The sequence below is a fragment of the Providencia sp. PROV267 genome, assembly GCF_028477825.1.
GTDB lineage: Bacteria > Pseudomonadota > Gammaproteobacteria > Enterobacterales > Enterobacteriaceae > Providencia > Providencia stuartii.
Map to the genome: position 1 here is coordinate 1 of NZ_JAMPLX010000003.1, position 57,671 is coordinate 57,671.

Consider the following 57,671-nt stretch of genomic DNA (forward strand, 5'->3'; position numbering starts at 1 on the left):
ACCTTTTTCAATGCCTTTTTCAATGCCCTCTTCCAGACCTTGTTGATGCCCTTTTTCCCAGCCTGCTTTTACACCTTTATCTTGCAAACGTTGTGCAATATTCATAATAACCTCTTGATGCTTTTCAGTTTTTTCACTCAACTGTTGGACTATTTTCTCAACATTTTCTGCATCCATCGTAAAAAATAGATAGTTGAGAATAGTGATGACATCGCTATCAGTATTATAGTGATTATTGAGCGCTTGAGCCAATAGGGAGATCACATGCTCACTTTCCTCCCGCAAATGCTTATGTTTCATAGCCAATTCCATAATTGCAACCTTACGATAATTAACAATTTCATTATCATCAATAACCGTGACATCGACTAAAGGAAAAGAACGTGTGTACAAGTTATTAGCCACATCCGCGAGAGGAAAACAGTCAGTCCATAATTGTGAATATGGATAAGGTGAACTCTCCCCGTGATAAAACAAAACAGGTACGACTAGTGGCAAGTTCTTATGCCCTTGTTGCAAATGCTGATTCATCGCTAAAAATGCATAATGCATTAATCGCCATGCCATCAATTTGTCTGGTGAAGATTGATGTTCGACGAGTAAGTAAATATACCCTTCTCCTTCTGTCGTTTGAACTGAATACAACACATCTGATAATCGTGAACGCAATTGTTTGTCTATGAAAGAAGAATTAGTGAGAGTTAATGTTTCAAAATCACATAATGCATGAATATGCTCTGGTAAATGAAAATGAAAAAAATCTTTAGCATTTTCTATTTGCGCCATGAAACCTTTAAATGCCGCATCGTGAGCTGAGTGTCGTTGTACTTTCTTCATTAGCGAACCTTATCTAAGCAGACCTATAAAAATCATTGTGATATTTATTTGCAGGCGATTTTGGTGATTGCCTTAGAAGGGAGCATCGTATTTTAAATGACCACTATAACTCGTCATATATTAAGTCGTTACTGACTACACTCACACTAGCCATATCGTTATCGACACAGCAATATTTATGACTTTAAACTATTTAACCATCAATATGGACGATGTACCCTACTATTTGTCATTACATGACAAACCTATCATCTCAATACTGAAAAGGTCATTAGTCGCTCAATTAACTCACGACAAAAGTTTCTCTGAAAAATAGCATGATTCTGAAACGCTATATGTAATGACGCTCGCTGCTTAGGTTATTTAAGCTATTGGTCTAATGAGGGATACCCCACAGTGGGCCACTAACCCACTGCAGAAGCTTATTTGGTGTTTTTAATTGGGATTGAATCACGTAACCAACTGCCTAACTTACGTTGATAGAAAGGTTGAATATGTTCAGTAATAAAATGGCTAATACCCTTTTCTGCTTCATTAACTAAACAAAAATCAATGGACTCATTATCGTCTAAATATTCACACGCTAATGTTCCCGCTTGATGAATAATCTCATCGATATTCTCAGTTCCTGGCACAAACTCTAATGCCACCATTAAAATAGCTTCATCACCCTCTTGGTTTTCTTCTTGGGCAGATACTAAAAAGGCACGGCGTACCACCTTATGCTGTTTAAAACATTCAGTTAAGACCCCTACTAATGCTTCAGGCTCTTCTTCAAGTGCGCTTAATTTTAACGATGCCCCTTGAGGAATAACCAACTCAGTAAATTCGATATTGTTATCGTTGCTAAAAGGTTTATTCGATTCGGATTGCTGCGACATGCTTATGCCTCATAGAAAAATAATTAACCCTATAATAAAAAAACGGGCACGAAAAGTCGCCCCCTTCGTCCCCGCTAATGTTTATTAAGATAAAACTTTTTAGCCTGCTTTTTTCATCAGTAAGTTTGCTATCGTTCTTACACCAATTCCCGTTGCACCTTCAGCCCACAGGCTCACTGGTGATTTACGGTACGTTGCTGAACAATCAATATGCACCCAGTTTTGACGATAATTCTCAACAAAATGGGATAGGAATGCGGCTGCGGTACTTGCACCTGCTGTATGGGATGGTGCAGCAATGTTATTTAGGTCTGCAAACCCCGACGGCAATTGCTGGCGGTGGAATTCAGCCAGTGGTAAGCGCCAAAACAGTTCAAACTCTTCATTTGAAGCATCCATAAGCTCAGCAACCAGTTTATCATCAAAGCTAAGCACTGAATGATAGTCGTTGCCAACTGCAGTTTTTGCAGCCCCCGTTAAAGTTGCCGCATCAATAATCAGCGATGGTTGCTCTTTACTTGCATCAATCAAGCCATCAGCCAAAACTAAACGACCTTCTGCATCTGTGTTCATCACTTCAACAGACTTGCCATTGCGGTAACGGATGATATCACCTAATTTAAAGGCATTGCTGCTAACCATATTGTCAGCCAAGCAAAGGAACAATTTAACGCGTTTTTTCAGACCACGATTAATAGCGAGTGCCAGAGAACCAACCAGCGTTGCTGCCCCACCCATATCTGCTTTCATTGAGTTCATGGATGATGAAGGTTTGATACTATAGCCACCTGAATCAAATGTGATCCCTTTCCCAACTAAGCAGGCAAAAACAGCCGCGTGGGGGTTGCCTGTAGGGTTGTAATCTAACGCTAATAAAGCAGGCGCACGGCTTGAACCACGACCTACCGTATGAATACCTGCATACCCTTGCTCAAGTAGATCATCACCTTTAATGATACGGTAACTGATATCTTCAGCATTAATATGACACAACAAATCAATCGCACGTTGCGCCAGTTGCTCTGGCCCTAACTCATCCGCTGGCGCATTGATCACATCGCGTACCCAATCAATTGTACGGATACGGTTTTCTAATTCTTGGCGATCCGCTTCTGGCAAAACTGGCCACTCTATTGTTCTTGCCCCTTTTGGTGCACGGAAACCTTGCCAAAATGCCCAACTTTTTTCTAGATCCCAACCTTCACCCGTTAAAGAAACATTACGAATACCTTGGCTATCCAATTTACGCCCTGCACTTTGTACCGCGCACAACTTACCCGGATGCTTTAAATGAATAGTTATTCCTTTATCGCCAGAACTCACTAACGCCCCTTCACCCCAACAAGGTGCCGCGGCTTCAAATGAAATCATTACTGGCATAATTTGTTTTGTCATCGTTTCTCCCACTTTATCTGTATCTGTTTTTTACAGGCAGTTCTTGTCTAAATCAGTCGCTGATAGAAGTAACTTAACCGATTAACGGCCAAATAGGTATCAAGATAGTGCTCATAAATAAAAACCGGACGAGTTGCCCGGTTTATCTATCAAATTTGAAAATTATTCGAACTCATCCAACCAAACCAATAAAATGGCTTCTAAGATTTTCTCGTTGGATTTTTGTGGATCATCGTCGAACTCTTCTAATTCACAAATCCATTGGTGCATATCCGTAAAGCGCACAGTTTTTGGATCCAAATCAGGATACGCATCGTACAGTGCTTCACCGATTTCTCGGCTATTCGACCATTTAAGGCTCATATTTGCTTCCCCACACAGCGGATTATATCAGTATTAATGCTCACGAGCGTGATTAATTGTATATTTTGGGATCTCAACAACCAAATCTTCGTCAGCGACCAAAGCTTGGCAGCTTAAGCGACTTTCTGGTTCTAATCCCCATGCCTTATCCAGCATGTCATCTTCTAATTCGCTGCTCTCTTCGAGAGAATCAAAGCCTTCGCGAACAATACAGTGACAAGTTGTACAAGCACATGATTTTTCACATGCATGTTCAAGTTCAATGCCAACTCGCAATGCTGCATTTAAAATTGACTCGCCCTGTTGTGCATCAACAACTGCACCTTCCGGACATAATTCTGTATGAGGTAGAAAAACTATTTTAGGCATAATTATATCTCATCCACAGATTGGCCTGATAGCGCTTGGCGAATAGAAGCATCCATTCGACGCGCCGCAAACCCCTGTGATTGCTTATCCAGTTGTTTAATGGCATTTTCAATAGCAGTAGGGTCTGTGCCTTCTACTGCTTCAATTAATATATTGACGGCATTATCAATCGCTGACTCTTCGTCGGGAGTCAATAGATTAGCATCTTGCTCTAATGCACTAGTCAAACTCTCAAGCACTCTTGCGGCTTCAACTTTTTGTTCCGCTAAACGGCGCGCATTTAAATCATCTTGCGCATTAGCCATTGAATCTTTAATCATGCTTGAAATTTCAGTATCAGTTAACCCATATGAGGGCTTCACCTGAATAGAAGCGGCTACTCCCGTCGATTTTTCCATTGCACTGACGCTTAACAAGCCATCCGCATCCACTTGGAAAGTGACACGAATATGAGCACCACCAGCAGCCATTGGCGGAATATCGCGTAATGAAAAACGTGCTAATGAACGGCAATCTGAAACCATTTCACGCTCACCTTGTACCACATGCACAGACATCGCTGTTTGTCCGTCTTTAAACGTCGTAAACTCTTGGGCACGTGCTACAGGTATCGTGGTATTACGAGGGATAATTTTTTCGACTAATCCCCCCATCGTTTCAAGACCTAACGACAATGGGATAACATCTAACAGCAACATGTCACTATCAGGCTTATTGCCCACTAAAATATCAGCTTGGATGGCAGCACCAATGGCTACTACTTTGTCAGGATCAATCGAAGTTAATGGTTGTTTACCAAAAAATTCACCAACCTTATTTCTGACTAAAGGTACGCGGGTAGAGCCACCAACCATCACCACATTTAACACGTCATCAGCATCTACTTGTGCATCTTTCAATGCACGACGGCAGGCCATTAATGTGCGTTTCACATGGTTTTGTATTAACTGTTCAAACACCTCACGCTGAATTTCTCCTTGCCATTGTGGCAATGAAATTTGTGCGGTTTCAGCCTCACTAAGTGCGATTTTCGCTTCGGTTGCAGCATTCAGTAATTGACGATTTAAATGGTGGTCACCTTGTGTCTGAATACCTGCTTGCTCGGCAATCCATTTGGCTAATGCTTGGTCAAAATCATCGCCGCCCAGTGCGGTATCGCCCCCTGTAGCAAGGACTTCAAACACACCACGACTTAGGCGCAAAATAGAAACATCAAATGTTCCGCCTCCTAAATCATAAACAGCGATGACCCCTTCTTGGCCTGAATCAAGACCATAGGCAATAGCCGCCGCTGTCGGTTCATTTAATAAACGGAGAACATGTAAACCGGCAAGGCGGGCTGCATCTTTTGTTCCTTGGCGTTGTGCGTCATCGAAATAAGCGGGTACGGTGATCACGACACCATCCATTTCTCCGCCTAATGTTTCTTCCGCTCTCTTTGCTAGCGTTTTTAAAATATCTGAAGAAACTTGGATCGGATCAACTTGCCCTGCCGCCGTTTGAATAAAAGGAAGCCCATTTTCACTAGCAGTGAAACGATAAGGTAGGTCGGGATAACGTTGTTGGATGTCAGCCAATGAACGCCCCATCATTCTTTTTACCGAAATAATGGTATTAACAGGGTCACGCTCTGCTAGCTGTTTTGCCGCCCAGCCCACTTGTTTATTATCGGATTGATAATTGACGACCGATGGTAGTAAATAACGCCCATCATGATCAGGTAAAGCCGTTGCTTCACCGCTACGTACCGTGGCGACCAAAGAGTGAGTCGTACCAAGATCAATCCCCGCCGCCAATTTACGTTGATGTGGTGCGGCTGTCATGCCTGGTTCGCTGATTTGAAGTAAAGCCATAATCGTTTCTCTTAAAAATCATCCAGTAAACGTTCTTCGAGTTGTTCAGCTTGTTGCTGTAATTTATCGAGAAAACGCAATTTACGTACCGTATCTGCCGCCAATTCCCACTGTGCACTATCGAGTTGCTCAACCATCAATGCGGAACGTGTTTTTTGCATTTGTTTTACTTTCGTCATGAACGCTGTAAGCAAATCAGTCGCATTATTATGGTGCTCAATATTATCGAGCTCTTCTCGTAGCTCTAATTGCTCCATTAAGAATGCAGTGTCGTGCATAGTATGTTGTTCGTTATTAATATCAATCCCTTGTAGTAATAACATATATTCGGCACGTTTTAGTGGATGACGAAGAGCTTGGTAAGCCGCATTGATCGTTGCCGCTTGTTGAAGCGCTTGCATTTTTTCCTGTTCCGTACAGGCAGCAAAGCGATCTGGATGGTATTGGCGCTGTAGCGATTGAAAACGTTGCGTTAATTGTTCATTATCGATCGCATAGTTGGGCGTTAACCCAAAAAGAGTAAAATAATCCATAAGTACTTAGTTTCTCGAACTGACGCACTCATGCACTTCGTCTAGTTAGCTATCAAAACTCACTCACAATGTTAAATAATCAGCGCGAATATTCGCTTTCGATAGGTGTCAGGAGCCACGAAATGCATTAGTTAAAAATATTGCCTATAAAAAGACATTATACGTGAAAGCTTTCACCACAACCGCACTCACTGCTGACATTGGGGTTATTGAATTTAAAACCTTCATTTAAGCCTTCTTTGACAAAATCTAGCTCAGTACCGTCTAAGTAGACAATGCTTTTACCATCAACGATCACTTTGACACCTTTATCTTCAAAAACGGTATCTTCTTCATTGATAATATCTGCAAATTCGAGAATATAGGCCATGCCTGAGCAACCTGATGTTCTGACACCAAGGCGTAAACCTTCACCTTTACCACGGCTTGCGAGGAAAGCTTGAATACGTTGCGCAGCACTTTCTGTTAGAGAAATAGACATTGCGAACCTCACTATAGAAACAAACAAGGCAGATACTCACTAATTGGTAGCATCCGCCTTAAAAATTAATCAATTATACCGACCGATGTTTTCATCACACGGATTTTAGTTATTTATGTCCATGTGCCCATTAGCCGGAATTAAAGCCTTATTTGCCTTGGCGTTTGCTTTTATAATCCGCAATGGCTGCTTTAATTGCATCTTCAGCAAGAATCGAACAGTGAATTTTCACTGGTGGTAATTCTAGCTCTTCAGCGATAGCTGTATTTTTAATCGCTTCGGCTTCATCTAAGCTTTTACCTTTCATCCACTCAGTGACAAGTGAACTTGAAGCAATTGCTGAGCCACAGCCGTAAGTCTTGAAACGCGCATCTTCAATGATTCCATTATCATTTACTTTGATTTGCAGTTTCATCACATCACCACAAGCTGGCGCGCCAACCATCCCGCTACCTACGCTTGGGTCGTTATTGTCGAATGAACCCACATTACGTGGATTTTCATAATGATCGATGACTTTTTCACTATATGCCATTTTTAAACTCCTGAAACTGTCTGATTAATGGTGAGACCATTCGATGCTGTTAAGATCTACGCCGTCTTTGAACATTTCCCATAAAGGAGACAGTTCACGTAAGTGGCCAATTGCGCCATGAATCTGTTTGATTGCATAGTCAATTTCTTCTTCTGTTGTAAAGCGACCTAAAGAAAAACGAATAGAACTGTGAGCAAGTTCATCATTCATTCCAAGGGCACGTAGAACATAAGAAGGTTCTAGGCTTGCAGAAGTACATGCAGAGCCAGATGATACCGCTAAATCTTTAAGAGACATCATCAGCGATTCACCTTCAACATAGTTGAAGCTGACATTCAGAATGTGTGGAGCACCGTTCTCTAAATCACCATTGAGGTAAACTTCTTCAATATCTTTAATGCCATTCCAAAGACGCATGCGCAGTTTACGTAAGCGTGCTGACTCCTCAGCCATTTCTTCTTTTGCGATACGGTAAGCCTCACCCATCCCAACGATTTGATGGACAGGTAATGTACCAGAACGCATACCACGCTCATGACCACCACCGTGTTGTTGAGCTTCAAGGCGAACACGTGGTTTACGACGCACATACAAAGCACCGATACCCATAGGGCCATACAGTTTATGTGCAGAGAATGACATCAAATCCACTTTCAGAGTGGACAGGTCGATAGGGAGTTTACCAACGCTTTGAGTGGCGTCGACATGGAAAATAATGTTGCGGCTACGGCACATTTCACCGATGGCTGCGATATCTTGAACGACACCAATTTCATTATTCACATGCATAATAGAAACAAGGATAGTATCGTCGCGTAAAGCAGCTTCTAAATCTTTCAGGTCAATCAAACCATTGCTTTGTGGTGCAAGGTAAGTCACTTCAAACCCTTCACGCTCAAGCTGGCGGCAGGTGTCTAAAACTGCTTTGTGCTCTGTTTTACAAGTGACAATGTGCTTGCCTTTCTTTTGATAGAAATTAGCGGCACCTTTGATAGCTAAGTTATCAGATTCTGTTGCACCTGAAGTAAAGACAATTTCGCGTGGATCGGCATTCACCAATTCTGCGATTTGATTACGTGCAATATCAACGGCCTCTTCTGCTTGCCACCCAAAACGGTGAGAGCGCGAAGCGGGGTTACCAAAAATGCCGTCCATTGTTAGACATTGCATCATTTTTTCAGCAACACGTGGGTCAACGGGTGTTGTTGCTGAATAATCAAGATAAATCGGTAATTTCATTGCTCACTTACTCCAAAAGACAAAATTGTCTTCATTTTCTAACGATACCTATGATGATCATTCATTCGAACCCCATCATTTTGTGTATCAACTGCAATTTATTAAAATATTATATAATTAAGCACGGACATTAATAATCGTTTCAGGTGAAAGACCACCTAATGTTGCCCGACGTTTTTCGTTATCTTGTCTATCGGCGACATCTATGACTTCTTGATTTTTAACTAATTCATCAAGGCTAATGCTGCTTAGGAAGCTTGTGATCCTATCGCTCAAATCACGCCACAGCGCATGCGTTAGACAACGGTCACCATTTTGACAACCTTCTTTGTTGCCTTGACAACGTGTCGCATCAACAGATTCATCAACCGCGGCAATTACTTGAGCAACAAAAATTTGATCAGCATCGCGGCCTAGCAAATAACCACCACCTGGGCCACGAACACTCGAAACAAGCTCGTTTTTGCGTAGACGAGCGAAAAGTTGCTCAAGATAAGAGAGGGAAATTCCCTGACGCTCAGAAATATCAGCTAAAGGTACAGGCCCTGTCTGAGAGTGTAATGCGACATCTAACATCGCCGTTACTGCATAACGCCCTTTGGAAGTGAGTCTCATAACATATACTCCGTGGTAAAATATTGCCCAATTGTGACATTCCCGACTAATTTAGTCAACTATTTACCTGACTAATTTACTCAAGTATTTTTCACGGAGTGATAACTCATTTTTTTGCCCATTTTTCCATTGAAGTCAGGATACCTCGTAAAATATGTAGCTCCTGAGTTTCAATGTGTGCACGGGTGTATAAACGTCTCAATTTATTCATAATTAGGCCCGGATGCGCCTTACGAATAAACCCTGATTCATTCAACACACTTTCAAGATGCACATAAAAACGCTCAATATCTTCTACCGGCGGATATTCTACCTCATCCTCCTCCGAGTTCACTGCGTTTTTTTCCTCTAGGGCTAAATAGGCCATGCGAATTTCGTAACTGACCAACTGAACCGCCATCGCAAGGTTTAATGAACCATATTCAGGATTGGTAGGTATATAAAGATGGTACTGGCATTTTTGCAGCTCTTCATTGGTCAGCCCAATACGCTCACGGCCAAAAATTATGGCAACAGGCGCCGTTTTCGCTTGCATCACTGATTTTTCGCCACATTCACGCGGTGCAACCATCGGCCAAGAAAGTGTCCGGGAGCGCGCGCTCGTGCCAATGACTAATTTACACCCTTCTAGAGCTTCATCCAATGAATTGACTATCGTGGCATTGCCAATAACATCGCTGGCTCCTGCAGAAAGCGCAATCGCATGCGAGTCAGGCTGTACTTGTGGATTAACGAGATAAAGGTTGGATAAACCCATAGTTTTCATGGCTCTAGCAGTAGAGCCCATATTGCCAGTGTGTGAGGTCTCAACAAGGATAATGCGGATATTGTCTAACATGGTTTAGTCGTTTTTCTAAAAAATAATCGCAAGAGTCTAACACAAAATTGCTTATTGTGACGAACATCTATATAATCCGCCCACTCAAAGTTTTTCGTTCTTTAACATTCCAGTGGAAAAAGCCCATGCATCCGATGCTAAATATCGCCATACGTGCTGCGCGTAAGGCTGGCAACCACATAGCAAAAAGCTATGAAACGCCTGACAATGTTCAAATCACTCAAAAAGGCTCTAACGATTTCGTCACCAACGTTGACCGTGAAGCAGAACATTTAATTATCGAGGTCATCCGTAAATCTTATCCTGACCACACTATCATTACTGAAGAAAGTGGTGAGTTACTTGGTAAAGAAGATGATATTCAATGGGTAATTGATCCACTGGATGGCACTACTAACTTCACAAAACGTTTCCCTCACTTTGCTGTTTCTATCGCGGTTCGTATTAAAGGCCGTACAGAAGTCGCCGCTGTTTACGATCCTATGCGTAACGAGTTATTTACCGCTGTTCGTGGTCAAGGCGCACAATTAAATGGTTATCGCCTACGTGGTGCCGATGCTCGTGAACTCGATGGCGCGATCGTGGCAACCGGTTTCCCCTTTAAGCAAAAACAGCACGCCGTTGTGTTCATGAACATCATGAGCAAAATGTTTGAGAGCTGTGCAGACTTCCGCCGTACAGGCTCAGCGGCTCTTGACTTGTGTTACGTCGCTGCGGGTCGTGTCGATGCTTACTATGAAATTGGTTTAAAACCATGGGATTTCTTAGGTGGTGAACTGATCATGCGTGAAGCTGGCGGTATTATGACGGATTTTGTTGGCAACCATAATTACTTAGCTTCAGGTAATATTGTTGCGGGTAGCCCACGCATTGTTAAAGAGATTTTATCTGTGATGCGTGAAGAATTATCCGAGTCACTGAAACGTTAATGATTTAATAAAGGTGTTGGGGCTTCCCCCAATGCCTTTAATTCTCCCCTCTCATATAACCCACCATAAGATAACTCAATTTGATAGAAAGCATTTTAGTGTCACGTTTTTTACTATCGATTACACCACCAAAATGCCTTCTTGTTAGTGATTTTGGATTGTTCATTCACTTCAGATATATATCTAACCCTGATATTTAGGAACAAACCCAAGTTAACCTTATGATTGTGCTACAACTTTCGGTCTAATAAACAAAGCAGGGATCGCCAATAATGCCATTAAATAAAAGACTAAACCGTGATTGTCTGGCACACGCTCATAGATAGCCCCCACCACAACAGTGATGATAGCTAAACCGCCCCCTGTTGCTAATGCTGAATAAACACCTTGTAATGGAATAATTTCATTTTCTTTTCGAGCACTGATAAAACGCATTGCAGCGAGGTGGCATACGGTAAAGGTTCCACTGTGCAATATCTGAACAACAATAAGGACTGGTAGTGAGGTAAATGCCCCCATTAGCCCCCAACGAATGATGCCGCTGATGGCAGATAGCAAAAGTAGATTTCGTGAACTCCAACGACGAAATAGTTTGTTACTCAACATAAAAACCACAACTTCAGCGACAACGCCAAGTGCCCAGAGGCGACCTATAACGATGTCAGAATAGCCTGCTTCCTTCCAAAATAAAGAGGCATAGCCATAATATGCAGCATGTGCGCCTTGCAACAAGGTGACACAAATTAAGAACGTCACTACGTTTTTATCCGCAATGAGTTGTCTAAATGAGAGTTTATCTTCTCCTGCAACTTTAGGTATGCCTTTAGGCATAATTGCAGGCGTTAACATTGCCGTGAGTAATAAAGCTAAGCAGCTAATAATTAAAGCCACCATAATGGATTGATGACCTAATATATCGGCGAAATATCCCATCGCTATGGAGCCAATAATAAAAGCGACGGAGCCCCAAAGCCTAATTTTGCCATAATCAAAGGGAAACTGCTTTTGCCATGTTCCTGCCAGCGAGTCACCGAGTGGCACTAATGGCGCAAAAAATAAGTTAAACCCAGTCATGACAAAAAATAGCCATGCCCAATGGGAACCAAAGGAAAAGGCAACAGCAAAGAGTAGAGACAATCCTGCCAATATTCTTAATGCGTTAATGAGTTTGGATTGATCTTTAACCATCGGTGTAATAAACATTGCACCAAGGAAACGCGCAGCTAACCCAATCCCTAATAACACCCCGCTCATTTCAGCATCAATACCTTCACCTTGTAGCCAAATTGGCCAGAATGGTAGAAAAATACTGTAAGCGAAAAAATAGGTAAAATAATCAATCGCTAGCCAGCGAGTTGATGGAATTACCATCACTCCTCCTTGTTTTTCAATGCAAAAAACCCGCTTTTACCAAAGTGTAGAAGCGGGTTTTGAAACTAAATTAATTTTATTTTATGCGTAAACTGGGTATTTTGCGCAGATATTCAATACGTTTTGTTTGATACGTTCAATGGTCGCTTCATCATTGAGGTTATCCAGAACATCGCACATCCAACCAGCCAGTTCACGTGCATCGCCTTCATTAAAGCCACGACGTGTGATCGCTGGCGTACCAATGCGGATACCAGAGGTAACAAATGGACTTTTCGGGTCGTTAGGAACGCTGTTTTTATTCACCGTAATGTTTGCACGACCCAATGCAGCGTCAGCATCTTTACCTGTAATACCTTTATCAACCAGATCCACTAAGAACAGATGGTTCTCTGTGCCACCGGACACTACTTTATAACCGCGTTGTTGGAAAATTTCTACCATTGCTTTCGCATTTTTCGCAACTTGTTGTTGATAAACTTTAAATTCAGGTTCCATCGCTTCTTTCAATGCGACCGCTTTACCTGCAATAACATGCATTAACGGGCCACCTTGAGAGCCAGGGAAGACGGCTGAGTTCAGTTTTTTGTACAGTTCTTCGTCACCACCTTTCGCCAAAATCAGACCACCACGAGGGCCAGCTAATGTTTTATGGGTTGTTGTAGTAACAATATGTGCGTGTGGAACTGGGTTAGGATAGACGCCTGCTGCGATTAGACCCGCAACGTGAGCCATATCAACGAATAGATAAGCATTGATGCTATCTGCGATTTCACGCATTTTAGCCCAATCAACAATACCAGAATATGCAGAGAAACCACCGATGATCATTTTTGGCTTATGTTTCAATGCTTGTGCTTTGATATCTTCGTAGTCGATTTTTCCGCTTTCATCGATACCGTAAGGAACGATGTTATAAAGTTTGCCAGAGAAGTTGACAGGTGAACCATGGGTCAAGTGACCACCATGAGCAAGGTTCATACCCAATACGGTATCACCCGGTTGCAGCAACGCCATATAAACAGCCGCATTAGCCTGTGAACCTGAATGAGGTTGTACGTTAGCATAATCTGCACCAAACAGCGCTTTTGCACGATCGATAGCTAATTGCTCGACAACGTCAACATACTCACAACCACCGTAATAGCGTTTGCCTGGGTAGCCTTCTGCATATTTATTCGTTAGCTGAGATCCCTGAGCTTGCATCACTCGTGGACTGGTATAGTTTTCTGAAGCAATTAACTCAATGTGTTCTTCTTGACGGACGACTTCTTGTTCCATTGCTTCCCACAGTTGTGGATCATAATCTGCAATATTCATTTCACGCTTTAACATTCGCTTCTCCTGCCTCAGCCATTCAATAAGTTGATAACAAAACTATCGCAATAGCACACAGTGTAAACTCTTTTTCTTCAGGGTGATAGCCCTAAAGAAAAAATATACGCAAACGTTTGCATAAATTTTCTCAGTCATAAAAGACTATCAAGCATACCAAGATAAAATCAGCCATATTCGCATTGCTAAAAGATTAAATCCTATTTATTGGGTGACTCTTTTATAAAGTTTCTATTTTTAAACTCTTTTTATAATAGACCTATTTACTTTGTGTGTTAAAAGCTATAAATTGCATTTAAAATACATGTTATAAAATTCATCATCGAATGAAATTATTTCAGGAGAGCCTGTATGCTAGACAGCCAAACTATCGCTATTGTTAAATCCACTATCCCAGCCATTGCTGCAACGGGTCCCAAACTAACTGCTCACTTCTACGACAGAATGTTCAAACAACATCCTGAGCTGAAAGATATTTTTAACATGACGCATCAAAGTAACGGCTCACAACGTGAAGCCTTATTTAATGCGGTTTGCGCGTATGCAACACATATTGAGACGCCCGAAGCATTGATTTCTGCTGTAGAAAAAATCGCACAAAAACATGCAAGCTTGAATATCAAACCTGAACACTACCCTATTGTCGGGGAAAATTTATTGGCTGCTATCGATGAGTTACTCAACCCAGGGCAAGAAGTGTTAGATGCTTGGGGTAAAGCTTATGGTGTCCTTGCTGATATTTTTATCAACCGTGAAGCAGAAATTTACCGCCAAAATGCAGATAAAACAGGGGGCTGGGAAGGTTTACGTGAGTTCCGTGTTGCGGCTAAACAGGCGCAAAGTGATGTGATCACAAGCTTTGAGTTTGTCCCTGTCGATGGTCAGCCTGTCGCAGATTATCGTCCAGGCCAATACATCACTATTTATATCAATGATGACAGCCTAACTAACCAAGAAATTCGCCAATATTCACTGACCACAGCACCAAATGGTCGTAGTTATCGTATTGCCGTTAAACGTGAAGATAATGGTGTTGTCTCCAATTATATTCACCAAAACTTAAATGAAGGTGATATTGTTCATTTAGCACCACCATGCGGTGATTTCTTTATTGATATCGATAATAAAACCCCTGTCACTCTCATTTCAGCGGGTGTCGGTTTAACACCGATGCTGAGCATGCTCAATTCATTAACTCAGGAAGGCCATGAAGCACAAGTTAACTGGCTACATGCCGCCGAAAATGGTGCCGTTCATGCGTTCCATCATGAGGTAAATAAACACCTTGCTCACCATCCACATAGCCAATCCGCTGTTTGGTTTAATCAGCCACGTGCAGAAGATAAACAAGGATTTGATTATCAATTTAGTGGCTTAATGGATCTTTCGCAGGTTAAAGCGTGGTTAGACGTTCCAAATATGCAGTTCTATTTCTGTGGTCCAGTTGGCTTTATGCAATACATCGCTAAACAACTGATTGAGATGGGCGTTTCAGCAGAGAATATTCATTATGAGTGCTTTGGCCCTCATAAAGTTCTACCTTTAAATTAATTTTAAATAACCTATTTAAATTTCGCGGTAACGGTTTTGCATACTAAACACTCTTTTAATCCCATTCCTGTGTTTATGCCGTTACCGCTTTTTATTAAATAATGACTAAGCTATTCCATGATGTTTGCCCCGCGACCATTCCCTAAATAATGCGTAGTAAGTAGGGGTCGATGGCGCGGCTCCCTTGAAATGTGACTAGAGCCGCGAAAAAAGCATGGAAATTAAATCGCCTCTTCGTCCTGCTCACCAGTACGAATACGGATCACGCGAGCAACATCGTAGACAAAAATTTTGCCATCACCAATTTTGCCAGTTTGTGCCGTCTGCATAATAGTTTCTACGCAGCTTTCGACAATATCATCGGGCACAACAATTTCAATTTTGACTTTAGGCAGGAAGTCCACCATATATTCGGCGCCACGATAAAGCTCGGTATGACCTTTTTGGCGACCAAAACCTTTGACTTCTGTTACCGTCATCCCAGTGATCCCCACTTCCGCTAACGCTTCTCGGACATCATCCAGCTTAAAAGGCTTAATAATTGCATCAATTTTTTTCATAAATAATTCCTGTTATGACCAGTTTTTACGGCCAAAACCTGACGTGATTGGATAACGACGATCTTTTCCGAAATTACGCACCGTAATACGTGGTCCAACTGGCGCTTGACGGCGTTTATATTCGTTAATATCGACAAGACGCACAACGCGATGAACCGTTGCTTCATCGAAGCCTTGCTCAATCAATTGTGCCACGGAATAATCTTTTTCCACATAAGCTTCAAGTAACGCATCTAAAATATCGTATGGCGGCAAGCTATCTTGATCGAGCTGCCCTGGTGCCAGCTCCGCCGATGGTGGCCTATCGATCACACGTTGCGGTATCGCAGGAGAGATCGTATTACGATATTTCGCTAACTCAAAAACCAATGTCTTTGGTACATCTTTTAAAACATCAAAACCGCCCGCCATATCACCATATAAGGTTGAATAGCCAACGGCAGATTCACTTTTATTACTGGTCGTTAAAACTAAACGACGGCGCTTATTGGACATCGCCATTAAAATAACAGCACGGCAACGCGCCTGTAAATTCTCTTCGGTAGTATCAACAGCAGTACCTTCAAACATTGGTTGAAGTTGTGACATAAAAGCATCAAACATAGGTTCGATTGAGACAATATCAAACTCAACACCAAGCAATTCAGCCTGCTCTTTGGCATCATGGATACTCATTTCTGAGGTATAGCGGAATGGCATCATCACGGCCTGAACGCGTTCTTTGCCAATCGCATCCACCGCTATTGCCACTGTTAATCCCGAATCAATCCCACCGGATAAACCGAGTATAGCGCCATTAAAACCATTTTTATTGATATAATCGCGAGTTGCCATCACCAAGCCTTGATAAACCTGTGCAACTGGTGACAGTGCTGGTGCTAGCTTTTCCATCGGTACCGCGGATAACTCATTAAACTGGCAATTAACGATTTGCTCATCAAAATCAACCAGCTGATGTGTGATTTTACCGTCACTCGCCAGCACTTTAGAGCCACCATCAAAAATTAACTCATCCTGACCGCCCACTTGGTTCAAATAGATGATAGGTAATTGTGTACGCTGGCAATGCCTTACCAATAAATCACTCCGACTATGATCCTTGTTACGATCATATGGGGAGGCATTAATCGTCAACAATAGTTCGGCACCGGCTTGCTTAACGGCATCCACTGGCCCATCGAACCAAATATCTTCACAAATTAATAAGCCTATACGGTAACCTTTAAAGTCAACCACACCGGTTTTATCCCCCGCAGAGAAATAGCGAAGCTCATCAAAAACACCATAGTTTGGCAGCTCTTGTTTGAAATAGCGGGTGAGGAGTTTTCCTTGGTAGAAAAAAGAGAGGGCGTTATACATTTTCCCCGCTTCTGTCCACGGGTGACCAACAATAATCGCTGTTTCCGTGCTCGCATTTTGTAAGCGTTCTAATTGCACTAAACAACGTTGGGTAAAATCCGCACGGAATAAAAGATCTTCCGGTGGATACCCCGTGAGTGACAGCTCAGAGAACACAACAATGTCAGCGATATTCTTTTGTTCTTCAAAAACTTGCAACATGCGTTCACAGTTGCCTTCAATATCGCCAACTAACCAATTTAATTGAGCTAGTGAAATATTAAGCTTACGGCTCATAAGGTATTTCTTCTCCCGAGCATTGATATTGATACCTTAATTCACTCTTCACTAGCCATTAGCACGGCAGCGATAAATTGAGTGACTTAAACACGATAAATTTAGATGATAAGGCCAATTATTCTTTAAAATCATTAGCCTCTAAATCATGACGTGCCAATAATTTATAAAATTCAGTACGATTTCTGCCTGCCATGCGAGCGGCTTGTGTCACATTCCCTTTTGTCATCTGTAATAGTTTACGTAGATAGTTAAGCTCAAATTGGTTACGTGCCTCAACAAACGTTGGAAGTGCCGTATTTTCACCTTGTAACGCTTGGCTAACCAGCGCTTCACTGATCACAGGTGTTGTAGTCAATGCGACGCATTGCTCAATGACGTTAACCAATTGACGTACGTTGCCCGGCCAACTGGCTGACATCAAACACTTCATAGCTTCTGTCGAAAAGCTACGAACAAACGGCTTATGCCTTGATGCCGATTCACGTAGTAAATGGTTAGCTAAAATAGGTATATCCTCCGCCCTCTCATTCAGGGCTGGGATGCGCAAATTCACCACATTCAGACGATAATAGAGGTCTTCACGAAACTCATTTTTTTCCATCGCCTTCGGTAAATTACGGTGTGTTGCAGAGATAATACGCACATCAATATCTAAATCACGATTACTGCCAAGAGGACGTACCTTGCGCTCTTGTAATACGCGTAATAATTTAACTTGTAGCGGCATTGGCATATCGCCGATTTCATCAAGAAATAGCGTTCCCCCATTTGCGGCAAAGAATAGCCCTTCTCGGCTACTCACAGCCCCTGTAAAGGCCCCTTTTGCATGGCCAAATAGCTCAGATTCAAGTAATTGTTCTGGTAATGCGCCGCAGTTAATCGCGATGAATGGTTTGCGTGCCCGTGGGCTTGCCTTATGGATTGCCTGTGCTAAGACCTCTTTACCTGTACCACTCTGCCCATTAATTAATACGCTCACATCCGATTGCGCGACCATATGGGCTTGCTCTAACAGTCGGATCATCAACGGGCTGCGGGTAACAATGCCTTCACTCCACTCTTCATCACTGATTGGTGTTGAAGATAATGCCAATGCTTCATCAATGGCCTTGTAGAGCGCATCTTTATCAACAGGTTTGGTTAGGAAACTAAATACGCCGCGCTGTGTTGCTGCAACGGCGTCGGGAATTGAGCCATGGGCGGTGAGGATTATCACGGGTAAATTAGGGTGTTGCTTCTGGATCTCATCGAACAGAGCCATTCCATCCATTTCATCCATTCGCAAGTCACTAATCACCAACTCTATTTTTTCTTTTTGAAGCAATTTTAGCGCTTCTGGCCCACTTTCCGCGGTGGTGACTTTAAAACCTTCACTGCTTAAGCGCATACCCAGTAATTTCAGCAGACTAGGATCATCATCCACCAGCAGAAGATTTGCTGATTTACGGTTGGTCATTGCGCTCATTCTCCGATGGGTTATTAGTTGAAGAGTTACCATCCTCAGCGACTGGTTTTTCCGTTTTAGCCGCTTCTTTTGGTTGCTTTTTATCTACCGCTTCAACCTCTTTTTCCGTTTCATTGGTAATTTGTTTGCGAGAGGAGAGTTGCCTCTCAATGTCAGTTAAATTTTCTAATTTACGTGAGGTTGTATTCAGTTCAAATACCAGTCTGGCATTTTCTTCTTTCATACGGTCAAGTTTATTGTCTGTATCTTGCTGTAGCCGCTTAAAACGAGAATTGGCTTCAGCAAGATTAATTGTTTGTACCTGTTGTTCACGCCAAAGTTGTAATAACGGGCGAATTGCCGTGGGGAAATTAAGGCTAAAAGTGTTCATACTGTCGACCATTTTGCGTCGTTCAGCAATTGTGGGTTCAGCCGCGCCCATTAAGATACTGTGCTGAAATGCGTCCGACCAATTTTCAATCTGTATCTGTGATGCCTGCTTGCGTGCTGTAGCAGGGTCGAGACGATCGGCACAGTCCATCATCCTCAACCAAAAAAGTGCATTTTCTCGCGCATTAGGCTGATAATTTTCCCAAACGCCCTCACATGCCGCATAGCGGTAATCGGTCACTTTAACTTCAGGGACAACAACTTGAGCTAACGTATCTAAAGAAGATTGCCCATTTTGAGTCGTACACCCCGTTAAAATGAGTGACAACAATAACGCGCCTATATGCACCGCTTTTTGCTTTTGGATGAATGTAGAGTTTTTTTTCGTTAACCCGATATATCGCTTTGGTAACACCGCAAAGCGTAATGCAACCAAAACATCTGTAGACCTATTTGCCATTATTATTCATTCTCTGCAGTTAAAGGCAGTTCAATTCTAAAGCAGACATCTGCTAATTTATTGGGTACTAGTGAAAGTTCACCCCCCATTTGCTTAATGCAATCATGTGCAATACTTAGCCCCAATCCGCTGCCTTTGACAGCTCCTTTTCTCACAAGCGACCCTTGGTAAAAAGGTTCAAAAATCATACTTTGTTCTGACTCAGGAATTGGTGTGCCAGTATTAGCAACTTCAATAACAAGCTTATTATCTATTCTGCGGCTTGTGATCCAAATATTACCTGATTCACTGCCATAGTGCACCGCATTGGAGTAGATATTATCAATAACCCGTCCTAGTAGCGTTGGTTCAGCAAGGCAATGGTCAATACGTAGACGAATATCCGTTTGAATATTTTTCGCTCTCGCAGGTAAATTATGAGCCATAACAATGTCTTCAATCAATTTTTGCAAATCAACATGTTGTGCTTCTGGCGGGCTATCTGCTAATTTACGATTATAATCAAGAAGCTGCTCAATAAGTTGCTGAAGATGCTTACTGCTGTTATCAAGAATTTCTACAACCTCTTTTTGTGACTCGGTAAGCGGCCCCGCCACTTCATCGGCCAGTAATTCAGTGCCTTCACGCATACTTGCTAATGGTGTTTTCAGCTCATGGGAAATATGCCGCAAAAACTCATGGCGCTGCGATTCTAACCAAGCTAAGCGTTCACTTAACCAGATAATCCGCTGCGCTAACGAGCGTAACTCTCGAGGCCCTTTAAATAATTTTAAATTATTTGTCAGCGTTCTGCCTGTGCCTAATCGGTTGATCATACGTTCGATGCCTTTCACTGGCCCGATAATCATTCGAGTAAACAAAGCAACTAAGAGCACACTCAATAAAAAGAGGATAAGGCTCTGCCAACCAAAAAGCTGTCCTTTATTGGCAATTGCTTTTTGTAATTGCTCCCCTCGACTAAATATTACGTCGCGGGTCTCTTGTATTAATGCATTATTCTGCTCTGAGAATTGGCTTAATGCTGCGGTGACTTCTTTAGGCGGTTCACTATTCTCACAAACTACCGTTTTTAATTCTTCCAACGCGCGAGTCAGTGCCGATGTATCTGCATTTTTAGGCAGTATCGTTTTTTGCCGCTCAAACATCTGTTGATAATCAGAAAACTGCTTGAGGTAGAGGGTATGTAATGAAGCATCTTTCAAAACACAGTATTGGCGATAGCTTCTTTCCATTTCTAAAGCTAGCCCTCCCATCGCTTCACTTCGCCGGGTATCTAAAAGTGTTGTTTTATTGATTTGAGCAGCTTGATTACTTAATTGCTCCAAGCTTTGGTAAGCCTGATAAGCCAGAACCAATAGTGGCAATAGCACTAACCAAAATGCCATGACAACCAATTGGCGCAAGGAGCGCGGAAATAGACGCCATTTACTCAATGCATTCATCTCACACCTGTTAAACGAGGTTCCATGGTAACAGAACTGAATGAATTACGTGAACTTGATGATCACCACAGTTCGATTTTCCCTCTTATTTCATAAGAGTCACGCTAGTTACAGCAAGCAATGTGCCAATCTCATTGAGAATAAACAAGAAAAATTATGGGGGGATAAATACAGGAAGGCGGAATAAAGAGTTCAACTTTATTCCGCCAGCGATTTACTGATGTGATATATGATTATCTCTTTATAATCATATAGGTGGTGCCTCACTCCACGTGTCGCCCTGTGTTTGATAAGGCTCGAAAGCGAATATCTGTGCTGTTGGACGGTAGGCACCTTACTTTGGCATCATTCTTGCTTTATGTGGTATGTTCCCACCCTAATGTGGACCGACATAATAATGTTGAATGAGCAACTGAATATTATTATGCACACATCGTGCCAATTTTTCAATATATTTATTAATTAATTGAAAGATAAGCACTTTTATTTTTTCGGTTTCTTATTTCTTCTTTTTCACCTCTAAAATTTTTCTTTCTTTCCTCTATACTGTCTCCTTTTAAAGACACCCACCACAGCATAGAAAATTATTTTTATTTTTCAACAAATTAAATGTCTCCATTTGGAGACATCCAAATAAGGGGTTTGTCGCCAATTTTATACACCTCGAAAAAAAACCTCATCACCTGAATAAAAAAAACCTCAGAATAATTAATAAAATTGATATTTATTGCGAGACCAACAGAAATTCAAATTAAAGCGAAAATAATAAACACTATGGCACCCCTAATTTTTATTGATAAAAATTAAGAGTACTTTCCAAGAAATAATTTTACTAATCTATACTTCACGACAATACTTAACTTTTACTTATTGATTTGATAATAAAGATTCGATGAGGAAATTTATGAATATGCAATCAAGTAACACAATAGAGCAGAACGATATGCAAGCCGCGTTGTATGTGCTTGAGCAAACTATTGGTTTTGTATTTCAAGCAGCACTACGCGCCGCGGTGCAGTTAAATATTGCGGATCATTTAATGCAGGAAGCAAAGACCGTTGAGCAACTGGCTGCTGAAATAAAGGCAGATGCGAGAGTCGTGAAAAAAATTCTTCGAGTACTCGCAACCCGTAAAATTTTTACTTGTTTAGATGGCACTCATTACGCATTAACGCCAGAAGCGACCTTTTTATGCACTGATCACCCCTACTCATTGCGCCCTGCTATTCTCTGGTTGACTGATAAAACCTTTTGGCTAACGAGCGCAGAGTTCACACAATCCGCTTATGGTAAGCGCGTATTTGAAGATTTATTCGGAAGTACATTCTTTGATTACTGGGAAAAGAATGCTGATCAACCAGATGGCTTTGATGAAGGGCAAGCTTCTTTATCAAAAATTGAAAACGAATTTATCCTAAAAAATTATACTTTCCCAGAAAATATCATTGTTGCCGATATTGCTGGCGGCTTAGGCAACCTGCTACTTGAAGTATTGGCACGTAATCCGTCATTAAAGGGTATCCTATTTGATAGGAAACATGTGCTAGAAAAAAATATTCTACATCGGCTCAAAGATAATACCCGTTGGACATTACAACCCGGCTCTTTTTTTGAACAGTGTCCAGAAGCTGATATCTACCTATTGAAATACATAACTCATGATTGGAGTGATGATAAGCTTATTGAGATATTTAAAACCATCCGTCGCGCCATGAAACCAACCTCAAAATTACTGGTCATGGACGCGATTATCCCCGAAGATAATCGCCCCCATTTTGGAAAGGAATTAGAGCTTATATGCTTTAGTGTTATTCACGATAGTAACGAGCATACAGAAGCTGAATTTAACGCATTGTTCTCGCAAGCAGGTCTAAAAATCAACCGAATTATTCCAACAGAAAGCCATATTGCTATCATTGAAACCGTTCCTGTCTAATCGGCAACGACGAAAAAATAGCCCCGTATTACGGGGCTATCAGATTCAGGCTACTTAGCCTAATTGCTTACGCGCATTACGGAAAATACGCATCCATGGGCCATCTTCACCCCAATTTTCTGGGTGCCAAGAGTGACTTACAGTACGGAATACACGCTCAGGATGCGGCATCATAATTGTTGCGCGGCCATCCATTGATGTCACCGAAGTAATACCATTCACTGAGCCATTAGGGTTAGCAGGGTATTGCTCTGTGACCTGCCCATAGTTATTCACAAAGCGCAGTGCTACTAATGAATGATTTTCCAATTGCTGAATATGGGCAGGATTACGCGCCTCAACCAAACCTTCACCATGAGATACCGCAATCGGCATGCGTGAACCGACCATATCTTGAAGCAATAAGGAAGGGCTCTTAGCTACCTCGACCAAACTAAAGCGCGCTTCAAATCGTTCTGAGCGATTGCGTACAAAACGAGGCCACAGTTCTGCTCCTGGGATCAACTCATATAAATTGGACATCATTTGACAACCATTACACACGCCAAGGGATAATGTATCTTGACGAGCAAAGAAAGCAGCAAATTCATCACGTACTTGGTTGTTAAACAGGATTGATTTTGCCCAACCTTCCCCAGCACCTAATACGTCACCGTATGAGAAGCCACCACATGCAACTAAGGTTTGGAAGCCTGCCAATGATAGATGCCCCGCGAGCAGATCACTCATATGGACATCAACCGCATCAAAACCAGCACGGTCAAAAGCAGCTGCCATTTCCACATGAGAGTTAACACCTTGTTCGCGCAACACCGCAACTTTAGGGCGTACACCAGACAGGATATAAGGTGCTGCGATATCCTCTGCAATATCGAAAGTAAGCTGAGTATTTAGACCAGGGTCTTGGCTATCCAACTTCGCTTTATGCTCTTCATCTGCACACGCCTCATTATCACGTAAGCGTTGCATCTGCCATGTTGTCTCAGCCCACCACTCACGTAATGTACTGCGAGATTCCTGATAAACAACAGTATCACGACTATTAATCACTAATGCATCTTCTTGGGTGACCGTACCTAGATAATGTAAACATTCACCTAAACCCGCTTCAGCAAAGCAATTTTCAACATATTGCTTATCTTGCTGTTTAATTTGGATAACGGCGCCCAACTCTTCATTAAACAGCGCGGCGAGAATATCTTCATCAAATTCGCTAATATCAACATTAATACCGCAATGGCCTGCAAATGCCATCTCAGCTAATGTCACGAACAGACCACCATCAGAGCGGTCATGGTATGCTAGCAGTTTTTGCTCTGACAATAAGCGTTGGATAGCGGCAAAGAAACCAGATAGTAATTTAGGGTCGCGCACATCCGGTGCTTTATTACCTAACTGACGGTAAACTTGCGCAAGAGCCGAGCCGCCTAAAGCATTATGCCCTTGACCAAGATCGATTAACATTAAGGCAGAGTCAACGTCCGTTTTTAATTCAGGTGTCACCGTCAAACGCACATCTTCAACACGACCGAATGCGCTAATAATCAGTGATAGTGGTGATGTCATTTCACGCTCTTCACCATTATCTTGCCAACGTGTTTTCATTGACATCGAATCTTTACCAACAGGGATAGTCAACCCTAAAGCAGGACACAGTTCTTCGCCTACCGCTTTCACAGCTTCATACAGACCTGCATCTTCCCCGGGATGCCCCGCCGCCGCCATCCAGTTAGCTGAAAGTTTTACTCGTTTTAGATCTTGCACATATGCGCTAGCAATATTAGTTAATGCTTCCCCTACCGCCATACGGGCAGAAGCGGCGAAGTCTAACAATGCAACAGGGGTTCTTTCACCAATTGACATAGCCTCGCCATAGTAGCTATCAAGACTCGCTGTTGTGACCGCGCAGTCCGCGACAGGGATCTGCCAAGGCCCAACCATCTGATCACGCGCAACCATACCAGTCACTGTACGGTCACCAATAGTAATTAAAAATGTTTTTTCCGCGACGGCTGGAAGATGCAACACGCGTTTTACTGCTTCATTTAAATGGATAGACGTTCTATCTAACGCCCCTGGTTGTGCCTTTAATGTATTCACATCACGCAACATTTTAGGGGTTTTACCTAACAGCACATCAAGAGGCATATCAATAGGTTGATTATTAAAATGCGCATCTTTTAAAACTAATTCACGCTGTTCGGTTGCTTCACCAATTACTGCAAAAGGAGCACGCTCACGCTCACAAATTGCCGTAAATAGAGCCATTTGTTCTGGAGCAACGGCTAAGACGTAACGCTCTTGAGACTCATTACACCATACTTCTAATGGGCTCATTCCAGGCTCATCATTCAGAATTTTGCGCAGTTCAAAGCAACCACCACGGCCCCCATCACTCACTAATTCAGGCATGGCATTCGATAAGCCACCCGCTCCCACATCATGGATAAATAAAATGGGGTTGTTCTCACCCAACTGCCAACAATTATCAATAACCTCTTGGCAACGTCGCTCCATTTCTGGGTTATCACGCTGCACTGATGCAAAATCCAGATCAGCATCTGATTGACCAGAAGCCATAGAAGATGCGGCACCACCACCAAGACCGATATTCATTGATGGCCCACCAAGGACGATGAGTTTTGCTCCAACAGGGATCTCACCTTTTTGCACGTGATCCGCCCTGATATTGCCAATCCCTCCAGCTAACATAATAGGTTTATGATAGCCGCGTAGCTCTTCACCGTTATGACTGTTAACCTTTTCTTCATAGGTACGGAAGTAACCTAATAGTGCTGGGCGACCAAATTCGTTATTAAACGCCGCGCCACCTAATGGCCCTTCTAGCATAATATCGAGAGCGGTAACGATACGTTCCGGTTTGCCGAAATCTTCTTCCCATGGCTGCTCGAACCCAGGGATACGTAAATTCGATACTGAGAAGCCAACTAAACCCGCTTTCGGTTTGGCACCGCGCCCTGTCGCCCCTTCATCACGAATTTCACCGCCCGAGCCCGTTGCTGCCCCCGGCCATGGAGAGATCGCTGTAGGGTGGTTATGTGTTTCGACTTTCATCAAAATATGAGCATCTTCTTGATGATAACGATAAGTACGGCTATCTGATTCTGGGAAGAAACGCCCCACGGAAGACCCTTCCATCACTGCCGCATTATCTTTATAAGCAGATAACACATAGTCTGGCGTCGTTTCAAAGGTGTTTTTAATCATTTTAAACAGCGATTTAGGCTGCTTTTCACCATCAATGATCCAATCTGCATTAAAAATTTTATGGCGGCAGTGTTCTGAGTTTGCCTGTGCAAACATATACAGTTCAACATCCGTTGGGTTGCGTTTTAACTCAGTGAATGCATTTAGAAGGTAATCAATTTCATCATCAGCAAGTGCTAACCCCATTTCTACGTTAGCTTTTTCGAGGGCAGTTCGGCCATGACGACTGATATCAATAACTTTCATTGGTGCGGGTTGATGATGAACAAACAGTGCCTCAGCTTGCTCAAAAGAGCCAAAAACACTCTCCATCATGCGGTCATGTAGTAGCGCTGCAACGTCTAGCCACTGTGCTTGTGATAATGAATCGGCTTGCACATAGTAAGCTATACCACGTTCAATTCTTTCGACCTGAGATAAACCACAATTGTGAGCAATATCTGTCGCTTTAGATGACCAAGGAGAAATTGTTCCTGGGCGTGGTGTCACTAATATGAGTTTACCAAAAGGCTCGTGCTCCGCGAGAGAAGGACCGTATTTCAGCAAACTACGCAGTTTGCCTTGCTCGCTTTCACTTAAAGGCGCTGATAGTTCAGCAAAGTGCATATATTCAGCATAAATATCCGTAACAGGAAGCTGTTTTTCAGCAAACAACGCCAACAGGCGAGCAATACGAAATGCTGATAGAGCAGGTGAACCACGCAAAATTTCCATAGTCTTAAATTCTCTCATTTAAACGCCAGCCCTGATCATAAAAGCAGGGGAACCGGAACACATTATAGAGCAATGCGAATCAATACGAAACCGTTTGCGTGACTAAAAATAAAGCAAACCGTTAAAAATTATTAGGAACGAAATAGCACAATATTGGTTGCACGGATCATAATTGTTGAGCAAAATGTCCAAACACTGGAAATATAACCATTACTTATAACAATTTTTATTACAACACCGGCATACAAACACCCACAATTTTCTGGGCGATTGAGAGATAGCAACATTCATCTATTGACTCGCTTGGATAGCAGCTTCGATTGCTAAACAGTGCAAAGCAATCTGGACTTGAAGTATAAAGGGTATACATACGAGATATTTTTTTTGAATAACATCAAGGTTAATTATTTCATTATTGGGATTATTGCGCTTGTTGCGGCCATGATTATCGGACTGAATCTCCGCTGGCCCAATACACAAAATAATCAACTCAATCAAATCCTCTCTCGAGGTGAATTGCGAGTCAGCGCGATTAGCTCCCCCCTGATTTATCTTGACGATGAAGCGAATCTGCATGGTTTTGATTATGAGCTTGTACAAAGCTTTGCCGATTACCTCGGCGTAAAACTAATCATCACCATGAGACCCACCGTCGAGCTTATTTTTGATGATATTGAAGAGGGGAATGCAGATATCGGGGTTGCTGGTCTGCTCTATAATAAAGATAGATTACAAAAAATGAAAACTGGGCCAAGCTACCTAAATGTGACACAGCAATTGGTCTACCGAAAAGGTTCTACTCGCCCTAAGAGCTTTAATGATATTAAAGGAAAATTGGTGGTTATGGCAGGCTCTGCACACGCTAGCACCCTCAAATCATTAGCCGGTAAATACCCAGAGCTGACTTGGCAAGAAACTACCGAATACACAACCAATCAATTGTTAGAAATGGTTGCCGAAGGGCTGATTGACTATACACTCGAAGATTCAATTTCCGTTGCCCTCCAACAACGCATTCATCCAGAAATTGCTGTTGGATTCGATTTAGTCGATGATCACGCCATTACTTGGTATATGAAACGTCTTAATGACGATAGCCTAAACGCTGCCCTTCTCGACTTTTTCAATGTCAGTAATGAAATAGACTTACTCGCAAGACTTGATGAAAAATATTTCAGTCACGTTAGTTCATTCGATTATTTTGATACCATTTCATTTATTAACGCTATCAACAAAAAACTGCCCAATTATCAGCCACTATTTGAAAAATATGCCACGACCCTTGATTGGAAACTCTTAGCCGCTATTGCATGGCAAGAATCCCATTGGGATCCTTTGGCTACCTCACCAACAGGTGTACGTGGACTAATGATGCTTACAAAACCAACGGCGGAAACCATGGGTGTCGCTGATAGGTTAGACGCTGAGGAGAGTATTAAAGGAGGAGCTGCCTATCTCGAATATCTGATGCAGCGCCTGCCAGTATCCATTGCTGATGACGATAGAATTTGGTTTGCTTTAGCCGCCTATAATATGGGCTATGGCCACATGCAAGATGTTAGAAAGCTAACTGAAATGCAAGGAGGTGATCCTGACCGCTGGCTAGATGTGAAATCAAGGTTACCTCTTCTAACACAAAAAAAATATTATTCTCAACTTAACTATGGTTACGCACGGGGTCACGAAGCCTACCGCTATGTTGAAAATATTCGCCGCTACCATCAAAGTTTGGTTGGGTATTTACAAAACCAAGATAAAAAACAGCGTGCACTAGCGATTGCGGAAAAATCGCTCATTTTATTTCCGCCTCTTACAACGCCTAACGAGCAGAAGCAGGCTGTTGAAAATGCAGACACCGCAAAACAGGATGATGTGACCTCAAACGCACCACAAGCATCTTCAACACAAAATCCCCACCAAGAAAAGGTTAGCCTAAAACACGTTCAATCTGCTCCAGTACAGCAGAAGTTACCCGCTATTCCCCCGAAGGATACGCTCACTTTGGGGCAATATTTTCTTTCACCCCATACACAAGAAGGCTCCCATGCCAAGGAGCCTACAGAGCCAGTAACAACAAATAATTAGAAACTTAATCATAGCTAATCAGAATGAAAGAGGGATTAAGGTGATTTTTGCTGCTGACATCCTCCGCACTCACCTTCTGTTTGCGCCAACATCTGTTTCTGCGCTTTCTTTTGTGCTCTACGCATTTTAAAAAAATTACTTAACATCGCTGAGCAGGTTTCTTCTAAAACCCCGCCCTTCACATCCACATAATGATTTAATCCGGGGCGCTCTAAGATATTAATAAATGAACCGCAAGCACCGGTTTTAAAGTCTCTCGCCCCATAGACTAAACGCCCTATTCGACTATGTACTAATGCGCCAGCACACATAATGCACGGTTCCAACGTTACATAAAGTGTTGTGTCTAATAATCGGTAATTACTAAGCGCACGACCACCTTGCTGTAACACAATGATTTCTGCGTGAGCTGTAGGATCATGACTTTCGATTGAACGATTCCAACCCGATGCAATTAATTGATTATCTTTCACTAATAGAGCACCAACAGGTATTTCTCCTGCATCTTGAGCATTTTTCGCCAATTCTAAAGCGCGCTTCATCCAGAACTCATCAACTTCGGCTTGTGTCACAGCAACCTCTAATCTATCTATTTAAATAGATTATACCGTAAATTATTTGAGTTGCTGTAGGGCGGTAATGAGGAAATTTATCAATCACTGCATAGAGAGGAAGTTACCGTGGTTTTGATGTGCCACGATAACTGATAAATAGACAACAGTGTGAACAAGGCAAAATCTCGCCTTAATTACTAAAAATCGCTAATTTTGCAGCAAACCCCATAAAAAAGCTTCCTACCGCACAGTTACCCAATTTAGCCAATATTTGTTTTTCACGTAAAAAACGCGCGATAAGATAACCACTAAAAATCAGCAGACTAAGATAAATAAAGCTGACAAGCTCCAAAATAGACGCGAGCACCAAATATGGAACCCAAGCGTGCGAGTAATTAAAGTCAATAAATTGAATAAAAAAGGAAATATAAAATAGAATCGCTTTTGGATTAGTTAAGCTTAGGATCAACGCACGCGTAAAAATTTTCTCTGATTTAACCACCATCGGCTCAGCATCTGAACTTGCTAATTTTTTTTGCTTAAAAGTCGCATAAAGAATTTTGCAACCTAAGTACAACAGGTACGCCGCGCCTAAATACCTTACGACCATAAAAAGTGTAGGTGACGCTTTTATCACTGACGCAACCCCAATAAATGAGAGAAAGATGAGTATTGCATCACCGGTAAATACGCCTAATGCTGCCCGATACCCTGCTTGAGTACCATGAGATGTACTTGATTTTAAAACATATAATGAATTTGGCCCCGGCACTATGATGATAAAAATCAACCCTGCCATATAAGTCCAGAAATTCAAAACACCAAAACTTTCAAACATAATGAAAACCTTAACCATTTTTTTCTTATTACTATCACAATCTTAACCAGTTGTGAATATTTATAAATTCAATTATTACCATAACATTTAAAAATATGAAATAAGCTAATAATAATGATTATTTTTAAATATGCCTTATTTTCATAACATCAAAGTGCTTATAAACAATTTAACTTACTAATAAATAAAGGAGCTGATATGTCTCTGATCCAATCAGGTATTCAAGCGGGTATATTTGAACAGTTTTACCCAACCACGCTTGTCTACACTGCTGCAAAAAAAATATTCTTCTTAGGCCATACTCCTCAAGATAAGGCCTACTTTATTTATAATGTTAGTGATAAAGGGATTATTGATACAAGTGCTCCTATCCATAAAGGGAAATTAAACAGCTACCTTAGCAATCTACAATATGTACAAGATTTAACGCTGAATAAACAGTATATTTATGGTTATAATTTAGAAGAAAAGACCATTCAATTCTTTGTTGTTTTAGATAATGGCAATCTTGAAAATGTTTACGACTTTACTTTTAACGCTAACGGCATGCAAATTAGAACAGCGTCGTTCTTCGTTATCAACGGCATTTTATACTATTACTACCAGTATGAAAAATCAAAAAATTGGGAATCATTCTCTGTCGTAATTGTAAAATAATAGTGTTTGATAGCTAAAGAGTTCCTTTTAAGGATTGGTAACCCCAATCCTTTATTTTAACAGTTATCTCTTATATAAGATTAAAGCAACCACACTAAATAAGATAATTTTAGATAAGCCTTACAGTCAGCGTTTTCAATATTAATTAACCCGATAAATAACAAAACCCCACCGTCTAAAATTTATAGTCACTGTAATGCCAAACCTTTAATCCATAATAAACTAATGACACATAACAAAGAACACTAAATAATACAAAAAATTGTATATCTAAAAAATAGGCTAACTTAATACAATCGACTTCGATGTGTTTATTCTATTTTTCCCTATTAAATAGAGATAGCTCATACTCTCTAAGATAATATTACTAATACACATTCTATTTAGCACATAATAATAAATGTTATCATATTGAACAATGTTTATTATCTTTGCTATGGAAATTATAGCCACGCTTATCCCTTTTCCAGTTATGCATAATAAATAATACAATTTTTTAACATAAAAAGAAGATGTTAGGTGAAATTGATAGAATTAGTATTTAATTTCCCTATTTCCGTGTAGAATTAGTCACCTCATTAGAATTATTTATGGTAACAGATTTAACTGATTGAAATGGCACTATTAATTACTAAAAAATGTATCAATTGCGATATGTGCGAACCCGAATGCCCTAATAATGCTATCTATATGGGTGACGAAATTTATGAAATCGATGCAGACCTCTGCACTGAATGTGTCGGCCACTATGATAAACCGACCTGTCAATCGGTTTGCCCTATCAACAATACGATTATCACAGACCCACAACATATTGAAACACAAGAACAATTATGGGATAAGTTTGTCATGATCCATCATGCTGATAAAATTTAGCCTATTAGCACTTTCTACCTGTTCCCTGACACTTACTCACGACCCAGCGCTATCGCTGAGTGTTGATTCCCCCCGCCGCATAACGGCGAGGTATCATCCTCTTCTTATCAAATATGCCCTCTGGATAAGAAGAGTTATTGAGCCTATTGTGTGCCAATTACACACTTTCAATAATCACCGTTGCAGCGGCATAATGGCGCTCATCCGTAATAGATACGTGAATATGCGTTACGTTCATACGCTGCGCTAGTTTTTCAGCCTCCCCCACCAATGTTAGTAGCGGTTTCCCCAAAGAGTCATTACTGACTTCAAATTGGTTAAAGGCCAATCCATTACGAATTCCGGTACCGAGCGCCTTAGCTGCCGCCTCTTTAACCGCAAAGCGTTTTGCTAAGAAACGAGCTGGCTGAGCTTGTTGTTGAAACTGCGCAAATTCATTTTCAGTCAATATCCGTTTCGCTAAGCTGTCAGCTGAACGTTTAATCACCGCTTCTATTCGGGCTATTTCAACAATATCCGTACCAAGACCTACGATTGCCATTAGTAACGCGCTTCTCTGAGTAGTTTTTTCATATCTGCCACCGCATTCGCTAGGCCGCTAAATAACGCTCGCCCAATAATGGCATGCCCGATATTCAATTCATAAATTTCAGGTAATAGCGCGATCCGCTGAACATTATGATAAGTTAAACCATGGCCCGCATTTACTTTTAGGCCTTTCCCTGCCGCATAAGCTACGCCATCACGAATTCGACGATATTCGATTTCTTGTTCTTGCTCCGTTTTCGCATCTGCATATGCACCTGTATGTATCTCAATAAATGGTGCACCTGCTGCTTGCGCCGCATCAATTTGAGTGTGATCAGCATCAATAAACAGAGATACTTGAATACCGGCTTCAGTCAAGCGTTTAACAGCATCAGTAATTTTGGGTAATTGCCCCGCCACATCAAGCCCCCCTTCCGTCGTGACCTCTTCACGCTTTTCAGGTACTAGGCAGCAAAATGCAGGCTTCACTCGACATGCAATGTTAATCATTTCCTCTGTCACTGCCATTTCAAGGTTCATTCTGGTTTGAATAGTCTCTTTTAGCAGCTCAATATCCCTATCAGTAATATGGCGGCGATCTTCTCGCAAATGCACAGTAATACCATCAGCTCCTGCTTGTTCTGCAACAAATGCGGCTTGTACAGGGTCAGGATACTGTGTTCCCCGTGCATTTCTCACTGTTGCGATATGATCTATGTTTACACCTAACAAAAGCTCAGCCATTTTTCACTCCCTATCATAAATACAGTCAAGTACGCTCAATGCCCCTATCCTACTGCAATTTAATATTGAGTGGGAATAAATCTCTATCGCTTCGAGCGCCTTTCCATATTTTGACGACTTTTTCAGCAAACTTATTAGATTTTGGGAAGCGGCTCGTAAAATATCGGCGTGGTGCAGATTTTGATTTGGCATACTGACCATTGTCGGTCACACTTAGCTCATGATTTTGGTGTATTACCAACAGGGGGCTTAGTAAATTGTCGGAATAGTTCGCGGCTCTTTAGCGGTTTTCCACCTAAATAGGGTTTCAAGGCTATACGAGTAAAGCGTTTAGCCGCTCTCAGTGTGTCACTGTCGGGGAATTCGCGTGCTGCCAAGGCTTTAAGGTGTTTACCAGTAAAACTAAGTTGGTCGATGACTAAACTACCAATAAAACCTTTTTCTTCTCGATAACGGTAAGTCATTGTGTCTGAAACAGGCTCGCCACTACCTGCGCAATGAAGAAAATCAACACCGTAACCAAGGTAGGATAACAAGGCTAGCTCAAATTGGCGTAACGCAGCTTCAGGTGTATGTTCACTAGCAGCAAGTAATTGTAAGCAAGAAAGGTAATCAAAGAATAATGCTGAATACGGAGTACCAAATTCAATGACTCTCGTCACTAATTCATTGAGATATAACCCACTATAAAGTACGGTTCCCGTTAGTGGTAATGAGAGTGAAATAGGGTCTGCATGGGTTAATGTTTTAATCTCACCTTTGCCACCCCAGCGGATTAACAAAGGTGTAAAGGGCTGCAAGCAGCCCCTAAAAGGTGAACGGTTTCGGCGAGCCCCTTTTGCTAATAAGCGGATTTTGCCTTCCCCTTCAGTGAAGAAATCGACTAATAAGCTCGTTTCACTAAAGGGTCTAGAATGGAGTACAAACGCACGTTGCCAGCCACTCACAATTTCACCAATAAATTTATTTTAGGTCATCAACATAGCCTAAGCTGCGTAATGCACGTTCATCATCCGCCCAGCCAGCTTTCACTTTAACCCACAGTTCAAGGTGTACTTTGGTATCAAACAGCTTTTCCATATCGATGCGGGCTTCCGTACCGATTGTTTTAAGCTTACTACCTTTATTACCAATCACCATTTTCTTTTGGCCTTCACGTTCAACAAGGATCAAGCCATTGATATGGTATCCTCCCCTTTCCATCATTTTGAACTGCTCAATTTCAACAGTCACAGAATAAGGAAGTTCATCACCTAAGAAACGCATCAATTTTTCACGAATGATTTCTGATGCCATAAATCGCTGAGAGCGGTCGGTAATATAATCTTCAGGGAAGTGATGCTCAGCTTCAGGAATGTGCTGCTTAACAATTTTTGCAATCGTATCAACGCCTTTACCTTTTTCAGCACTAATTGGCACAACGTCCAAAAAGTTCATTTTTTGGCTGACAAAGCCAATATGCGGTAACAGCACTGTTTTATCCGTGACATTATCAATTTTGTTAATTGCTAAAATCACAGGGCAGCGAAGACCTTTTAATTTGTTGAGTACCATTTCATCGTCGTCAGTCCAATTCGTGCCTTCTACGACAAAAATAACTAGCTCAACATCCCCTATTGAACTTGAAGCTGCACGGTTCATCAAACGATTGATTGCACGTTTTTCTTCAATATGCAGGCCTGGCGTATCCACATAGATGATTTGATATTCATCTTCAGTATGGATCCCCATAATACGGTGGCGCGTCGTTTGAGGCTTTCTCGACGTAATTGAAACTTTTTGCCCCAATAGCTGGTTTAATAGCGTTGACTTACCGACATTTGGTCGCCCAACAATAGCTACAAAGCCACAGTGGGGTAATTTTTCACTCATTCAATCTCCAAAATTTTCAATGCTTGCTCCGCAGCGGCCTGCTCAGCTTTACGTCGACTTGAACCAACCCCGTTAATAGGTTGTTCAATACCACTGACTTGGCAGTGGATAGTAAATTCCTGATCATGAGCCTCACCTTTAACTTGGACAACGATATAGTTAGGCAAAGGCAAATGACGCCCCTGTAGATATTCTTGTAGTCTCGTTTTCGGGTCCTTTTGCTTGTCACCTGGGCTGATTTCATTCAACCTAGTTTGATACCAATCTAAAATAATTTTTTCTATTGTTTGGATATCACTATCGAGAAAGATCCCCCCGATCAATGCTTCCACTGTATCAGCGAGGATAGATTCACGGCGGAAACCGCCACTTTTTAGTTCGCCTGGCCCTAAACGTAAACACTCGCCAAGCTCAAATTCACGAGCAATTTCCGCCAGTGTATTTCCGCGCACTAGCGTTGCTCTCATGCGACTCATATCTCCTTCATCCACTTTCGGGAAGCGATGATATAAATCATTTGCGATCACAAAACTTAAAATAGAATCGCCAAGGAACTCTAGGCGCTCGTTATGCTTACTGTTTGCACTGCGATGCGTAAGCGCCTGAATTAAAAGATCGTGTTGATTAAACTTATAACCAAGTTTTCGTTGCAATTGCTCAAGTAAAGAGGGGTTCATGCGCGTTCAGCCATTTCTCTGATTGACAAAAAAGCACACGCAACAGACCTGTAAAAAACAAAACTGTTGCGTTTGCACTGACTCTTAACGCTTTTATCTTTCATTTATATAATAGAACTAAGCTTAAAATTCAGCATAACACTATTAATGAATAAAATGATAAGAGTTAATTAAGAAGCCAATAAATATTAATTTAAATTATATTGTACACCGAGATAAACAATAATGCTTCGGTTTATACGGGTTTTCACACGAAAACCCGTATAAATCTACCTTATGAACCTAGTGGCCCAATTCGGCTAAAGCGAATACCTGTCGGCCATTCACCTTCTTGTTTCTCAAGACTTAGCCAGATAAATACAGCGCGACCAACCAAATTTTGTTCCGGAACAAAGCCCCACATACGGCTGTCTGAGCTGTTATCTCGGTTATCCCCCATCATGAAGTAGTGTTTCTCAGGTACAATCCACTCATTTGGCGGCATATTAGGCTGTATGTAACGAGATTCCGTAATGGCCTGACGAATAATCAGAATCTGGTGCTCGACGGTATCAAGAGTTTCACTTCTTTGATATTGACGTAATGCATTTCTTGGCAATGGTTCGTCAAGAGGAATTTCATAGTTACCTTTTTGGCTATCGACCAAAGACTCCACATTGAAAAACATGGTCCACTCACTCGGCGCTAACGGACCATATTTTATTGGAAGTTGTTTCGTACAGTTATTATCTGCGCAATTCGGATAAATTGTCAGCTCTTTAGCGTTTGGATCATAAACAATTTTATCACCCGGTAAGCCAATAACCCGTTTTACATAGTCAATTGTTGGATTTTCTGGATATTTAAATACGGCAATATCACCACGCGCAGGTTTTCCCGTTTTAATTAACGTCGTTTGCGTAATGGGATCTTTTAGACCATAAGCAAACTTCTCAACCAGCATAAAATCCCCAACCAACAACGTTGGCATCATTGACCCAGATGGAATTTGAAAGGGTTCATAAATAAATGAACGAACCACCAATACAATCGCTAATACTGGGAAAATCGAGGAGCCTGTTTCAACCCACGATGGACGGCGTACAGCTTTATCCATCTCATCTTGAGTTAATGAGCCTTGACTCACTTCCTGTATATGTTTGAGCTTTTTCTTCCGCTCAGGCGAAAATTTAAAGCGATCTAAACACCAAATAATCCCCGTAATCACTGTCGCCAGTGTTAGGATCAAGGCAAAGGTGTTAGCCATTGAGACTCCTTGTAATTTTAGTTGTCTTTACCAACATGCAAAATAGCGAGGAAAGCTTCTTGAGGTAATTCAACATTACCCACTTGCTTCATGCGCTTCTTACCTTCCTTCTGCTTCTGCAACAGTTTCTTCTTACGGCTAACATCACCACCATAACATTTAGCCAGTACGTTTTTACGCAATTGTTTAACGGTAGAGCGAGCAATAATATGGTTACCAATTGCAGCTTGGATCGCGATATCAAACTGTTGACGAGGGATTAAATCCTTCATTTTTTCAACCAATTCACGACCACGATACTGTGAGTTAGCTCGGTGAGTGATCAATGCCAAGGCATCCACACGCTCGCCGTTGATCATAACATCAACACGAACCATGTCTGACGTTTGGAAACGCTTAAATGCATAATCCAAAGAAGCATAACCACGAGATGTTGATTTCAAGCGATCGAAGAAATCCAATACCACTTCTGACATTGGAATATCATACGTTAATGAAACTTGATTACCATGATAGACCATATTTGTCTGAACGCCGCGTTTTTCCACACAAAGTGTAATAACGTTGCCAAGATACTCTTTAGGCATCAGCATGTGACATTCAGCAATTGGCTCACGCAACTCTTCGATATTATTCAATGGTGGCAACTTAGCGGGGCTATCGACATAAACGATTTCACCGTTCGTTTGCACAACTTCATACACAACGGTCGGAGCCGTGGTGATCAGATCTAAATTGTATTCACGCTCTAAGCGCTCTTGAATGATCTCCATATGCAGCAGGCCAAGGAACCCGCAACGGAATCCGAAGCCAAGAGCACTAGAGGTTTCAGGCTCATAAAAGAGTGACGCATCATTCAAGCTCAACTTGCCTAGTGCATCACGGAATGCTTCATAATCGTCTGAACTGACTGGGAATAAACCTGCATAAACTTGAGGTTTAACTTTTTTAAACCCAGGTAATGCTTTATCAGCAGGATTACGAGCGCCCGTTAAAGTATCCCCGACAGGTGCCCCTGTGATATCTTTAATCGCACACACTAACCAACCAACTTCACCGCAACTGAGAGAGTCGCGATCAATTTGTTTTGGTGTGAAAATACCAAGACGATCCGCGTTGTACACTTGGCCCGTGCTCATCACCTTAATTTTATCGCCTTTGCGTAACGTACCGTTTTTAATACGGATAAGTGATACAACACCTAAATAATTATCAAACCATGAGTCGATAATAAGCGCCTGTAAAGGTGCCTCTGCGTCACCTTCTGGCGCGGGGATAGATTGCACTAAACGCTCAATAACATCTTGAACGCCAATCCCCGTTTTTGCCGAGCAACGTACCGCATCATGCGCATCAATGCCCACAATATCTTCAATTTCTTCTGCAACGCGTTCAGGATCAGCCGCTGGTAAGTCGATTTTGTTCAACACAGGAACAACTTCAAGATCCATTTCAATCGCTGTATAGCAGTTAGCTAGCGTTTGAGCTTCAACCCCTTGCCCAGCATCAACAACGAGCAGCGCACCTTCACAGGCAGCTAATGAGCGTGATACTTCATAAGAGAAGTCAACGTGGCCTGGGGTATCGATAAAGTTCAATTGATAGGTCTCACCATCGGAGGCCTTATAATCCAGCGTCACACTTTGCGCTTTGATTGTAATTCCGCGTTCACGTTCTAAATCCATAGAGTCTAGAACCTGAGCCGCCATTTCTCTGTCCGTTAAACCACCACAAATCTGAATAATACGGTCAGACAACGTGGATTTACCATGGTCGATGTGAGCAATGATAGAAAAGTTTCTTATGTTATTGATTTTCAAGGTAATATCTTCTTTTAAATTGCCTACAAAATCAGCTCTGCATAAATAGGTATCGCAGAACTAAAATGCTATGATTATCACAAGATTACTAATTAGCTGCATTTTACATAGAAGATCTCTGTAACACAAAGGTTCAATGTAAAACAACTGTAAACTATGCGGGTTTTTGCTAGATAGGAGCGCTGAACTCGCCAAACCGCCTATCAAGCAAGGCGGTTTCACTCAGCAATCAACTTGAACTGACAGTTCGTTGGGGGGTAAGCCTATTTGTAAGATAACTGGTTGAAATGCAGTCTCATCCCGCCAATAAGAGGCGATTTTACGCGCTAAAAAAAAGCCTAAAAAGCCACCAGCGACACCAGAAAGAGCAACCCAAAATTGTTCAAAACCCGCTAATTGTACTAACGCTGCAACCAGAAATAGGCCAATCAACGGGGTTAAATAAACGAGCATAGCAGAACGCAGCAAACTCCCTTCAGGAATTCCAACCTCCACTTTTTGCCCAACAACTAAAGGTTGCTCAATGTCAACTTCGAGCTGATGTTCGGTATTTGGCCCTATTTTACTCAATGCGTATGAACCACATGCCGCGCGCGCGCTACAGCTACCACACCCAGAAGAAGCCCCATAACGCAATAACGCCCTTCCTTGGTGCCAACGAATAACTGTTGCCCACTCTTTTATCATCATCTACTCCTGAAAACGAATGCTTGCAGCGACTTGCTGTGCCGTTGATAACGGCAGTTCACCTATTATGGTAATCACATTTTGTTTCTGAGTCATTGTATAAATTGTGCGGCGGCCATTTTGGACAGGTTGTTCTAAAGGCAAGCCTTGCTCAGCTTTAGTGACATTAACCGAAAAAGTGAATAAGCCATCACTAAATAATGCGCTCTCTACCTCATCATTTTCGGCAAGTTTACGTTTTGAACGAGAGACTTCTTCAAATCCAGGAGGTAAAAGTCCAACGCGCCATTTAAATGACGGACGATTATCCTGAGGGGAGACTAGCAGCGGTGGTAAATTAATCTTACTTAAATTCACCAGAGAGTCATTCACCGTTTTGCTGTCTAGCACCGTTGAAATGACGCGAAACTGTTCTAACGTTTGGTTATTGTTATCTAAGAGATCGACCCGTAATGGCAACTTATTTTCTTCATCAATCAGAAGAACATAATTAAAACGAGAGTTATCTTTAGAAATAATGCGAATAACGAGTGAAGGCTTATCACCGATATGGGTTCGCCCCGCATCGATAAAATTATAGTACGGTTTGATTTTGTCATAATCAGCAAATAATACCGAAGGCAAATTATCGACAATATGCTTCCCATTTAAGCTGAAGGCATCAAAACCGGGTTCAAAATAACTGATCCTTTCCCCTTTTTGCACTATTTCACGCCGCGTAGAATCCATTTGGATCATTTGAGAGACAGGAACATTATTAATGATCCCATGTCGATAACGGACAGGCACGATGCTTCTGGGACTAAAGGACATAAAAGACATTTCGTAGGAAAGATTTTGGGCAGCGCTCCCCATCTCTTTAAAGAGAGCTTCGGCATCTTGTTGAGATGCCGAAGCTTGATTAGATAAAATCAGGCTGCCCGCCAGGCAGATGACGGATAACCACTTATTCATTAGCGCGCTTTAGCTCCAGCGGGTGCTGTAGTAATATCATCATTATCATGATATTGCTGATTAAGCATTGAACGTCTTTCAATTTCATATTGCTGTAGCATTGCATTTACACGCTGATTTTGCTGCTCAACTTGTTGCATTTGTTGCTCGTTACCAAAAAGTTGACCATCAGAGAAATTTAAACTCACAGGTGCGCCTGCTCCAACGGGAACGGTGTTAAACACAGGTTCATCAATCACCGATTCCGTTGAATTACTTTGATTATACTGCTGCACCCCAACGATAACAGCAAGGGATACACATGCTGCAACACCAATTTGGGTGATTTGACTTGCCCATGGACGAATTTTTTGCCAGAACGGCATCGCGCCCCATGTTGCAGGTTCAGGCTGTGACTCAACAACTACCTGAGGATTAATACGCACAACTTCATTCTCTAATGCTGCGGCGACTTTACCCGCTATGTCAAAATTGATGACATCAGGTGTGTCATTACGCAGAGTATCACGAATAAGATGATAGCTCTCCCAACGTTTTTGTAACGTTGAATCACATGAAATGGCATTTAACAGTTCTACATCTAGAACTTCGCCATCCATCATTGCGGAAAGTTTCTCTCTTTGCATACCCGAATACCTTCAGTTAATTGCATCACAATTACAGTTTAATGCCCTGATTTCGCTATTTTTTGCACGTTATCTTGTGTTCCAAAAAACAATTCAATAAACACAAACATATTAGTGCTGCTGGATCAGTGGCTGTACTTTATTATCAATAGCTTCTCTTGCTCTAAAGATACGCGAACGCACGGTGCCTACAGGACAATCCATGATCTCGGCGATCTCTTCATAGCTTAAACCATCAAGTTCTCTGAGTGTTATTGCCATTTTTAAATCTTCAGGTAACGACTCAATGGTTCGAAAAACTACTTTCTTCAATTCATCAGACAACATTAAGTTCTCTGGGTTCGATATTTCTTTCAAAGCGCTTGCAGTTTCGTAGTTTTCTGCATCGCTTGCTTCAAGATCTGACGCGGGTGGGCGCCTATCTTGAGCGACTAAATAATTTTTAGCCGTGTTTACCGCAATACGATATAGCCAAGTATAAAAAGCACTATCACCGCGAAACGACCCTATCGCACGATAAGCTTTGATAAAAGACTCCTGAGCAACGTCAGGTACATCCGCTTGTGGTACATAACGGGAAACCAAGCTTGCAACTTTGTGCTGGTATTTTACAACCAGTAAGTTGAACGCTTTTTGATCGCCCTTTTGGACTTTTTCGACCAACATCTGGTCCGTTAGTTGCTCGCTCATTACTGGGAAAATCTCCCGCGCTCAGGCTGTAAATTTGTTAACTTGATCATGTCTCCCTTCCTAAAGCAAGCGTTACTTTGAGTAGTAAAAACAAGTGAAGTTCAATTTAATACATAAAAATAGTAAAAAATTGACAAAAAACCGTGTGACTACCGATAGAGGATCTAAGTGATCCTAATTAATTTATCGCTAATTTATACATTATTCTACGTATCACACCGCTTTATTTACCCTAAGTACCAAACCTGACTCAACCCCCTAGTAGATATACAAGGCTGAACGCTATTTCACAAATAGCATTGCCAAGCCTGATAGGCTAACATGAAACTTCCAATAGATACTATACTGTGACTGCTCTCTGCCGTAAACGGCTAGGCCTGCCACTTCTTAGGGCGCAACCGTCTGTATAACGGGTTTTATGCTGCCCCTTATGGGTAGAAACGACGAGTATATACAACATGCAAACACTTATGAACGATCCCACACAGCATTACACTGATATTCTGATTATTGGCAGCGGTGTCGCTGGGCTTTCCGCCGCTTTACGACTTGCTCCTTTTCATAAAGTTACTCTCCTAAGTAAAAGCACACTCAATGAAGGGGCTTCTTATTACGCACAAGGTGGAATCGCAGCCGTTTTCGATAATACCGACAGCATTGAATCCCATGTAGAAGATACTTTAATTGCAGGCGCAGGTATTTGTGAAAGAGAGGCCGTCGAATTTATCGCCTCGAATGCCAAAGAGTGCGTTCAGTGGTTAATTGATCAAGGCGTACTATTTGACACGGAAGTGACTGAAACAGGTGAAACCCAATATCACCTCACTCGCGAAGGTGGACACAGCCATCGCAGGATCCTTCACCATGCAGATGCAACTGGCAAAGAGGTTGAAACGACTCTCGTCAACCTCGCTTTTGCGCATCCGAATATCCATGTTAAAGAGCGCTATAATGCGGTTGATCTCATTCGCTCCGATAAGATCGGATTAGCAGGCGAAAGCCGTATTGTCGGTGCCTATGTTTGGAATCGGCAAAAAGAGCACGTTGAAACGATCCGAGCAAAAATCGTTGTTTTGGCTACAGGCGGCGCCGCAAAAGTCTATCAATACACAACAAATCCCGACATCTCTTCTGGGGATGGCATTGCGATGGCATGGCGTATTGGATGTAGTGTCGCTAACTTAGAATTCAATCAATTTCATCCAACCTGCCTCTTTCATCCGCAAGCTCGCAATTTTCTATTAACGGAAGCGTTACGTGGTGAAGGAGCCTATTTGAAACGCCCTGATGGAAGCCGTTTCATGCCCGACTATGATCCACGCTGTGAATTAGCGCCGAGAGACATTGTTGCAAGAGCGATCGATCATGAAATGAAACGCTTAGGTGCTGATTGCATGTACCTTGATATTAGCCATAAACCCGCTGATTTTATTCAAAGCCACTTTCCTACCATCTATGAAAAACTGATGACACTTGGTTTAGATCTGACGAAAGAGCCGATCCCCATTGTACCCGCAGCCCATTACACATGCGGCGGTGTCAGCGTCGATCAAAACGGTATGACCGATATCCCCAACCTTTATGCCATTGGTGAAGTCAGTTATACAGGGTTACACGGAGCCAACCGCATGGCATCTAACTCGCTGTTAGAGTGCCTCGTTTACGGATGGTCCGCCTCACAGCATATTTGCCATGCGATCACGCAGATCGAGGATATTCCCGTTCTCCCTGAATGGGATGATAGCCGTGTACACAACTCAGATGAGCAAGTTGTGATTCAACATAACTGGCATGAGCTACGCCTATTTATGTGGGATTATATGGGGATCGTACGAACCACTAAGCGTTTAGAACGCGCCTTGCGACGCATCCATTTGTTACAGCAAGAAATTCACGACTATTATGCCAATTTCCGTATTTCTAATAACTTACTTGAACTGAGAAACCTCGTCCAAGTGGCTGAACTGATGGTTCGCTGCGCTTTAGAGCGTAAAGAGAGCCGCGGGCTACACTATACGTTAGACTACCCTGATCTACTGGAGCATTCAGGCCCCACCGTACTCAAACCGTAATCTCATACCTAGCCAACCCTCGGGTTGGCTATTAATATTTCAAATAAAAATCCCGAATAAGCCGCTGAAAGTCTTCAGTATAGATGTTATTGTCTGCTTCTTTTAACACTAACGTTGAAATTTCTGGCTCAACTAATTCCCGCTTTAATCCCAACAACATACGGTGAAATGGCGTCGTTGCTTTATCTCGAATATTAACGCGATAAGCAGTAAACCAGCCATTACGATGCGCCATAAGCTCAACTTTTTCACCGACATCATAGGGTAATACAAGGCAAAATAGGCCATCTGTGGTTAAACAATCCATCGCACTATCTAATAATGCCTGATGGGTTAACGTCGCGGTATAGCGAGCTTGCTCTCGTTGTTCACTACTGCATGATACTGATGGCTCAAAATAAGGTGGATTACTGACAATCAAATCATACGCTTTTTGCCTTGATACACTAAACTGCGTTATATCTTGCTCAAAAATCTGTAGCCTCTCTCCCCACTTTGACTCAGCGAAATTCTCCTGTGCCTGTTGAGCCGCTGCTTTATCTAGTTCAACAGCATCAACGGTCATTTGCTGATTGCGTTGTGCGAGCATTAGCGCAATGAGTCCACTGCCGCTCCCTATATCTAACGCCTTTTTAGCCTGCTGAACAGGTGCCCATGCGCCAAGTAATACTCCATCGGTTCCGACTTTCATAGCGCAACGGTCATGACCGACAAAAAACTGCTTAAAGGTAAAACCACCTTTGCGATAGCTTTTTTTCACGTTATTCAACCACTCTAAATCGTATATTAATCAATCAATCTTTCATTATGTGACAATTTAAGAATGCAAATTTTACACTTTTTCTACAAAATAATTCTCACATTATGAGAATATTATTTGAGCATCAAAATTTTTACTGCTAAGTTCGAAAAAAAGGGGATACCATGAACAGTATTAACAGGACATTGAATATTTTATCTTACATCACTGCAAGCGCGGCTCCGGTAACTCCGCAAGTGATTTCTAACGCATTAAATATTCCAGTTTCTACTGTTTATCGATTATTAGCCATTCTCATAAATTGGGAATTTGTGACCCATGCAAAACAATATGGCACTTACACTGTTGGTGCGCAGAGTATCAAAACTCAAGAAAAATACTATCACCACAGTTTACTCATGAATTCATCCCAACTAGAACTCCAAGCTCTGAGTAAAAAGACCCAAGAAACGGTCGCTATTATTACATCAAACCTATGTGAAACTATCTGTGTTGACATGATTGAGAGTTCACAAGCCTTACGCTGCTCTTTTGTCATTGGCCGTGGTAATACTCTAATTAAAGGCGCTAGCGCGAAAACCTTGCTCGCCTTTCGAGATGAAGACTACCAATCATTAGTATTTGAAACTCATAAAGAACAGTTACCCTCCCCTGAAAGTATAACGCAATTAAAAAATGCACTGATGCAAATCCGCCAGCAAGGATATGGCGTTTCATGCAGTGAAATAGATGAAGGAGTCTTAGGCGTTTCAGCCCCTATTTTTAAAGGAAACGATGTGATTGCCGTCGTCTCTGTGATGGCACCTGAATTTCGTTCAACCCATCGAGTTGACGAGTTTATCTCTGAGACCTGCAAAGCAGCTCATAACATGACTAAACTAATTAATATGGAGTAATTATGGCAGCACCTTTTATCTGGCAAGGCCGTACTGATGGTGATACTGAGGAGCACCTACGTATCCATCAAGTCATGAATAAAAATACCCCTGCACAGTTTGCTTTAATTGGTTTTGCATCTGACGAAGGCGTTAGGCGCAATAAAGGACGGCTCGGTGCCAAAGCAGGACCTGATGCAATCCGTCAGCAGTTAGCTGGCCTTCCGATACATCACCCCTTGTCCATCCGTGATGCCGGCACTGTTCGCTGTGACGATGGCGATTTAGAAGCAGCGCAACGTCGTCTTTCGGATGAACTTGTCGATATTTTATCATCAAATCAGACCCCCATTGTTTTAGGTGGCGGTCATGAAGTGGCTTTTGCCAGCTTTCAAGGACTGTTTGACTTCATCGCTCAAACCCAGCCTACAAAAACAATAGGTATCATTAATTTTGATGCGCATTTTGATTTACGAACGGCACCTGAAGCCACTTCCGGCACACCTTTTTTACAATCGGCACACTTATGCCAGCAGCATCATCGCCCATTTAATTATCTCTGTTTAGGTATTGCTGATCATGGTAATACGAAAGTGTTATTTGATACGGCGGATAAATTAGGTTGCCAATATATTCGTGATAAAGAACTAAATCACAGTCAATTACCTAAGGCCATAGAGCGGCTTCAACAGTTTATTAATAACGTCGATTATTTATATGTAACCGTTGATCTGGATGTCTTTTCTGCCGCAATTGCGCCTGGAGTCAGCGCTCCCGCAGCGAAAGGGATCACTACTGAGATCTTTGATGAACTGTTTTCGGTGATTAAAGCCAGCAACAAAATTGCACTCTTTGATATTGCAGAGTGCAACCCAGAATTCGATATCGATAATCATACTTCAAAATTAGCAGCTTATTTGATTTACCAATTTTTATTCTAATAAACACAATAACGCGACTGATAAATCGCCCGTAGACTCAATTTGTAGCGATATAACAATAACAGTATTTGAAAAAGTACTGACAAAAAATAAAGCGGCAATGATAGATCTCTAGCATGTTCTTCTTTAGTTAATCAGCTAAGTAGAAATAGGCTTTGGGATTTCAAAACTGTCGCTAGGCAGCGTACAAGCAACCTTTAAAGTATCAATAAGGATGCGGTTAGCCGCTAAAGACGACAAATTGCGAAAGCGGGCACACCGGGAAAATTATATGACATTACAACTAGACACATTATCTACACTCCTGCTTACTGTATTGTGCCTGCTTATGGGCATCCATTTAAAAAAACGTATCGAATGGCTACAACGTTTTTGTATCCCATCCCCAGTAATTGGTGGCTTCTTAGTAAGCCTGATTATTTGGGGGCTAAAATCCTTTAATTTAGCTGAAATCCAATTTGACACGAGTTTGCAAACCTTCTTAATGGTTGCCTTCTTTACCACGATTGGTATTGATGGCAGCTTTCGCATTCTCAAAAACGGCGGTAAGCTCCTGTTTATCTATCTGTTTATTTGCTGGTTTACAGTGATCTTCCAAGATACGTTTGGTGCCGGACTGGCGCATTTATTAGGCATTGACCCAGTCATTGGCGTTATGGCAGGTGGTGTTTCATTAACAGGAGGCCATGGCGGTGCTGCTGCATTTGGTCAAATGGCAGAAGGCTTAGGTGTGCAGTCAGCGACGGTTGCGGCGATTGCAGCGGCAACTTTTGGTTTAATCACCGGTAGCCTACTAGGCGGCCCCATTGCCTCTTTCCTGATTAAAAAATATAAGGTGACCATCCAAGCGGATGAGTCAGTGCAAAGCCCAAAAGTAACAGAGACCATTGCAGGTAAGATTGAGTCCATTGACGCCCATGCCTTTTTGAAAATGCTCGCTTTGGTACTCGGGATCATGGTAATTGGTCAATTCGCATCTGCACAATTTACCAAAGCAACGGGCTTCTCTTTGCCTAGCTATGTCGGTGCCATGATCATTGCGATTATTATTCGTAATATTAATGACCAAGTTAACCTATTTAAAATCAACCAAAAATCTGTTGATTTAATTTCTGAGGTCTCTCTCGGCCTATTCTTAACCATGGCAATGATGTCGCTAAAAATTTGGGAGCTCAAAGACGTTGCCTTACCACTCTTTATTATTCTATTCGCCCAAGTGGTTGTCCTCGTTCTATTGGTTGTATTCGTGATCTTTAAACTTTTAGGCAAAGATTACGATGCCGCTGTTATGTGTGCTGGATTAATGGGGCATGGATTAGGAGCGACACCTAATGCAATGGCAAATATGTCCTCTGTGTGCGAACGCTATAAACATGTCTCAATGAAAGCGTTCATGATCGTTCCGCTAAGTGGTGCTGTTTTAATTGATTTAGTTGGTATCCCTTATCATACTTGGTTAATTAATATCCTCAGCTAACCCCCATCGCGTGCTTTTCACCTCGGAAAAGCACGCTTTCTGGCAATATCACTGCCCGTTGAAACTTAAAACAGGTACACTTTGCTAAAAGATCGATATTTTCTGATGAACAATTTGGCTAACCTGTTTATAATCAGCGCCCCAAATAGAGGTATATCATGACTGCAACCACATTTACTGAACTTGAACTCGATGAAAGCCTGATCAACGCGCTGGCAGACAAAGGCTATGAACGCCCAACTGCAATTCAGGCTGCCGCTATCCCTGCCGCAATGGATGGGCGTGACGTTTTAGGTTCAGCCCCTACTGGTACGGGTAAAACCGCCGCATTTTTGCTGCCAGCCATCCAACACTTACTTGACTTTCCAAGGAAAAAGTCCGGTCCTCCGCGAGTGCTGATATTAACACCAACGCGTGAGCTAGCCATGCAGGTTGCAGACCAAGCAAAAGAGTTATGTGCACATAACCATCTCGATATCGCTACGATTACAGGCGGTGTCGCGTATATGAACCATGCTGAAGTTTTTAGCGAAAACCAAGATATTGTTGTCGCGACAACAGGCCGCTTGCTTCAATACATCAAAGAAGAAAATTTTGACTGCCGCGCCGTTGAAATCCTGATCCTTGATGAAGCTGATCGCATGCTCGACATGGGCTTTGCCAATGATATTGAAACAATTGCAGGTGAAACACGCTGGCGTAAACAAACTATGCTGTTCTCTGCTACCCTTGAAGGCGAAGCTATTCGTGATTTTTCTGAACGACTGCTAGAAGATCCTGTTGAAATTGATGCCGAATCGTCACGTCGCGAACGTAAAAAAATACAACAGTTTTACTATCGTGCCGATAATTTAGAACACAAAACAGCCTTGTTGTGCCATCTGCTAAAACAAGAGGATGTGACTAAATCCATTGTTTTTGTTCGTAAGCGTGAGCGTGTCCGTGAAGTCGTACAATGGTTACGAGATGCAGGTATTGAGTCTTGTTACCTTGAAGGAGAAATGGCTCAAGCGAAACGTAATGAAGCCGTTCGTCGTTTAGTGACAGGGCAAGTCAAAGTACTCGTAGCGACCGATGTTGCATCGCGAGGACTTGATATCGATAATGTCAGTCATGTCTTTAACTTTGACATGTCGCGCACCGCTGATGTGTATCTCCACCGTATTGGTCGTACAGGTCGAGCAGGCCGCAAAGGCACCGCTATTTCACTGATAGAAGCTCATGACTATCCGCTGTTCGGTAAAGTCAGCCGTTATATTGAAGACTCCATTAAAATGCGAGTCATCGATAGTCTACGCCCAAGCACCAAAGCACCTTCAGAATCTATGATGAATAAACCAAAACCATCTAAGAAAGTGCTCGCAAAACGTAAAGAGAAAAAGAAAAAAGAAGAAGAGTCCAAAAAGAAAACCAAAGTTCGTCATCGTGACAAAAAGAACATTGGCAAACGCCGTAAACCAAATTCCTCTTCTACGGCACCAACTCGCGATAACGCTGAATAATGCAACTAACGGGCTACGGCCCGTTTTTTATTGCATCATTATCATCTGCAATTTTTCACGCATTCTTTTTCCTTGCGCAGATAACATATCCACTTTAATCATATGGTTTACTAAGACATCACGGCAATCATACCCCTGATAGTTTTTAATACGCCAATCAGCGCCTTGGCTCAGCAAAAACTCAGCAACTGATAACGCATGGCTCCCTAATGCATCATGTAACGATGTGTTACCTAAATCATCTACTGCGTTGATTTCTACCCCTTCAGCTAATAAAACTTCCAGTTGCTCTAACCTTCCTGACTGCGCCGCTAAATGCAAATAAGTTCGATTTTGTGGCAATGACGTTTTTCTGATTTCATCTGTATAAGCAGAACTCAGAAGAATTTTCATAAAGCGAGGATCAGTCGAACGAACGGCATACCCTAGTAGCTCATTAAAATTCGCTGGTTTATTTCTCATTGAAAGCAAGGTAGAAAATTCAGTCACATTGCCTTGCTTAATACTGTTTTCACAGCTGTTTTGCCAATCTGCCAGAGTGCTGTCATGACTCAATGCAAAATTGCAGCTAAATTCTTCTAACTGTGTATTAAAATCATCATTAACCATCGCCTGTTTATTTACCCACGGTGTAAAATGACACATCATTTTGAGAATTTTTGGCATCGTATGGGCGATAAAATTACGTGTTAACAGACGATGAGGGAGCCAATCCCGCCACGTTTTTTCCCCTTTATAGTAATCCAACACAATTTTGTTACCTAAGGCGGGAGGAAATGGCATCACTGACTGCAACAAATCTAACCAATCATAACGAACCACATAAAAGCGAACGAGACCATCCTTTGCCACTTGTTTTGCGGTCTCGTAATCCATACCAATCTGCTTGATAGTATTCGCAGAAACACCAGCAGAGCTAAAGGCGATGCAAGGTGTCTGGCTTGCAAGAGCTGCAAATGTGGCTAATCCGCCGCCTAAAGAGTGACCTATACAAATCATATTCCCTTTAGAGACCCGATGTAGAATGTTGGTTAAATTTACCGCTTGAAAATATTGCGGTTCAAAGTAGCCCAGCCCTTGTCGTAAATCAGCATAGAAATCAACGAGTTCATCAGAACCAGCAAAACTAATAATATACAAATCATTAAAGCGACAAATATTAGCTTCAAAACCTGTTGATTTATCGCGTAGTAAGCTTGGATCAATGCCAATTTCTTTGAGTTGCAGAGCATTAAGGCGCTCAACACCATGCAGATTTTTCCAATCTTTAAGATAGACCCCATAAGCAATTAACCCAATAAGATAATCATGCGATTGAGCATGTGGGCCTAAAAGTTGTTTTGGCGATAGCGTCTGCGTCCATTGATTTTGTTCAGAGCACAGTGCCAATACACCACTTTTTCTCTGATAGATATTAATGCTTTCTTTAATTAACGATATTTCATTTAATGAGTTAGTTTGGATACTCTGATTGATAGAAGACATAGACTCTCCCCATTGAAGATGTGATAAGGGAGATCATTAAAGGCGAAATTTCAGCAGGGAAAAAGAATGTACTTTATTAGAGAAGAATAAAAAAGCCATTGAATTCAATGGCTTTTTGAATTAATTTTAAACTAATACTTCTACCTTGAACAATACAACAATTACAGGCTTTCAGTAAAAGTACGAGTGATCACGTCACGTTGTTGTTCTGGTGTCAGAGAGTTAAAACGCACTGCATAACCAGAAACACGAATTGTTAACTGTGGATATTTTTCAGGGTTTTTCACCGCATCTTCTAAGGTTTCACGGCTTAAAACGTTGACATTAAGGTGTTGACCACCTTCAACACGGACTGTTGGCTTAACTTCTAAAGGTACTTCACGGTACTCAAAAGCACCTAACTCATCCTTAGCAACAATTTGTCCTTCGTTATAATCTGCTTTTGCACAAACACAACGCGCTTCATTTTTCTCTTCATCAAGTAACCAAAAAGAGTTCAATAGCGCTGCATTGTCAGTTTTAGTAATTTGAATACCAGTAATCATGTCGACCTCCACGTTCGGGTAGGATTGGGATCAATCCACTCATTTGACTGCCAATAAAATATTTGGTCTAACCAATGTTTCTACACACTATATACCAGCTAGAACCCTCAGCTTCTTTGATATTTATCAACAATTTCAAGGGGTAATTAACCGTCATTCACCCAACACTATGTTTTAAATCAATTTTTATTATTTATAAAAATCAATTTTTTTAGTTATTTTTAAAAAATTTTTTAATCAAATAGACAAAAGCTCGCCTTTATCTCTTGGGTCTTAAACTGTAAGCTTATAGACATAATTTGTTTGTTATAGGAATTTTCATGTCAAACACACCTACTTGGCACGACGTCATTGGCTCAGAAAAAACACAGGCTTATTTTAAAGACACGCTTGCCTATGTGGCGAACGAACGTCAAAAAGGAAAAATTATTTATCCCCCACAGCAAGATGTGTTTAACGCCTTTAGATATACCGAGCTTGCCGATGTTAAAGTCGTCATTTTGGGTCAAGATCCTTATCATGGTCCGGGTCAAGCCCATGGCTTATCTTTCTCAGTTCTTCCGGGAATTAAGCCCCCTCCCTCATTGGTCAATATGTACAAAGAGTTAGAAAACGACATCCCTGGGTTTAAACGCCCCAATCATGGCTATCTGCTGAGTTGGGCGCAACAAGGGGTGCTCTTGTTAAATACAGTATTAACCGTAGAGCAAGGCAATGCGCACTCTCATGCCCATTTAGGGTGGGAAACTTTTACAGATAAAGTGATTGCTGCCATTAATGAGCATAGAGAAGGCGTTGTTTTCTTGTTGTGGGGTTCACATGCCCAAAAGAAAGGTCGTATCATTGATACTAAGCGCCATCATGTACTAAAAGCCCCTCACCCATCGCCGTTGTCAGCTCACCGGGGTTTTTTAGGTTGTGGGCACTTCTCACAAACGAATCAACTATTGCAGCAGCAAGGGCTTGAAGCCATCGATTGGACGCCTGTTATCGAAGCTTAACTTTTTTGAGTGACAAAAAAACCGGGTCGCTATTGCTCACCCGGTTTCAATTTAGTTATGCGTTAATTACTTAGAAACGATAACCATTGCAGGTCTTAATAAGCGACCGTTTAAAAGATAACCTTTTTGCATCACATCAATCACTTGGTTTGGTTGATGGTCAGGCGATTCAACCATTGTCATTGCTTGATGGACTTCAGGGTTAAAGGCCACATTGGACTCACCAACGACTTCAATACCAAATTTCCCGACAGCACTTAAAAAGGTTTTAAGAGTTAAATCTAAGCCTTCTAACATTGCTTTTGATGTTTCGCTTTCATGATCAGCGGCATCAATAGCACGTTCTAAGTTATCAATCACGGGTAACAACTCATTTGAAAACTTTTCAAGCGCAAATTTATGCGCTTTTTCAATATCTTGTTCCGTACGACGACGGATATTTTCAATTTCAGCATGTGCACGTAGCATCGCTTCGCGCTCCACTTTTTGTGACGCTGCGAGTTGTTCTTCAAGCTCAGCAATACGCGCTGCTAACGCTTGTACTTCTGCCTGTGGATCCGCCTGCTGCGCTTCTTGCTCTTGCTCTAACTCCGACTTTTGCTCTTCATTTAGCTCAGGGGCTTGCTCATCATGCATGTTTTGTTCTTTACTACTCATGAATTTCTCCGCGTATTTAGCATTAATCCCATTTATTAGAGTATTATGGGGATATAAAACAGGGATTCAAGGGACGTCACGCAATGAGAGGCCAAAAAATTATGCGTAAGGGTAATAACACGCAAAAAACAAATTTTCGAACTATCGGTATTGTGGGGCATCCACGTCATCCCGAAGCTTTAGCGACCCATGAATTAATCTATAATTGGCTATTATCTAAAAATTATCATGCCATTATTGATAAACAAGTGGCCAAAGATTTAAAACTACAAAATGCAAACACAGGTAACCTTACAGAGATTGGTCAACAGGCTGATTTAGTTATTGTTGTTGGCGGTGACGGCAACATGCTAGGGGCTGCTAGAATTCTATCTCGCTACAATAATAAAGTGATTGGTGTTAACCGCGGGAACCTTGGATTTCTCACTGATCTTGACCCTGATAATGCTTTACAGCAATTATCTCGCGTGTTGGATGGCGAATATCATGAAGAACAACGTTTTTTGCTGGAAGCACAAGTAATAAAACCGAATCAGAAAGCACGAAAAAGTAGCGCAATTAATGAGGTGGTATTACACCCCGGTAAAGTCGCTCATATGATTGAATTCGAAGTGTACATTGATGATCGTTTTGCCTTTTCACAACGCTCTGATGGGTTAATTATCGCCACTCCGACAGGCTCGACAGCCTATTCACTCTCTGCTGGAGGGCCAATTCTCACACCAAATCTTGATGCAATTGTACTCGTCCCTATGTTCCCACATACGCTCTCTTCACGCCCATTAGTGATCAGCAGTGATAGTCGTATTCGCCTGAAATTTTTACGCAGTAATATTGACTATGAAGTGAGCTGTGATAGCCAAATCATGCTTCCTATACAAGATGGTGAAGAAGTCGTCATACAGCGTAGTAATAAAAGTTTAAATCTTATTCACCCAAAAGATTATAACTATTTCAATACGTTAAGCTCAAAATTAGGCTGGGCCAAAAAAACTTTCTAATTTTTTTCATCTGCCTCTTTACTGTATAAAAAAACAGGATACACTGTATACAAACACAGGTGTGTATTTTCACAGGAGAGCGCAGATGCTTACCCAACTTACCATTAATAATTTTGCTATCGTTCGTGATCTGGAAATCGATTTTCGTAGCGGTATGACCACAATTACAGGTGAAACTGGTGCAGGTAAATCTATCGCTATTGATGCACTTGGTCTCTGCTTAGGTAGCCGCGGCGATGCCAATATGGTACGTCCCGGCGCACAACGCGCTGACTTATGTGCACGCTTCTCCTTAGTGGATGCAGATATGGCTGCCAAGTGGCTCATTGAACATGAACTTGATAATCAAAGTGAATGTCTTTTACGGCGTACCATTACGTTAGATGGTCGTTCACGTGGTTTTATTAATGGTACAGCGGTGCCACTTTCACAGCTTCGTGAACTGGGCGCTCTGCTTATCCAAATCCATGGGCAACACGCACATCAGCTTTTACTCGATAATAACCATCAGAAATCACTGCTGGATGCCTATGCCAATCAACAAGAGCGTTTCTTACAAATGAAACACGCATGGCAAAAGTGGCATGATTCATGCCAACAGCTCGCCATGTTTCAAAAACAGATGCAAGAGCGTGAGTCGCGTCAACAGTTGCTTGATTATCATTTAAAAGAATTAGCTGAGTTTTCACCTGTTCAAGGTGAATTTGAAAGTATTGAGCAGGAATATAAGCAACTCGCTAATTACGGGCAGTTTTTAACGCTTGGGCAAAATGCCATGCAAATTATGTCCGAGAGTGATGATGCTAATATTTTGAGTTTACTCAACAGCGCCAAGCATGAATTAGCCGAGCTAGCATCCCTTGATACAAAATTTTCTAGTCTACTCAATATGCTAGAAGAAGCATCTATTCAAGTCAGCGAGGCAAGCGATGAGTTAAGGCATTATTGTGATCAGTATGAATTGGATCCTAATCGCTTGTATGAACTTGAACAGCGTATATCAAAACAAATTAGCCTTGCTCGTAAACATCATATTATGCCAGAGGCATTACCTGAGCTTTATCAGCAGTTATTAGACGAACAAGAAAAAATAGCCAACCAAAATGAAGATTGTGAAATGCTAAGTGAGCAAGTTCACCAAGATCATCAACATGCGATGGCTTGTGCTCAAGATCTGCACCAAGTTCGTTTAGAGTATGCTCAAGAACTGAGTCAACTGATTACTAATAGTATGCATCAACTTTCTATGCCTCATGGTCGGTTTACTATTGATGTTAAGTTTACCCCTGAGCATCTACAGCCAGATGGGGCAAGCAAGGTGGAGTTCAATGTCACAACAAACCCAGGGCAACCACATCAAGCACTTGCTAAAGTCGCTTCTGGAGGTGAATTATCACGTATCGCATTGGCTATTCAGGTGATCACAGCGAAAAAAATGGATACACCAGCACTGATTTTTGATGAAGTCGATGTCGGTATTAGCGGCCCAACGGCTGCTATTGTTGGGCGATTACTCCGTGAATTAGGTGAATCAACCCAAGTCATGTGTGTAACACATCTACCCCAAGTTGCAGGCTGTGGGCACCATCATTTTTATGTCAGTAAAGAAACGAACGGCATAGAAACCGAGACACATATGCAATTACTTGATAAAAAATCACGTTTACAAGAACTTGCACGTTTATTAGCAGGCAGTGAAGTGACCAAAAACACATTGGCAAATGCAAAAGAGTTACTTGCCGCATAAATTTTGACAACTTTTTTGCACTCCTATGGTCTTAGAGTCAATACGGAAGGTTTTAAAATGTATCAATGTCGATTATCATTGATGTTCTGACTCCAAAAGGAATGAGATATCCATGCGTTATAAACTGTTAACTGCTGCTGCACTATCACTCGCATTAATGTCATCAGGTTGTTCAATGATGGAGCGTCTGGTCTATCACCCTGACATTAACCAAGGTAATTACCTGACAGCGAAAGATGTTGCTAAGATACAAAAAGGAATGACTCAGCAACAGGTCGCGTATACTTTGGGCACACCAATGTTAACCGACCCGTTTGGTACTCAAACTTGGTATTATGTTTTCCGCCAAGAGCTTGGTCATGATCCCGTTAAGCAACAAACTTTGACTCTTAGCTTTGACCGTAATGGTATCCTGACTGATATCAAAAATGAGAAGGATCTTTCAGAGCAGGAATCTATGGAAGCAAAAGAAATTGAAAATGCACAGCCAGTATCTGCTGAGCCTGCTTCTAGCAACACTGAAGCTAGTGAACCTGTTTCAGAGCAGCCACAAACCGCAGCTCCCGCGACTAAAAAGATGCTAAGCAAATAAGCTTGTTAACTGATATTCGTTATCCACTTATTTGTTAATTAGCCTTACAATAGCTACCTGTCATCAATATAAAACAGGTAGTTATTGCTGCTTTAGGCTATCTAAAGAATTCTCAAACCTAGCACTAAATTGCGCTGCGATGAATACAATTAGCCACTTAGCCATTCAAAGTACGCCCTATCAAAACCAAAAACTCTCAATTTGTTCAATAAAAGCTATTTTTACTGCTGCACTCTATTTGACTGGCATAATGAGTATCGCGTCTTACATTAATACCGTTTAATCCATCAAGGCACTCATCAACAGGTAATAAAAACTCTCAACTTAATGCAATAGTAAGAGTCTCCCCCCTATCCTCTATTACACTAATGTCATTGTCTCTAGTGCTAAGCTCTATTTCATTGGCGTTATTTCGCCAGTGTTCTTCTCATTACCAACAGCGCTTTTCATAGAATGCTGTCAATATACTGCGCTTTTGTACTGGCATAATATATGCACCCAGACATGATAATAGCAAAATTCTTTCATTTGGTTGAAAAGATATTGATTAAGCCGTAATACTACCAGCCCGATTAAACCATCCAAAAACAGGCAATAAAAAACCGAGCAAGTACTCGGTTTAATCACAAAAAAGAGAGTTATTTTTTACTATCTTTAGATTTTTCAGCCCGTTTACGGCGTAACTCTTTAGGATCAGCAATAAGAGGCCGATAAATTTCCACTCGGTCACCCTCATTCAACTTATCACTCAGTTTTGCAGGGCGACTATAAATACCCACCTTATTTTTTTTAAGGTCAATATCCGCCCGTAATGCAAGGATACCAGATGCCATTATTGCATCTTCAACTGTAGCACCTTCCATAACCTTAACTGGTAATAGATATTGCTTCTCCGGCAAAGCATAAGTGACTTCAACATTTAGCTCAGACACTATAGATATCCTTCGCTCTCAACGTAAAAGCTTGTACCATGTTATTCGCAAGTTCTTTAAAGATTTTGCCAAATGCAAGTTCAATCAGCTTATTAGTAAACTCAAAATCAAGATGGAATTCTATCTTACAAGCATCTGGGCTTAGAGGTATAAAGCGCCATCCTCCCGTTAGTTTACTAAAAGGCCCTTCAACCAATTGCATATGGATACCCTTGTTATCCTCTAACACATTTTTGGTTACAAAGGTCTTACTGATACCTGCTTTTGAAACCTCAACAGAAGCGGTCATTTCA

At 41.7% G+C, this 57,671-nt stretch carries 54 protein-coding genes (1 of these 54 running past the window's edge); 15 read left to right on the plus strand and 39 right to left on the minus strand.

From position 1 onward, the window contains the following. From PR709_RS02630 to trmJ, 12 genes are all read right to left on the minus strand, one after another. A partial coding sequence (locus PR709_RS02630; protein WP_272570704.1) for an Rpn family recombination-promoting nuclease/putative transposase occupies positions 1 to 837 on the minus strand: 837 nt, incomplete at its 3' end. A 422-nt stretch (positions 838 to 1,259) separates the two neighbouring features. Next, complete coding sequence (locus PR709_RS02635; RefSeq protein WP_004921371.1) at positions 1,260 to 1,718, minus strand: enhanced serine sensitivity protein SseB C-terminal domain-containing protein; 459 nt, start codon at positions 1,716 to 1,718, stop codon at positions 1,260 to 1,262. 99 nt (positions 1,719 to 1,817) lie between these two features. Next, positions 1,818 to 3,113: an aminopeptidase PepB gene (pepB, locus tag PR709_RS02640; RefSeq protein WP_004921373.1), complete on the minus strand. Its 1,296-nt coding sequence runs from the start codon at positions 3,111 to 3,113 to the stop codon at positions 1,818 to 1,820. Positions 3,114 to 3,275: 162 nt separating this feature from the next. After that, the gene (gene iscX / locus PR709_RS02645) at positions 3,276 to 3,476 is read right to left on the minus strand and encodes a Fe-S cluster assembly protein IscX (protein ID WP_004921376.1); all 201 of its coding nucleotides are present in this window, start codon (positions 3,474 to 3,476) and stop codon (positions 3,276 to 3,278) included. A gap of 33 nt (positions 3,477 to 3,509) precedes the next feature. Continuing rightward, the gene (gene fdx, locus PR709_RS02650) at positions 3,510 to 3,845 is read right to left on the minus strand and encodes an ISC system 2Fe-2S type ferredoxin (RefSeq protein ID WP_004921377.1); all 336 of its coding nucleotides are present in this window, start codon (positions 3,843 to 3,845) and stop codon (positions 3,510 to 3,512) included. Positions 3,846 to 3,847: 2 nt separating this feature from the next. After that, entirely contained in the window at positions 3,848 to 5,698 is a 1,851-nt protein-coding gene (gene hscA / locus PR709_RS02655) for a Fe-S protein assembly chaperone HscA (protein ID WP_004921379.1), read from the minus strand. An 11-nt stretch (positions 5,699 to 5,709) separates the two neighbouring features. Then, positions 5,710 to 6,231, minus strand: coding sequence for a co-chaperone HscB (gene hscB, locus PR709_RS02660; RefSeq protein WP_004921381.1), 522 nt, complete (start codon positions 6,229 to 6,231; stop codon positions 5,710 to 5,712). Positions 6,232 to 6,388: 157 nt separating this feature from the next. Then, positions 6,389 to 6,712: an iron-sulfur cluster assembly protein IscA gene (iscA, locus tag PR709_RS02665; protein WP_004921385.1), complete on the minus strand. Its 324-nt coding sequence runs from the start codon at positions 6,710 to 6,712 to the stop codon at positions 6,389 to 6,391. Positions 6,713 to 6,860: 148 nt separating this feature from the next. Then, on the minus strand, positions 6,861 to 7,247 hold the full coding sequence (gene iscU, locus PR709_RS02670; protein WP_004921389.1) for a Fe-S cluster assembly scaffold IscU: 387 nt from the start codon (positions 7,245 to 7,247) through the stop codon (positions 6,861 to 6,863). 24 nt (positions 7,248 to 7,271) lie between these two features. Beyond that, on the minus strand, positions 7,272 to 8,486 hold the full coding sequence (locus PR709_RS02675; protein WP_014656323.1) for an IscS subfamily cysteine desulfurase: 1,215 nt from the start codon (positions 8,484 to 8,486) through the stop codon (positions 7,272 to 7,274). 117 nt (positions 8,487 to 8,603) lie between these two features. Continuing rightward, the gene (gene iscR, locus PR709_RS02680) at positions 8,604 to 9,101 is read right to left on the minus strand and encodes a Fe-S cluster assembly transcriptional regulator IscR (protein ID WP_004921396.1); all 498 of its coding nucleotides are present in this window, start codon (positions 9,099 to 9,101) and stop codon (positions 8,604 to 8,606) included. 106 nt (positions 9,102 to 9,207) lie between these two features. Continuing rightward, entirely contained in the window at positions 9,208 to 9,939 is a 732-nt protein-coding gene (gene trmJ / locus PR709_RS02685; protein WP_004921401.1) for a tRNA (cytosine(32)/uridine(32)-2'-O)-methyltransferase TrmJ, read from the minus strand. A 125-nt stretch (positions 9,940 to 10,064) separates the two neighbouring features. Between trmJ and suhB the strand changes: the two genes are divergently transcribed. Next, a complete protein-coding gene (gene suhB, locus PR709_RS02690) occupies positions 10,065 to 10,868 on the plus strand; it encodes an inositol-1-monophosphatase (RefSeq protein ID WP_004921404.1) in 804 nt (267 codons plus the stop codon). A gap of 219 nt (positions 10,869 to 11,087) precedes the next feature. Here suhB and PR709_RS02695 read toward each other — a convergent pair whose 3' ends face one another. Beyond that, positions 11,088 to 12,239 (minus strand): 3-phenylpropionate MFS transporter, encoded by a 1,152-nt coding sequence (locus PR709_RS02695; RefSeq protein WP_004921405.1) that lies wholly within the window; start codon positions 12,237 to 12,239, stop codon positions 11,088 to 11,090. Between the two features lie 81 nt (positions 12,240 to 12,320). After that, complete coding sequence (gene glyA, locus PR709_RS02700) at positions 12,321 to 13,574, minus strand: serine hydroxymethyltransferase (protein WP_004921412.1); 1,254 nt, start codon at positions 13,572 to 13,574, stop codon at positions 12,321 to 12,323. 351 nt (positions 13,575 to 13,925) lie between these two features. Here glyA and hmpA point away from each other — a divergent pair, with 351 nt between their 5' ends. Then, a complete protein-coding gene (gene hmpA, locus PR709_RS02705) occupies positions 13,926 to 15,125 on the plus strand; it encodes an NO-inducible flavohemoprotein (RefSeq protein WP_004921414.1) in 1,200 nt (399 codons plus the stop codon). Positions 15,126 to 15,346: 221 nt separating this feature from the next. Here the strand turns inward: hmpA and glnB are convergent, their stop codons facing one another. From glnB to PR709_RS02730, 5 genes are all read right to left on the minus strand, one after another. Then, on the minus strand, positions 15,347 to 15,685 hold the full coding sequence (glnB, locus tag PR709_RS02710; RefSeq protein WP_004921424.1) for a nitrogen regulatory protein P-II: 339 nt from the start codon (positions 15,683 to 15,685) through the stop codon (positions 15,347 to 15,349). Positions 15,686 to 15,697: 12 nt separating this feature from the next. After that, positions 15,698 to 17,320, minus strand: coding sequence for an NAD+ synthase (locus tag PR709_RS02715; protein WP_061063857.1), 1,623 nt, complete (start codon positions 17,318 to 17,320; stop codon positions 15,698 to 15,700). 118 nt (positions 17,321 to 17,438) lie between these two features. Then, positions 17,439 to 18,779, minus strand: a complete 1,341-nt coding sequence (gene glrR / locus PR709_RS02720) for a two-component system response regulator GlrR (RefSeq protein WP_004921431.1) — start codon at positions 18,777 to 18,779, stop codon at positions 17,439 to 17,441. After that, entirely contained in the window at positions 18,766 to 19,617 is an 852-nt protein-coding gene (qseG, locus tag PR709_RS02725; protein WP_004921434.1) for a two-component system QseEF-associated lipoprotein QseG, read from the minus strand. Before qseG ends, glrR begins: the two co-directional genes overlap by 14 nt. Before the next feature lie 2 nt (positions 19,618 to 19,619). Continuing rightward, positions 19,620 to 21,059, minus strand: coding sequence for a sensor histidine kinase (locus PR709_RS02730; protein WP_014656328.1), 1,440 nt, complete (start codon positions 21,057 to 21,059; stop codon positions 19,620 to 19,622). Positions 21,060 to 21,963: 904 nt separating this feature from the next. Between PR709_RS02730 and PR709_RS02735 the strand changes: the two genes are divergently transcribed. After that, positions 21,964 to 22,995, plus strand: coding sequence for a methyltransferase (locus PR709_RS02735; protein ID WP_014656329.1), 1,032 nt, complete (start codon positions 21,964 to 21,966; stop codon positions 22,993 to 22,995). A 54-nt stretch (positions 22,996 to 23,049) separates the two neighbouring features. On the opposite strand, the gene purL is transcribed toward PR709_RS02735, so the two are convergent. Then, positions 23,050 to 26,937 (minus strand): phosphoribosylformylglycinamidine synthase, encoded by a 3,888-nt coding sequence (gene purL / locus PR709_RS02740; RefSeq protein ID WP_014656330.1) that lies wholly within the window; start codon positions 26,935 to 26,937, stop codon positions 23,050 to 23,052. Positions 26,938 to 27,378: 441 nt separating this feature from the next. Between purL and mltF the strand changes: the two genes are divergently transcribed. After that, on the plus strand, positions 27,379 to 29,022 hold the full coding sequence (gene mltF, locus PR709_RS02745; RefSeq protein ID WP_230089727.1) for a membrane-bound lytic murein transglycosylase MltF: 1,644 nt from the start codon (positions 27,379 to 27,381) through the stop codon (positions 29,020 to 29,022). 35 nt (positions 29,023 to 29,057) lie between these two features. On the opposite strand, the gene tadA is transcribed toward mltF, so the two are convergent. Together tadA and leuE are read right to left on the minus strand one after the other, a co-directional pair. Next, complete coding sequence (tadA, locus tag PR709_RS02750) at positions 29,058 to 29,594, minus strand: tRNA adenosine(34) deaminase TadA (RefSeq protein ID WP_053110545.1); 537 nt, start codon at positions 29,592 to 29,594, stop codon at positions 29,058 to 29,060. Between the two features lie 172 nt (positions 29,595 to 29,766). Then, positions 29,767 to 30,414 (minus strand): leucine efflux protein LeuE, encoded by a 648-nt coding sequence (leuE, locus tag PR709_RS02755; RefSeq protein ID WP_072502418.1) that lies wholly within the window; start codon positions 30,412 to 30,414, stop codon positions 29,767 to 29,769. A 198-nt stretch (positions 30,415 to 30,612) separates the two neighbouring features. Between leuE and PR709_RS02760 the strand changes: the two genes are divergently transcribed. Beyond that, the gene (locus tag PR709_RS02760; protein WP_004921460.1) at positions 30,613 to 31,071 is read left to right on the plus strand and encodes a hypothetical protein; all 459 of its coding nucleotides are present in this window, start codon (positions 30,613 to 30,615) and stop codon (positions 31,069 to 31,071) included. 615 nt (positions 31,072 to 31,686) lie between these two features. Next, a complete protein-coding gene (locus PR709_RS02765; RefSeq protein WP_004921463.1) occupies positions 31,687 to 31,947 on the plus strand; it encodes a YfhL family 4Fe-4S dicluster ferredoxin in 261 nt (86 codons plus the stop codon). Between the two features lie 157 nt (positions 31,948 to 32,104). Here PR709_RS02765 and acpS read toward each other — a convergent pair whose 3' ends face one another. The 11 genes from acpS to rpoE all read right to left on the minus strand — a co-directional run bounded on the left by acpS (position 32,105) and on the right by rpoE (position 41,791). Continuing rightward, on the minus strand, positions 32,105 to 32,488 hold the full coding sequence (acpS, locus tag PR709_RS02770) for a holo-ACP synthase (RefSeq protein ID WP_004921465.1): 384 nt from the start codon (positions 32,486 to 32,488) through the stop codon (positions 32,105 to 32,107). Beyond that, entirely contained in the window at positions 32,488 to 33,219 is a 732-nt protein-coding gene (pdxJ, locus tag PR709_RS02775; RefSeq protein ID WP_004921469.1) for a pyridoxine 5'-phosphate synthase, read from the minus strand. The genes acpS and pdxJ overlap by 1 nt, the downstream gene beginning before the upstream one ends. Positions 33,220 to 33,437: 218 nt before the next feature. Further along, positions 33,438 to 34,166: a DNA repair protein RecO gene (gene recO, locus PR709_RS02780; RefSeq protein WP_004921473.1), complete on the minus strand. Its 729-nt coding sequence runs from the start codon at positions 34,164 to 34,166 to the stop codon at positions 33,438 to 33,440. A 16-nt stretch (positions 34,167 to 34,182) separates the two neighbouring features. Next, positions 34,183 to 35,091: a GTPase Era gene (gene era, locus PR709_RS02785; RefSeq protein WP_004921475.1), complete on the minus strand. Its 909-nt coding sequence runs from the start codon at positions 35,089 to 35,091 to the stop codon at positions 34,183 to 34,185. Continuing rightward, positions 35,088 to 35,768: a ribonuclease III gene (rnc, locus tag PR709_RS02790; protein ID WP_004921478.1), complete on the minus strand. Its 681-nt coding sequence runs from the start codon at positions 35,766 to 35,768 to the stop codon at positions 35,088 to 35,090. The genes era and rnc overlap by 4 nt, the downstream gene beginning before the upstream one ends. A gap of 274 nt (positions 35,769 to 36,042) precedes the next feature. After that, entirely contained in the window at positions 36,043 to 37,014 is a 972-nt protein-coding gene (gene lepB, locus PR709_RS02795) for a signal peptidase I (protein WP_004921482.1), read from the minus strand. Between the two features lie 17 nt (positions 37,015 to 37,031). Next, a complete protein-coding gene (gene lepA / locus PR709_RS02800; RefSeq protein ID WP_036943946.1) occupies positions 37,032 to 38,828 on the minus strand; it encodes a translation elongation factor 4 in 1,797 nt (598 codons plus the stop codon). 228 nt (positions 38,829 to 39,056) lie between these two features. Further along, entirely contained in the window at positions 39,057 to 39,521 is a 465-nt protein-coding gene (gene rseC, locus PR709_RS02805; RefSeq protein ID WP_072502999.1) for a SoxR-reducing system protein RseC, read from the minus strand. A gap of 3 nt (positions 39,522 to 39,524) precedes the next feature. Continuing rightward, the gene (gene rseB / locus PR709_RS02810) at positions 39,525 to 40,475 is read right to left on the minus strand and encodes a sigma-E factor regulatory protein RseB (RefSeq protein ID WP_004921489.1); all 951 of its coding nucleotides are present in this window, start codon (positions 40,473 to 40,475) and stop codon (positions 39,525 to 39,527) included. Beyond that, complete coding sequence (rseA, locus tag PR709_RS02815; RefSeq protein ID WP_014656335.1) at positions 40,475 to 41,101, minus strand: anti-sigma-E factor RseA; 627 nt, start codon at positions 41,099 to 41,101, stop codon at positions 40,475 to 40,477. Before rseA ends, rseB begins: the two co-directional genes overlap by 1 nt. Positions 41,102 to 41,212: 111 nt before the next feature. Continuing rightward, the gene (gene rpoE / locus PR709_RS02820) at positions 41,213 to 41,791 is read right to left on the minus strand and encodes an RNA polymerase sigma factor RpoE (RefSeq protein WP_004921494.1); all 579 of its coding nucleotides are present in this window, start codon (positions 41,789 to 41,791) and stop codon (positions 41,213 to 41,215) included. 470 nt (positions 41,792 to 42,261) lie between these two features. Here rpoE and nadB point away from each other — a divergent pair, with 470 nt between their 5' ends. Beyond that, a complete protein-coding gene (nadB, locus tag PR709_RS02825) occupies positions 42,262 to 43,863 on the plus strand; it encodes an L-aspartate oxidase (protein ID WP_072503000.1) in 1,602 nt (533 codons plus the stop codon). A gap of 31 nt (positions 43,864 to 43,894) precedes the next feature. Here nadB and trmN read toward each other — a convergent pair whose 3' ends face one another. Further along, the gene (gene trmN, locus PR709_RS02830; RefSeq protein ID WP_004921501.1) at positions 43,895 to 44,623 is read right to left on the minus strand and encodes a tRNA(1)(Val) (adenine(37)-N(6))-methyltransferase TrmN; all 729 of its coding nucleotides are present in this window, start codon (positions 44,621 to 44,623) and stop codon (positions 43,895 to 43,897) included. Positions 44,624 to 44,787: 164 nt separating this feature from the next. On the opposite strand from trmN, the gene PR709_RS02835 reads away from it, so the two are divergent. From PR709_RS02835 to srmB, 4 genes are all read left to right on the plus strand, one after another. Then, the gene (locus PR709_RS02835) at positions 44,788 to 45,519 is read left to right on the plus strand and encodes an IclR family transcriptional regulator (RefSeq protein ID WP_036941028.1); all 732 of its coding nucleotides are present in this window, start codon (positions 44,788 to 44,790) and stop codon (positions 45,517 to 45,519) included. A 2-nt stretch (positions 45,520 to 45,521) separates the two neighbouring features. Continuing rightward, complete coding sequence (hutG, locus tag PR709_RS02840) at positions 45,522 to 46,439, plus strand: formimidoylglutamase (protein ID WP_061063852.1); 918 nt, start codon at positions 45,522 to 45,524, stop codon at positions 46,437 to 46,439. 271 nt (positions 46,440 to 46,710) lie between these two features. Then, entirely contained in the window at positions 46,711 to 47,916 is a 1,206-nt protein-coding gene (gene gltS / locus PR709_RS02845; RefSeq protein WP_014656340.1) for a sodium/glutamate symporter, read from the plus strand. Positions 47,917 to 48,074: 158 nt separating this feature from the next. Beyond that, on the plus strand, positions 48,075 to 49,418 hold the full coding sequence (srmB, locus tag PR709_RS02850) for an ATP-dependent RNA helicase SrmB (protein WP_014656341.1): 1,344 nt from the start codon (positions 48,075 to 48,077) through the stop codon (positions 49,416 to 49,418). A 27-nt stretch (positions 49,419 to 49,445) separates the two neighbouring features. On the opposite strand, the gene PR709_RS02855 is transcribed toward srmB, so the two are convergent. After that, complete coding sequence (locus tag PR709_RS02855; RefSeq protein WP_004921520.1) at positions 49,446 to 50,903, minus strand: ankyrin repeat domain-containing protein; 1,458 nt, start codon at positions 50,901 to 50,903, stop codon at positions 49,446 to 49,448. Between the two features lie 161 nt (positions 50,904 to 51,064). After that, positions 51,065 to 51,448 (minus strand): autonomous glycyl radical cofactor GrcA, encoded by a 384-nt coding sequence (grcA, locus tag PR709_RS02860; protein WP_004921525.1) that lies wholly within the window; start codon positions 51,446 to 51,448, stop codon positions 51,065 to 51,067. A gap of 320 nt (positions 51,449 to 51,768) precedes the next feature. On the opposite strand from grcA, the gene ung reads away from it, so the two are divergent. Next, complete coding sequence (ung, locus tag PR709_RS02865) at positions 51,769 to 52,449, plus strand: uracil-DNA glycosylase (RefSeq protein WP_004921528.1); 681 nt, start codon at positions 51,769 to 51,771, stop codon at positions 52,447 to 52,449. Positions 52,450 to 52,515: 66 nt separating this feature from the next. Here the strand turns inward: ung and grpE are convergent, their stop codons facing one another. After that, a complete protein-coding gene (grpE, locus tag PR709_RS02870) occupies positions 52,516 to 53,106 on the minus strand; it encodes a nucleotide exchange factor GrpE (RefSeq protein WP_004921530.1) in 591 nt (196 codons plus the stop codon). 101 nt (positions 53,107 to 53,207) lie between these two features. Between grpE and nadK the strand changes: the two genes are divergently transcribed. The 3 genes from nadK (at position 53,208) to bamE (ending at position 56,446) form a co-directional block, all read left to right on the plus strand. Then, a complete protein-coding gene (gene nadK, locus PR709_RS02875) occupies positions 53,208 to 54,107 on the plus strand; it encodes an NAD(+) kinase (RefSeq protein ID WP_040133505.1) in 900 nt (299 codons plus the stop codon). Positions 54,108 to 54,192: 85 nt separating this feature from the next. Then, entirely contained in the window at positions 54,193 to 55,854 is a 1,662-nt protein-coding gene (recN, locus tag PR709_RS02880) for a DNA repair protein RecN (protein WP_004921539.1), read from the plus strand. 112 nt (positions 55,855 to 55,966) lie between these two features. After that, the gene (gene bamE, locus PR709_RS02885) at positions 55,967 to 56,446 is read left to right on the plus strand and encodes an outer membrane protein assembly factor BamE (protein ID WP_004921543.1); all 480 of its coding nucleotides are present in this window, start codon (positions 55,967 to 55,969) and stop codon (positions 56,444 to 56,446) included. 638 nt (positions 56,447 to 57,084) lie between these two features. Here bamE and PR709_RS02890 read toward each other — a convergent pair. Both PR709_RS02890 and PR709_RS02895 read right to left on the minus strand, forming a co-directional pair. Further along, complete coding sequence (locus PR709_RS02890; protein WP_004921549.1) at positions 57,085 to 57,378, minus strand: RnfH family protein; 294 nt, start codon at positions 57,376 to 57,378, stop codon at positions 57,085 to 57,087. Beyond that, positions 57,371 to 57,671 carry the 3' portion of a type II toxin-antitoxin system RatA family toxin gene (locus tag PR709_RS02895; RefSeq protein WP_014656346.1) on the minus strand. 134 nt of this gene lie beyond the right edge of the window, so the window shows 301 of its 435 coding nt (coding positions 135-435); the start codon falls outside the window, past its right edge — the gene reads right to left on this strand; it ends in the stop codon at positions 57,371 to 57,373. Before PR709_RS02895 ends, PR709_RS02890 begins: the two co-directional genes overlap by 8 nt.

Excerpts from the sequence above, each read along its gene's own strand:
- PR709_RS02635 (WP_004921371.1), bottom strand. The coding sequence starts at position 1,718 with ATGTCGCAGCAATCCGAATCGAATAAACCTTTTAGCAACGATAACAAT.
- pepB (WP_004921373.1), bottom strand. The coding sequence starts at position 3,113 with ATGACAAAACAAATTATGCCAGTAATGATTTCATTTGAAGCCGCGGCA.
- iscX (WP_004921376.1), bottom strand. The coding sequence starts at position 3,476 with ATGAGCCTTAAATGGTCGAATAGCCGAGAAATCGGTGAAGCACTGTAC.
- fdx (WP_004921377.1), bottom strand. The coding sequence starts at position 3,845 with ATGCCTAAAATAGTTTTTCTACCTCATACAGAATTATGTCCGGAAGGT.
- hscA (WP_004921379.1), bottom strand. The coding sequence starts at position 5,698 with ATGGCTTTACTTCAAATCAGCGAACCAGGCATGACAGCCGCACCACAT.
- hscB (WP_004921381.1), bottom strand. The coding sequence starts at position 6,231 with ATGGATTATTTTACTCTTTTTGGGTTAACGCCCAACTATGCGATCGAT.
- iscA (WP_004921385.1), bottom strand. The coding sequence starts at position 6,712 with ATGTCTATTTCTCTAACAGAAAGTGCTGCGCAACGTATTCAAGCTTTC.
- iscU (WP_004921389.1), bottom strand. The coding sequence starts at position 7,247 with ATGGCATATAGTGAAAAAGTCATCGATCATTATGAAAATCCACGTAAT.
- PR709_RS02675 (WP_014656323.1), bottom strand. The coding sequence starts at position 8,486 with ATGAAATTACCGATTTATCTTGATTATTCAGCAACAACACCCGTTGAC.
- iscR (WP_004921396.1), bottom strand. The coding sequence starts at position 9,101 with ATGAGACTCACTTCCAAAGGGCGTTATGCAGTAACGGCGATGTTAGAT.
- trmJ (WP_004921401.1), bottom strand. The coding sequence starts at position 9,939 with ATGTTAGACAATATCCGCATTATCCTTGTTGAGACCTCACACACTGGC.
- suhB (WP_004921404.1), top strand. The coding sequence starts at position 10,065 with ATGCATCCGATGCTAAATATCGCCATACGTGCTGCGCGTAAGGCTGGC.
- PR709_RS02695 (WP_004921405.1), bottom strand. The coding sequence starts at position 12,239 with ATGGTAATTCCATCAACTCGCTGGCTAGCGATTGATTATTTTACCTAT.
- glyA (WP_004921412.1), bottom strand. The coding sequence starts at position 13,574 with ATGTTAAAGCGTGAAATGAATATTGCAGATTATGATCCACAACTGTGG.
- hmpA (WP_004921414.1), top strand. The coding sequence starts at position 13,926 with ATGCTAGACAGCCAAACTATCGCTATTGTTAAATCCACTATCCCAGCC.
- glnB (WP_004921424.1), bottom strand. The coding sequence starts at position 15,685 with ATGAAAAAAATTGATGCAATTATTAAGCCTTTTAAGCTGGATGATGTC.
- PR709_RS02715 (WP_061063857.1), bottom strand. The coding sequence starts at position 17,320 with ATGAGCCGTAAGCTTAATATTTCACTAGCTCAATTAAATTGGTTAGTT.
- glrR (WP_004921431.1), bottom strand. The coding sequence starts at position 18,779 with ATGACCAACCGTAAATCAGCAAATCTTCTGCTGGTGGATGATGATCCT.
- qseG (WP_004921434.1), bottom strand. The coding sequence starts at position 19,617 with ATGGCAAATAGGTCTACAGATGTTTTGGTTGCATTACGCTTTGCGGTG.
- PR709_RS02730 (WP_014656328.1), bottom strand. The coding sequence starts at position 21,059 with ATGAATGCATTGAGTAAATGGCGTCTATTTCCGCGCTCCTTGCGCCAA.
- PR709_RS02735 (WP_014656329.1), top strand. The coding sequence starts at position 21,964 with ATGAATATGCAATCAAGTAACACAATAGAGCAGAACGATATGCAAGCC.
- purL (WP_014656330.1), bottom strand. The coding sequence starts at position 26,937 with ATGGAAATTTTGCGTGGTTCACCTGCTCTATCAGCATTTCGTATTGCT.
- mltF (WP_230089727.1), top strand. The coding sequence starts at position 27,379 with ATGATTATCGGACTGAATCTCCGCTGGCCCAATACACAAAATAATCAA.
- leuE (WP_072502418.1), bottom strand. The coding sequence starts at position 30,414 with ATGTTTGAAAGTTTTGGTGTTTTGAATTTCTGGACTTATATGGCAGGG.
- PR709_RS02760 (WP_004921460.1), top strand. The coding sequence starts at position 30,613 with ATGTCTCTGATCCAATCAGGTATTCAAGCGGGTATATTTGAACAGTTT.
- PR709_RS02765 (WP_004921463.1), top strand. The coding sequence starts at position 31,687 with ATGGCACTATTAATTACTAAAAAATGTATCAATTGCGATATGTGCGAA.
- acpS (WP_004921465.1), bottom strand. The coding sequence starts at position 32,488 with ATGGCAATCGTAGGTCTTGGTACGGATATTGTTGAAATAGCCCGAATA.
- pdxJ (WP_004921469.1), bottom strand. The coding sequence starts at position 33,219 with ATGGCTGAGCTTTTGTTAGGTGTAAACATAGATCATATCGCAACAGTG.
- era (WP_004921475.1), bottom strand. The coding sequence starts at position 35,091 with ATGAGTGAAAAATTACCCCACTGTGGCTTTGTAGCTATTGTTGGGCGA.
- rnc (WP_004921478.1), bottom strand. The coding sequence starts at position 35,768 with ATGAACCCCTCTTTACTTGAGCAATTGCAACGAAAACTTGGTTATAAG.
- lepB (WP_004921482.1), bottom strand. The coding sequence starts at position 37,014 with ATGGCTAACACCTTTGCCTTGATCCTAACACTGGCGACAGTGATTACG.
- rseC (WP_072502999.1), bottom strand. The coding sequence starts at position 39,521 with ATGATAAAAGAGTGGGCAACAGTTATTCGTTGGCACCAAGGAAGGGCG.
- rseB (WP_004921489.1), bottom strand. The coding sequence starts at position 40,475 with ATGAATAAGTGGTTATCCGTCATCTGCCTGGCGGGCAGCCTGATTTTA.
- rseA (WP_014656335.1), bottom strand. The coding sequence starts at position 41,101 with ATGCAAAGAGAGAAACTTTCCGCAATGATGGATGGCGAAGTTCTAGAT.
- rpoE (WP_004921494.1), bottom strand. The coding sequence starts at position 41,791 with ATGAGCGAGCAACTAACGGACCAGATGTTGGTCGAAAAAGTCCAAAAG.
- nadB (WP_072503000.1), top strand. The coding sequence starts at position 42,262 with ATGAACGATCCCACACAGCATTACACTGATATTCTGATTATTGGCAGC.
- PR709_RS02835 (WP_036941028.1), top strand. The coding sequence starts at position 44,788 with ATGAACAGTATTAACAGGACATTGAATATTTTATCTTACATCACTGCA.
- hutG (WP_061063852.1), top strand. The coding sequence starts at position 45,522 with ATGGCAGCACCTTTTATCTGGCAAGGCCGTACTGATGGTGATACTGAG.
- gltS (WP_014656340.1), top strand. The coding sequence starts at position 46,711 with ATGACATTACAACTAGACACATTATCTACACTCCTGCTTACTGTATTG.
- srmB (WP_014656341.1), top strand. The coding sequence starts at position 48,075 with ATGACTGCAACCACATTTACTGAACTTGAACTCGATGAAAGCCTGATC.
- PR709_RS02855 (WP_004921520.1), bottom strand. The coding sequence starts at position 50,903 with ATGTCTTCTATCAATCAGAGTATCCAAACTAACTCATTAAATGAAATA.
- grcA (WP_004921525.1), bottom strand. The coding sequence starts at position 51,448 with ATGATTACTGGTATTCAAATTACTAAAACTGACAATGCAGCGCTATTG.
- ung (WP_004921528.1), top strand. The coding sequence starts at position 51,769 with ATGTCAAACACACCTACTTGGCACGACGTCATTGGCTCAGAAAAAACA.
- grpE (WP_004921530.1), bottom strand. The coding sequence starts at position 53,106 with ATGAGTAGTAAAGAACAAAACATGCATGATGAGCAAGCCCCTGAGCTA.
- nadK (WP_040133505.1), top strand. The coding sequence starts at position 53,208 with ATGCGTAAGGGTAATAACACGCAAAAAACAAATTTTCGAACTATCGGT.
- recN (WP_004921539.1), top strand. The coding sequence starts at position 54,193 with ATGCTTACCCAACTTACCATTAATAATTTTGCTATCGTTCGTGATCTG.
- bamE (WP_004921543.1), top strand. The coding sequence starts at position 55,967 with ATGCGTTATAAACTGTTAACTGCTGCTGCACTATCACTCGCATTAATG.